53 protein-coding genes and 1 riboswitch (1 of these 54 only partly in view) are annotated in these 57,671 nt (G+C 34.8%); of the genes, 19 read left to right on the forward strand and 34 right to left on the reverse strand.

Features of this window, described 5'->3' with window-relative positions:
• Both amrB and amrA read left to right on the forward strand, forming a co-directional pair.
• On the forward strand, positions 1 to 585 hold the 3' portion of the coding sequence (amrB, locus tag BM088_RS08185; RefSeq protein WP_091982630.1) for an AmmeMemoRadiSam system protein B. It extends 207 nt beyond the left edge of the window; the window shows 585 of its 792 coding nt (coding positions 208–792); its start codon lies off the left edge, out of view; it ends in the stop codon at positions 583 to 585.
• Positions 563 to 1,150 carry an AmmeMemoRadiSam system protein A gene (gene amrA, locus BM088_RS08190; RefSeq protein ID WP_177207984.1) on the forward strand — a complete coding sequence of 196 codons (588 nt, stop codon included), beginning with the start codon at positions 563 to 565 and terminating at the stop codon, positions 1,148 to 1,150. The genes amrB and amrA overlap by 23 nt, the downstream gene beginning before the upstream one ends.
• A 71-nt stretch (positions 1,151 to 1,221) precedes the next feature.
• Here the strand turns inward: amrA and BM088_RS08195 are convergent, their stop codons facing one another.
• Positions 1,222 to 1,512 carry a DUF3630 family protein gene (locus BM088_RS08195; protein WP_091982633.1) on the reverse strand — a complete coding sequence of 97 codons (291 nt, stop codon included), beginning with the start codon at positions 1,510 to 1,512 and terminating at the stop codon, positions 1,222 to 1,224.
• Between the two features lie 247 nt (positions 1,513 to 1,759).
• On the opposite strand from BM088_RS08195, the gene BM088_RS08200 reads away from it, so the two are divergent.
• Complete coding sequence (locus tag BM088_RS08200) at positions 1,760 to 2,059, forward strand: c-type cytochrome (protein WP_091982635.1); 300 nt, start codon at positions 1,760 to 1,762, stop codon at positions 2,057 to 2,059.
• Between the two features lie 501 nt (positions 2,060 to 2,560).
• Here the strand turns inward: BM088_RS08200 and recQ are convergent.
• Positions 2,561 to 4,390, reverse strand: a complete 1,830-nt coding sequence (gene recQ, locus BM088_RS08205) for a DNA helicase RecQ (protein WP_091982637.1) — start codon at positions 4,388 to 4,390, stop codon at positions 2,561 to 2,563.
• 176 nt (positions 4,391 to 4,566) lie between these two features.
• Here recQ and rarD point away from each other — a divergent pair, with 176 nt between their 5' ends.
• Positions 4,567 to 5,457: an EamA family transporter RarD gene (rarD, locus tag BM088_RS08210; protein ID WP_091982639.1), complete on the forward strand. Its 891-nt coding sequence runs from the start codon at positions 4,567 to 4,569 to the stop codon at positions 5,455 to 5,457.
• Here rarD and BM088_RS08215 read toward each other — a convergent pair.
• Entirely contained in the window at positions 5,454 to 6,686 is a 1,233-nt protein-coding gene (locus tag BM088_RS08215) for a response regulator (RefSeq protein WP_091982640.1), read from the reverse strand. The genes rarD and BM088_RS08215 overlap by 4 nt on opposite strands.
• Positions 6,687 to 6,903: 217 nt before the next feature.
• On the opposite strand from BM088_RS08215, the gene BM088_RS08220 reads away from it, so the two are divergent.
• The gene (locus tag BM088_RS08220; protein ID WP_091982642.1) at positions 6,904 to 7,830 is read left to right on the forward strand and encodes a porin; all 927 of its coding nucleotides are present in this window, start codon (positions 6,904 to 6,906) and stop codon (positions 7,828 to 7,830) included.
• Between the two features lie 48 nt (positions 7,831 to 7,878).
• Here the strand turns inward: BM088_RS08220 and BM088_RS08225 are convergent, their stop codons facing one another.
• Both BM088_RS08225 and BM088_RS08230 read right to left on the reverse strand, forming a co-directional pair.
• Positions 7,879 to 8,808: a ketopantoate reductase family protein gene (locus BM088_RS08225; RefSeq protein WP_177207985.1), complete on the reverse strand. Its 930-nt coding sequence runs from the start codon at positions 8,806 to 8,808 to the stop codon at positions 7,879 to 7,881.
• Complete coding sequence (locus BM088_RS08230) at positions 8,789 to 9,136, reverse strand: VanZ family protein (protein WP_091982646.1); 348 nt, start codon at positions 9,134 to 9,136, stop codon at positions 8,789 to 8,791. The genes BM088_RS08225 and BM088_RS08230 overlap by 20 nt, the downstream gene beginning before the upstream one ends.
• A gap of 131 nt (positions 9,137 to 9,267) precedes the next feature.
• On the opposite strand from BM088_RS08230, the gene BM088_RS08235 reads away from it, so the two are divergent.
• Positions 9,268 to 9,750 carry a YajQ family cyclic di-GMP-binding protein gene (locus BM088_RS08235; protein WP_091982648.1) on the forward strand — a complete coding sequence of 161 codons (483 nt, stop codon included), beginning with the start codon at positions 9,268 to 9,270 and terminating at the stop codon, positions 9,748 to 9,750.
• Between the two features lie 268 nt (positions 9,751 to 10,018).
• Positions 10,019 to 10,172, forward strand: a riboswitch (cobalamin riboswitch).
• Positions 10,173 to 10,254: 82 nt separating this feature from the next.
• Positions 10,255 to 12,141 carry a TonB-dependent receptor plug domain-containing protein gene (locus BM088_RS08240; RefSeq protein ID WP_091982649.1) on the forward strand — a complete coding sequence of 629 codons (1,887 nt, stop codon included), beginning with the start codon at positions 10,255 to 10,257 and terminating at the stop codon, positions 12,139 to 12,141.
• Between the two features lie 94 nt (positions 12,142 to 12,235).
• Here BM088_RS08240 and BM088_RS08245 read toward each other — a convergent pair whose 3' ends face one another.
• Positions 12,236 to 12,799, reverse strand: coding sequence for a PhnA domain-containing protein (locus BM088_RS08245; protein WP_091982651.1), 564 nt, complete (start codon positions 12,797 to 12,799; stop codon positions 12,236 to 12,238).
• Positions 12,800 to 12,968: 169 nt separating this feature from the next.
• On the opposite strand from BM088_RS08245, the gene BM088_RS08250 reads away from it, so the two are divergent.
• Both BM088_RS08250 and BM088_RS08255 read left to right on the forward strand, forming a co-directional pair.
• Complete coding sequence (locus BM088_RS08250; protein WP_091982653.1) at positions 12,969 to 14,183, forward strand: NnrS family protein; 1,215 nt, start codon at positions 12,969 to 12,971, stop codon at positions 14,181 to 14,183.
• 108 nt (positions 14,184 to 14,291) lie between these two features.
• The gene (locus BM088_RS08255) at positions 14,292 to 15,557 is read left to right on the forward strand and encodes an EAL and HDOD domain-containing protein (protein WP_091982655.1); all 1,266 of its coding nucleotides are present in this window, start codon (positions 14,292 to 14,294) and stop codon (positions 15,555 to 15,557) included.
• A 57-nt stretch (positions 15,558 to 15,614) separates the two neighbouring features.
• Here the strand turns inward: BM088_RS08255 and BM088_RS08260 are convergent, their stop codons facing one another.
• The 12 genes from BM088_RS08260 to rpsU all read right to left on the reverse strand — a co-directional run bounded on the left by BM088_RS08260 (position 15,615) and on the right by rpsU (position 30,345).
• The gene (locus BM088_RS08260; protein WP_091982657.1) at positions 15,615 to 16,421 is read right to left on the reverse strand and encodes a DUF2797 domain-containing protein; all 807 of its coding nucleotides are present in this window, start codon (positions 16,419 to 16,421) and stop codon (positions 15,615 to 15,617) included.
• 45 nt (positions 16,422 to 16,466) lie between these two features.
• Positions 16,467 to 18,941, reverse strand: coding sequence for an EAL domain-containing protein (locus tag BM088_RS08265; protein WP_177207986.1), 2,475 nt, complete (start codon positions 18,939 to 18,941; stop codon positions 16,467 to 16,469).
• Between the two features lie 177 nt (positions 18,942 to 19,118).
• Complete coding sequence (purD, locus tag BM088_RS08270) at positions 19,119 to 20,405, reverse strand: phosphoribosylamine--glycine ligase (RefSeq protein WP_091982660.1); 1,287 nt, start codon at positions 20,403 to 20,405, stop codon at positions 19,119 to 19,121.
• A gap of 12 nt (positions 20,406 to 20,417) precedes the next feature.
• Positions 20,418 to 21,245: a class I SAM-dependent methyltransferase gene (locus BM088_RS08275; protein WP_091982662.1), complete on the reverse strand. Its 828-nt coding sequence runs from the start codon at positions 21,243 to 21,245 to the stop codon at positions 20,418 to 20,420.
• Between the two features lie 162 nt (positions 21,246 to 21,407).
• The gene (gene purH / locus BM088_RS08280) at positions 21,408 to 23,012 is read right to left on the reverse strand and encodes a bifunctional phosphoribosylaminoimidazolecarboxamide formyltransferase/IMP cyclohydrolase (RefSeq protein WP_091982663.1); all 1,605 of its coding nucleotides are present in this window, start codon (positions 23,010 to 23,012) and stop codon (positions 21,408 to 21,410) included.
• Positions 23,013 to 23,215: 203 nt separating this feature from the next.
• Positions 23,216 to 23,506: a DNA-binding transcriptional regulator Fis gene (gene fis, locus BM088_RS08285; protein WP_042146997.1), complete on the reverse strand. Its 291-nt coding sequence runs from the start codon at positions 23,504 to 23,506 to the stop codon at positions 23,216 to 23,218.
• 17 nt (positions 23,507 to 23,523) lie between these two features.
• Positions 23,524 to 24,486: a tRNA dihydrouridine synthase DusB gene (gene dusB / locus BM088_RS08290; protein WP_177207987.1), complete on the reverse strand. Its 963-nt coding sequence runs from the start codon at positions 24,484 to 24,486 to the stop codon at positions 23,524 to 23,526.
• 316 nt (positions 24,487 to 24,802) lie between these two features.
• On the reverse strand, positions 24,803 to 25,684 hold the full coding sequence (gene prmA / locus BM088_RS08295) for a 50S ribosomal protein L11 methyltransferase (protein WP_091982667.1): 882 nt from the start codon (positions 25,682 to 25,684) through the stop codon (positions 24,803 to 24,805).
• 81 nt (positions 25,685 to 25,765) lie between these two features.
• Positions 25,766 to 27,601 (reverse strand): RNA polymerase sigma factor RpoD, encoded by a 1,836-nt coding sequence (gene rpoD / locus BM088_RS08300; RefSeq protein ID WP_091982668.1) that lies wholly within the window; start codon positions 27,599 to 27,601, stop codon positions 25,766 to 25,768.
• A gap of 122 nt (positions 27,602 to 27,723) precedes the next feature.
• Positions 27,724 to 29,508, reverse strand: a complete 1,785-nt coding sequence (gene dnaG, locus BM088_RS08305) for a DNA primase (protein ID WP_091982670.1) — start codon at positions 29,506 to 29,508, stop codon at positions 27,724 to 27,726.
• A gap of 152 nt (positions 29,509 to 29,660) precedes the next feature.
• Positions 29,661 to 30,107 carry a GatB/YqeY domain-containing protein gene (locus BM088_RS08310; protein ID WP_091982672.1) on the reverse strand — a complete coding sequence of 149 codons (447 nt, stop codon included), beginning with the start codon at positions 30,105 to 30,107 and terminating at the stop codon, positions 29,661 to 29,663.
• Positions 30,108 to 30,129: 22 nt separating this feature from the next.
• Positions 30,130 to 30,345, reverse strand: a complete 216-nt coding sequence (gene rpsU, locus BM088_RS08315) for a 30S ribosomal protein S21 (protein ID WP_042147013.1) — start codon at positions 30,343 to 30,345, stop codon at positions 30,130 to 30,132.
• 219 nt (positions 30,346 to 30,564) lie between these two features.
• On the opposite strand from rpsU, the gene tsaD reads away from it, so the two are divergent.
• On the forward strand, positions 30,565 to 31,590 hold the full coding sequence (gene tsaD, locus BM088_RS08320; protein ID WP_091982674.1) for a tRNA (adenosine(37)-N6)-threonylcarbamoyltransferase complex transferase subunit TsaD: 1,026 nt from the start codon (positions 30,565 to 30,567) through the stop codon (positions 31,588 to 31,590).
• Here tsaD and plsY read toward each other — a convergent pair whose 3' ends face one another.
• Positions 31,591 to 32,178 carry a glycerol-3-phosphate 1-O-acyltransferase PlsY gene (plsY, locus tag BM088_RS08325; protein ID WP_091982675.1) on the reverse strand — a complete coding sequence of 196 codons (588 nt, stop codon included), beginning with the start codon at positions 32,176 to 32,178 and terminating at the stop codon, positions 31,591 to 31,593.
• A 194-nt stretch (positions 32,179 to 32,372) separates the two neighbouring features.
• Here plsY and folB point away from each other — a divergent pair, with 194 nt between their 5' ends.
• The 4 genes from folB to BM088_RS08345 all read left to right on the forward strand — a co-directional run bounded on the left by folB (position 32,373) and on the right by BM088_RS08345 (position 34,735).
• Positions 32,373 to 32,738, forward strand: a complete 366-nt coding sequence (folB, locus tag BM088_RS08330) for a dihydroneopterin aldolase (RefSeq protein WP_091982677.1) — start codon at positions 32,373 to 32,375, stop codon at positions 32,736 to 32,738.
• 14 nt (positions 32,739 to 32,752) lie between these two features.
• On the forward strand, positions 32,753 to 33,241 hold the full coding sequence (gene folK / locus BM088_RS08335) for a 2-amino-4-hydroxy-6-hydroxymethyldihydropteridine diphosphokinase (RefSeq protein ID WP_091982679.1): 489 nt from the start codon (positions 32,753 to 32,755) through the stop codon (positions 33,239 to 33,241).
• On the forward strand, positions 33,238 to 34,041 hold the full coding sequence (locus BM088_RS08340; protein ID WP_091982680.1) for an undecaprenyl-diphosphate phosphatase: 804 nt from the start codon (positions 33,238 to 33,240) through the stop codon (positions 34,039 to 34,041). The genes folK and BM088_RS08340 overlap by 4 nt, the downstream gene beginning before the upstream one ends.
• 103 nt (positions 34,042 to 34,144) lie before the next feature.
• A complete protein-coding gene (locus tag BM088_RS08345; protein WP_091982682.1) occupies positions 34,145 to 34,735 on the forward strand; it encodes a DUF4136 domain-containing protein in 591 nt (196 codons plus the stop codon).
• Positions 34,736 to 34,746: 11 nt separating this feature from the next.
• Here the strand turns inward: BM088_RS08345 and BM088_RS08350 are convergent, their stop codons facing one another.
• Entirely contained in the window at positions 34,747 to 35,850 is a 1,104-nt protein-coding gene (locus BM088_RS08350; RefSeq protein WP_091982684.1) for a tRNA nucleotidyltransferase/poly(A) polymerase-related protein, read from the reverse strand.
• Positions 35,851 to 35,978: 128 nt separating this feature from the next.
• Between BM088_RS08350 and BM088_RS08355 the strand changes: the two genes are divergently transcribed.
• Entirely contained in the window at positions 35,979 to 36,887 is a 909-nt protein-coding gene (locus tag BM088_RS08355; protein WP_091982686.1) for an ExeA family protein, read from the forward strand.
• A gap of 11 nt (positions 36,888 to 36,898) precedes the next feature.
• Positions 36,899 to 37,774 (forward strand): general secretion pathway protein GspB, encoded by an 876-nt coding sequence (locus BM088_RS08360; RefSeq protein ID WP_177207988.1) that lies wholly within the window; start codon positions 36,899 to 36,901, stop codon positions 37,772 to 37,774.
• 30 nt (positions 37,775 to 37,804) lie between these two features.
• Here the strand turns inward: BM088_RS08360 and BM088_RS08365 are convergent, their stop codons facing one another.
• The 3 genes from BM088_RS08365 to putA all read right to left on the reverse strand — a co-directional run bounded on the left by BM088_RS08365 (position 37,805) and on the right by putA (position 44,135).
• The gene (locus BM088_RS08365) at positions 37,805 to 38,974 is read right to left on the reverse strand and encodes an HD-GYP domain-containing protein (RefSeq protein ID WP_091982689.1); all 1,170 of its coding nucleotides are present in this window, start codon (positions 38,972 to 38,974) and stop codon (positions 37,805 to 37,807) included.
• Complete coding sequence (locus tag BM088_RS08370; protein ID WP_425439290.1) at positions 38,975 to 40,132, reverse strand: cyclic di-GMP phosphodiesterase; 1,158 nt, start codon at positions 40,130 to 40,132, stop codon at positions 38,975 to 38,977. It lies immediately after the preceding gene.
• A 202-nt stretch (positions 40,133 to 40,334) separates the two neighbouring features.
• Positions 40,335 to 44,135 carry a bifunctional proline dehydrogenase/L-glutamate gamma-semialdehyde dehydrogenase PutA gene (putA, locus tag BM088_RS08375; RefSeq protein ID WP_091982693.1) on the reverse strand — a complete coding sequence of 1,267 codons (3,801 nt, stop codon included), beginning with the start codon at positions 44,133 to 44,135 and terminating at the stop codon, positions 40,335 to 40,337.
• Between the two features lie 139 nt (positions 44,136 to 44,274).
• Here putA and BM088_RS08380 point away from each other — a divergent pair, with 139 nt between their 5' ends.
• Positions 44,275 to 44,757 (forward strand): winged helix-turn-helix transcriptional regulator, encoded by a 483-nt coding sequence (locus BM088_RS08380; RefSeq protein WP_091982695.1) that lies wholly within the window; start codon positions 44,275 to 44,277, stop codon positions 44,755 to 44,757.
• A 152-nt stretch (positions 44,758 to 44,909) separates the two neighbouring features.
• On the opposite strand, the gene BM088_RS08385 is transcribed toward BM088_RS08380, so the two are convergent.
• Positions 44,910 to 45,524 (reverse strand): TIGR04211 family SH3 domain-containing protein, encoded by a 615-nt coding sequence (locus tag BM088_RS08385; RefSeq protein WP_091982697.1) that lies wholly within the window; start codon positions 45,522 to 45,524, stop codon positions 44,910 to 44,912.
• Between the two features lie 139 nt (positions 45,525 to 45,663).
• On the opposite strand from BM088_RS08385, the gene BM088_RS08390 reads away from it, so the two are divergent.
• The gene (locus BM088_RS08390) at positions 45,664 to 47,253 is read left to right on the forward strand and encodes a CYTH and CHAD domain-containing protein (protein WP_245763781.1); all 1,590 of its coding nucleotides are present in this window, start codon (positions 45,664 to 45,666) and stop codon (positions 47,251 to 47,253) included.
• A gap of 84 nt (positions 47,254 to 47,337) precedes the next feature.
• Positions 47,338 to 47,928, forward strand: coding sequence for an START domain-containing protein (locus tag BM088_RS08395; protein ID WP_177207989.1), 591 nt, complete (start codon positions 47,338 to 47,340; stop codon positions 47,926 to 47,928).
• A 258-nt stretch (positions 47,929 to 48,186) separates the two neighbouring features.
• Here BM088_RS08395 and yacG read toward each other — a convergent pair whose 3' ends face one another.
• The 10 genes from yacG to BM088_RS08445 all read right to left on the reverse strand — a co-directional run bounded on the left by yacG (position 48,187) and on the right by BM088_RS08445 (position 57,637).
• Positions 48,187 to 48,420, reverse strand: a complete 234-nt coding sequence (gene yacG, locus BM088_RS08400) for a DNA gyrase inhibitor YacG (protein WP_091982703.1) — start codon at positions 48,418 to 48,420, stop codon at positions 48,187 to 48,189.
• A 73-nt stretch (positions 48,421 to 48,493) separates the two neighbouring features.
• The gene (gene coaE / locus BM088_RS08405) at positions 48,494 to 49,105 is read right to left on the reverse strand and encodes a dephospho-CoA kinase (RefSeq protein ID WP_091982705.1); all 612 of its coding nucleotides are present in this window, start codon (positions 49,103 to 49,105) and stop codon (positions 48,494 to 48,496) included.
• Positions 49,106 to 49,114: 9 nt separating this feature from the next.
• A complete protein-coding gene (locus tag BM088_RS08410; RefSeq protein WP_091982707.1) occupies positions 49,115 to 50,014 on the reverse strand; it encodes a prepilin peptidase in 900 nt (299 codons plus the stop codon).
• Complete coding sequence (locus BM088_RS08415) at positions 50,007 to 51,242, reverse strand: type II secretion system F family protein (RefSeq protein ID WP_091982709.1); 1,236 nt, start codon at positions 51,240 to 51,242, stop codon at positions 50,007 to 50,009. Before BM088_RS08415 ends, BM088_RS08410 begins: the two co-directional genes overlap by 8 nt.
• Positions 51,243 to 51,328: 86 nt before the next feature.
• Entirely contained in the window at positions 51,329 to 53,011 is a 1,683-nt protein-coding gene (gene pilB / locus BM088_RS08420; RefSeq protein ID WP_091982711.1) for a type IV-A pilus assembly ATPase PilB, read from the reverse strand.
• Positions 53,012 to 53,279: 268 nt separating this feature from the next.
• The gene (locus BM088_RS08425) at positions 53,280 to 53,702 is read right to left on the reverse strand and encodes a pilin (protein ID WP_091982713.1); all 423 of its coding nucleotides are present in this window, start codon (positions 53,700 to 53,702) and stop codon (positions 53,280 to 53,282) included.
• 73 nt (positions 53,703 to 53,775) lie between these two features.
• Positions 53,776 to 54,198 (reverse strand): pilin, encoded by a 423-nt coding sequence (locus tag BM088_RS08430; RefSeq protein ID WP_091982715.1) that lies wholly within the window; start codon positions 54,196 to 54,198, stop codon positions 53,776 to 53,778.
• A gap of 608 nt (positions 54,199 to 54,806) precedes the next feature.
• A complete protein-coding gene (locus BM088_RS27895) occupies positions 54,807 to 55,259 on the reverse strand; it encodes a pilin (protein ID WP_281247154.1) in 453 nt (150 codons plus the stop codon).
• Between the two features lie 492 nt (positions 55,260 to 55,751).
• Complete coding sequence (gene nadC, locus BM088_RS08440) at positions 55,752 to 56,651, reverse strand: carboxylating nicotinate-nucleotide diphosphorylase (protein WP_091982717.1); 900 nt, start codon at positions 56,649 to 56,651, stop codon at positions 55,752 to 55,754.
• An 86-nt stretch (positions 56,652 to 56,737) separates the two neighbouring features.
• Positions 56,738 to 57,637 (reverse strand): amidohydrolase family protein, encoded by a 900-nt coding sequence (locus BM088_RS08445; RefSeq protein WP_091982719.1) that lies wholly within the window; start codon positions 57,635 to 57,637, stop codon positions 56,738 to 56,740.
• Between the last annotated feature and the right edge of the window lie 34 nt (positions 57,638 to 57,671).

Genomic DNA, 57,671 nt, shown 5'->3' on the forward strand with positions numbered 1-57,671 from the left:
TGTAACAAGCCCAGTAAAATAATTTTGTTAGGACCAAACCATAGAGTGGGTTTATCTGGTTGCGCTATACCTAGTTGTGATGCTTTTATTACGCCTTTAGGTAAAGTGAGTATTAACAAAAAGTTTTGTGATTTATTACTTAAACAAGAACTGGTTACTACAAATGATAAGGTACACCTTTGGGAGCACTCTTTAGAGGTTCAGTTGCCTTTTTTACAGCATTGCTTGAATGACATTGAAATTATACCAATTTTGGTTGGTCAATGTGATACTGCTCTAGTAATAAATATATTAACTTTTTTATTTGAGCAAGATGAGTTTTTAATTGTTGTTAGTTCAGATCTAAGTCATTTTCATCCTAATAATGAAGCGATTAAGTTAGACCAAAATACGATAAATAAAATTTTAAAATTTGATTGTGATATTCAACCAAATCAAGCATGTGGTTGTTTTGCGCTAAATGGTTTTTTAGAGTTTAGTAAGAGGCAAAACTGGCAAATTGAACTCGCTAATAAAGCCAACTCATCGATAGTGAATAGTATCAGCAATGAGGTGGTTGGTTATGCAAGCTTTATCTTGTATTGAATTGACACAAGGCGATAAAAATTTACTTTGTGACTTAGTGCGCCAGACATTAGATTTAGCAATATATCAGGCGCATTTTAAACCTTTAAAAACACCTGTTTCTAAATTATTACAACAAAAAGCTGCTACTTTTGTGACTTTATATTCAAATGATGAACTCAGAGGATGCATCGGTACTTATTGTGCCGACACTGCTTTATGGAAAGATGTATGCGACCATACATATAGCAGTGCTTGTGAAGATTCTCGCTTTTTGCCTTTAACAGAAAAAGAACTCAAAAATGTTAGCTTTAATATTTCAATTTTATCTGAATTAGTTGAACTTAATAATTTAGGTGAGACTCAGTTATTACAAGATTTAAGAATTAATATTGATGGGTTAATGTTGCAATATAAAGAAAAAAGAGCAATATTTTTGCCTTCAGTTTGGCAACAGTTAGCAACAGAAAAAGAATTTGTATCAGCCCTAAAGCGTAAAGGTGGCTGGCCTACAACCTATTGGAGTGATGAGCTCAAAATTTTTACTTTTCAAACTTTGAATATTGAAGCTGATTATTTAGAATGATTTCACATTTTATGGAATGGATATTTTTTAAGGTAAAGCCTGAAAGATACACAGGCCTTAAAACTCATGCATTAACTATTTTGTAAATACTGATAAAGTTCAGGTAATAATGCTTGTGCTTCTATACCGTCAGCAGTTACCCATATACTTTCACTATAATGCTCAAAATTTAGATTAAACCTTTGGTCTTTAAAAATAAACCTCATTAAATGCCTATCGGCACCTAATTCAAATTCATGTTTTGAAAAAAGATCATGATGTAAAAATATACTTGCCCATAATTCAAACTCATCGTCTAAGGGAGGAAGTTCGCTTAGTATTAATAATATTTGATGATCTGTATCAAATTCAATTTTTGTCATTTAGCGCCTTTAGTGAATAAAAAATTATAAGACAGTTATTTTATTAAATTAACCTTATAACTCTCAGATTTTGTTAATAGTTCAATTTTTTGCGCTAACGCAAAGTTTTTTTAAGTTTTATATTCTACACTATTAATAATCATATTAATTAAGTACTCATGAACACTTAATCGTTAATTAAGTTATTTCTCACTAGGCAAAATTAATATGATTAAAACAATTAAATTAAGCAATGTGAGTAAGTAAAATGATAAAAAAAATATTATTAGTTTCAGGGTTAGCATTAACAGCAATAAATGTTCAGGCTGCTGATATCGCAGCTGGAAAAGCAAAAGCAGGTATGTGTGCTGGTTGTCACGGCCCCGCAGGAATTAGTTTTGCACCAAACTACCCTAATTTAGCAGGCCAGAAAGCACCTTATTTAGTTAAGCAAATGAAAGATTTTAAATCTGGTAAGCGAAATGATGTGATGATGAGTCCTATGGCAAAACCATTAAGTGATACCGATATAGAAAATATTGCAGCTTATTTTGCGAGTCTGAAATAACAATATATAACTTAATCACTTAAATTTTTTTAGTAATTAAGTTATTAAAGTGGGTTGTTTCACTAAACCCACTTTTAGCTAAATAACATTGGATTGTAATTCATGCTGTCCATTTCAGTTTTTAGCTAAATAGTCTTGGATTGTAGTTAAGAATTCATGTCCATATTTGGTTCATTTGGTGAAACCTACTCCGGAGACTTTCAAAAACTCTGAATCGCTATTTGATAATTAATGTTGTCCATTTCAGTTTTTAGCTAAATAGTCTTGGATTGTAGTTAAGAATTCATGCCCATATTTGGTTAATTTGGTGAAACCTATTCCGGAGACTTTCAAGAACTCTGAATCGCTATTTGATAATTAATGTTGCCCATTTCAGTTTTTAGCTAAATAGTCTTGGATTGTAGTTAAGAATTCATGTCCATATTTGGTTAATTTGGTGAAGCCTACTCCAGAGGCCTTCAAAAACTCAGAATCGCTATTTGATTATTAATGGTGTCCATTTCAGTTTTTAGCTAAATAGTCTTGGATTGTAGTTAAGAATTCATGTCCATATTTGGTTAATTTGGTGAAACCTACTCCGGAGACTTTCAAAAACTCTGAGTCGTTAGTTGGTAATTTTTGAGCCATTTCTGCTAAACTTGCATCATTAAAGACGACATAAGGTGGTAAGTTTTCATTATCTGCAATCGTTTTTCTTAAAGCGCGTAACTTAGCAAATAACTGTTTGTCATAATTAAATCGAGCAAGTTTATCTTTATATACATGTTTTGCATTTAATCTAGGTTCTGCAAGCTTTAGGGAATATTCACTTTTAAGAATTGGTCTTGCGGCTTCAGTTAAGCGAAGTATCGATCCTAAAGTAATGTCTTGACGCAATAAGCCTTGATGCACTAATTGGCGTAAAATACTTAACCAATATTCTTGAGATTGCTCTTTACCTATGCCAAAAATGGATAGTTCATGATGGTTGTTATCACGGATCCTAGCTGTATTCGCTCCTCTTAATAGCTCAACAATATAACCCATGCCAAACCTTTGATCTGAACGATATACGGATGAGAGTGCTTTTTGTGCTACTACAGTACCATCAAATTGCTTTGGTGGGTCGAGGCAGATATCACAGTTTCCACAAGCTTCTCTTTGATATTCTGAAAAATAATTTAATAAAATTTGTCTGCGGCAAGTTGGGGCCTGAGCAAAGTTTGCCATAGCACTGAATCTTTGCTCTTCAACTTTTCTTCTTTGTTCATCTTGAATATCTTCAAAAAAGCGTCTTACACGAGGGATGTCTGCGGGATCAAAATATAAGATAGCTTCCGCCGCTAATCCGTCTCGACCAGCACGGCCAGTTTCTTGATAATACGACTCAATATTTTTTGGAATATCATAGTGCACAACAAATCTAACATTTGGTTTGTTGATCCCCATACCAAATGCAACTGTAGCAACAACAATGTGAATATCATCTCGAGAAAATGCAGTTTGTACAAACTCTCTTTTTTCGTTTTCCATTCCTGCATGATAGGCCGCTGCGTTATATCCTGCATCTGATAACTTAGCTGCAATATCATCAACACGTTTGCGACTTGTACAATATATAATACCGCTTTGACCTTTTTGCTGGCGTAAATATCGTAAGAGCTGTGATAAAGGTTTAAATTTTTCTTCTAAAGTGTAACGAATATTAGGTCTGTCAAAGCTACCTGTATGGATATGAGGTGATGTTAAACCTAATTGGATTACAATATCTTGTCGGGTCGCAGTGTCTGCAGTGGCTGTTAGAGCCATCATTGGAATATTTTGAAAATATTGTTTGAGTTGTTGCAGACGACAATAGTGAGGTCTGAAGTCATGACCCCAATGAGAAACACAATGTGCTTCATCTATGGCAAATAAACTGATATCTAAATGCCTTATGCGTTCTAAAAAAGCGCTTTGTAAAATACGTTCTGGTGCAACGTATAGGAGTTTTATTTCTGCTTTATATAATTGCTGAAATATTTGCTGCTGTTCTTCGTAGGTTTGGCTTTGATTTATATAAGCTGCAGCAACTCCAACAGCTTTAAGTTGTGCAACCTGATCTTGCATGAGTGAAATTAAAGGAGAAATAACAATTGTTAAGCCAGGCATTAATAAAGCGGGTATTTGATAGCATAAAGATTTTCCGCCGCCTGTAGGCATTAAAACTAAGGTATCTTGGCCTTGCATTGCGGCTTCAATAACAACATCTTGACCAATTCTAAAGTTATCATAACCAAAAACTTGTTTTAATACGTCTTTTGCCGATTGCTGGGGGTTTAATAGTGTTTCAACTTTTTGCTGTTCACTCATTTATAAGTCTGGTCAATTGATATCAAAATATGCATTTTTGTATTTTAAAGTCTTTTAGTTTGATTGTCTTTAAGCGAATTAATTTATCTGGTTATTTCTTAGTTCGTTTTAACACTATCCAAAGCTGGGGGGGATCATATATTATTCGCTCCTAATTGAGTGGATGTGAAAAATTTATGACAAATGAACAACAAAAGCAGGGTATATATTATGCGCTGGCTGCTTTTATTATGTGGGGTTTAGCCCCTATTTATTTTAAGTTAATAGATTCAATTGATGCGTTAGAAATTTTAGCTCATCGTGTTGTATGGTCATTTGTTTTTATATTAATCATCATAGCAATAAAGAAAAATTGGCAAAAAGTCCGAGTAATATTAAAGAAACCAAAATTAATGTTGATGTTACTGTTAACTTCTACTTTGCTTGGTTTTAATTGGGGATTATTTATATGGGCAGTTAATAGTGGTCATATGTTAGATACCAGCTTAGGGTATTACATAAATCCTTTATTTAATGTTCTATTAGGTATTTTCTTTTTAGGAGAGCGATTAAGATTATTTCAAGGTATTGCTGTTGGGCTTGCTGTTGCTGGTGTTTTAATTCAAGTTATCAATTTTGGTTCTGTACCTATCATTTCTTTAGGTTTGGCAACGTCTTTTGCTATTTATGGTTTATTAAGAAAAAAAATGGCCGTTGAATCTTTACCAGGCTTATTATTAGAGTCTCTTATTCTAGTACCGCTTGCACTCATTTATTGGTTTTTTTATGTCGATTCATCTTCGGCAAACTTAATGAATAATAATTGGCAGCTTAATCTTTTATTGGTCAGTGCGGGTATTGTAACAACTTTACCTTTACTGTGTTTTACGGCTGCAGCAAAGCGTTTACAGTATTCTACATTAGGCTTTTTTCAGTACATAGGACCAAGCTTAATGTTTGTTTTAGCAGTTGTTTTTTACGGCGAAAGTGTTGGTGTTGAAAGGTTGTTCACATTCGGATTTATATGGGCTGCACTTGCTCTATATACGTGGGATGCCATACGAAGTAATAAAGCCGTAAAAGGTTAGTATTTATCACTGATCAGAATATTACGGCCAAATTTCTTGGCCGTATAAAGATGTTCGTCGGCTGCTTTTAATGCTTGGTCTATATTGTAATTATCTTGATAAATTAAGCCGATTGAAACAGTAAAAAAAACGTTATTTATTTTACATTTCTCTATGACTTTTCGAAAAGTTTCGAGTTGTTCTTTGGCTTTATCAAAACTTGTATTTGTAAAATATACAGAAAACTCCTCACCACCCAGTCTTGCGATAAGTTGATCATTAAAATAACGCATAAATATTTTTGCGAAACCTTTAAGTACTTCGTCACCAATATCATGCCCTAAGTTATCATTAACAGCTTTAAAATGATCTATATCTATCATAGCTAATATGCATATTTGTTTATTCTCTTCATTTATTTTTGAATTAATCTCAGCTTGTTCGAAAAAGTAGCGTCTGTTAGGTAATTTTGTTAAATAGTCACTATTTGCTTGCTGTTTTATGGTTGCGATATTATCTAGCATTTCAATATTTTGGCTTAATCGACAATAAAACTCTTCAGGAAAAAAAGGTTTTCTTAAGTAGTCATTAGCGCCATTTTTTAAAAAACGGGCTGAAACCTGATTATCTTTAGAGCTGGAAATACCAATAATTACTTTTTCGTCATTATTAAAAGTTTCTCTAATTTTACTGGTCAGTGTTATTCCATCCATTATAGGCATTTCATTATCAGTAATAATAACTTGAATATCTGAATGGCTATTTAATTGCTTTAGAGCCTGAGCACCGTCACTGGCTTGTGATACTTTATATTTATGCCGTGAAAGTAAGCTGTTTAGATGTTTTCGAGTCGCGAATGAATCTTCAACAATAAGTATCCTGACGTTGATGTTTTTTGGTAGCCTTGCGAGTTGTGTTTCTAGATAAGTAAAAGCTTGGCGGCTTTCTTTTGTAATGTAATCAACAATCGGGTAACGCAATACATATTCTCTCGTTTCATTATCAAGCTTTCCCGTCATTACAATCGTTGAGATATCTGCACCTATGGTGAAAGGTATTGCTTCCCCGTAGGGGGCATCTGGTAATACAAAATCAACAACAGAACAAAAGTATTCATTTTGTTCTATCAAGTCTATAGCCGCTGCTAGACTATTGGCAATATCTACTTCAAACCCTAGCTTTATACCGATATGTTTTTGAATTTTAGCAATCGCAGGGTTATCTTCAATAATCAGTAGTTTATTTGTCACTGCTTTCCTTTAGAAAAGATAATGTTAAATTTTATTATTGCTGTTATTTTAGTCTAGTATGGGATTTATATTATGTATGATATTTATCAAAATTAAATTTTTTGACTAGAATTAGGGAAATGTTTTCACTGTAATATTTCTGTCATCTAGTCATGACACACTACGCCCAGATTTTATAGCTACAATTTACTACTTCTGATTTATTAAGGAATTTAAAATGAAAATGGCCAAGACTGCACTTGCTATTTCTTTATTTACTTTATGCGCACAACCTGTAATGGCTGCGGATGTAACTGTTTATGGCAAAGCAAATGTTACTGTTCAATCATCTGATGAGGGTGAAGGTTCTTTCACTGAAATTAAAAGCAATGCTTCACGTTTTGGTCTTAAAGGCGGCCAAAAATTAGATGATGGTTTATCTGTTGTTTATAAACTTGAATGGCAAGTTGATCTTTCTGATGAATCTGATGAGAAAAATATTAAATCTCGTAATCAATATGTAGGCTTGAAAGGGGGGTTTGGCGAAGTTTTAATAGGTCGTAATGATACTGCTCTAAAACAATCTCAAGGAAAAATTGATTTATTTAATGATTTAGAAGCTGATTTGAAACATGTATTTAAAGGCGAAAACCGTATGGGTGATTCGATCACCTATAAAACAAAAAAAATGAATGAATTTCAGTTTATAGGTACCGTTATTGCGGAAGATTCTGCAGATGCTGATAATGGTTATTCTGCGGCTTTACTTTATGGTGATAGTAAGCTTAAAAAATCTAACCTTTTTGCCTCAATTGCGATGGACAGTGAAGTAAAAGGGTATGATACGGTTCGTGCCACAGTTCAAGGCAAACTTGGTAATGTAAAACTTGGTGCTATGCTACAAAGACAAGAAACTATCGATGATGAAAATGAAGCTGATGGTTTTGCATTAAGTGCAGCATATAGTATGGGAAAAACTGTATTTAAAGCACAGTATCAGTCGCTTGATATTGATGCGTCCAGTATTGAAAAAAATGTAGCTTCTGTCGGTATTGATTACAAGTTAGCTAAAAATACAAAGCTATTTGGTTTTTATTCTACTTTTGATACTGATTATGAAAAAGATGAAAATTACCTAGCAGTGGGTATGGAATATAAATTTTAATATCACATAAGATATAAAATAAAGGCTTCTAATTGATATTAGAGGCCTTTATTTTTTGTATTGAGCACTTAATATAGAGTAAACATCTTTGTTATGCGGTGCTTCAATATTATGTTGCTTGGCTAAATTGACTATATAACCTGAAATTGCTGAAATTTCGGTTTTATTTCCTAAGTTTAAATCCCTATTCATAGAAGAATAGTTTTGGTCTGTTGCAGCCATAACTGTATAGGCTGAATTTAAAATTTCAGGAAAGCTAAGCTTCACACCTTCTTTATTTGCTACTAAGTAAGCTTCGTATAAGAGTTGGAATATTTTTAAAGCGAACTGAGGTTGGTTAAGTGCACCATTTTTAACATTGAAAATTGCTGATAATGGGTTAATAGCAATGTTAATCATTAGCTTACGCCACAAAAGCTGTTGTATGTTTTCAGATAAAGACATATGAGGAATGCTATTAGCTAAAAATTTAAATACTGATATTTTATGCTTTATTGCAGATTGATTTATAGCGCCAAGTGAACTTGGACCTGAGCCAGTATGAATAAGTAAATTGTTATTTTTTTTAAAGGCCCCCATAGTTGTGGTTAAAAAAAATAGGCTTTGCTTTTGACTCAAAAGAGGTTCAATTTTCTCTATAGTGCCCATACCATTGTGACATAAAATAATAACTGCATTATCGGTTAATCGCGCTTTGATACTTAAAAAAGCAGTTACAACATCATAGGATTTAGTGGGGATGATCAAAAAGCTTATTTTATCTTCATGAACATTGTCGAAGGTAAGATTGATTTTTTCTATTAAATTTAACTTTTGATAACTAAAAGTGAACTCTTCTCTTTTTTTTCTTTGACATAAAGTCACTAAGTTATTTGATTTATTTGCCAAATAATAACTTAATAATAACCCAATCGCTCCTTTACCTATGATATGAATACGTGAAGGGGTCATGCTTGTTTTAAATTGCTTTTTTTGCATTTTTTTGCCAAAGCCAAAAGCTACTGAAATAAAAAGCAACACCAAATGCATCAGCTATTAAGTCTGCAAAGGAGCCATCTCTATGTGGCAATATACTTTGCATTATTTCAATTCCCGCGCCATAACTTATTAATAAAAGTATATGTATCCAGGTTGGTGCCTTGAATGCACGCTGCATTACACCTGCTAATATAAAAAAAATACCAAAGTGAGCAATTTTATCAATATGTGGAAAAAGTTGTGCAATACCTTTTACTTCTTTGGCAAATAAAACAGTGCAGATAATTAATATTGATAAAAAGAGCACTTTATACAAACGACGTGTCACACACTATTCCATGAAAATTTATAAGAAATTTGATTATATCAAACAAAATATATGAAAGCTTTGTTCAATGTATAAGTCATAGGTATAATTGCTGAAATTATATGATTTAAATAAATTTTTTGGAGATAATCATGCCTTCTTTTGACATAGTATCTGAAGTTGAAATGACTGAAGCTTTAAATTCAGTTGATAATGCTAACCGTGAGTTAGAAACACGCTATGATTTTCGTGGTGTTGAAGCGTCATTTAAATTAACGAAAGAAACGATACTAATGAAAGCGGATGCTGAATTTCAATTAACACAAATGTTTGAAATTTTAGCAAGTAAAGCCGTTAAACGCGGCTTAGATGTCAAAAGCTTTGAATTAGAAGATGTCGTTCATACTGGAAAAACGTATAGCCAGGAAGTAACGATTAAACAGGGCATTGAAAAAGAGATGGCAAAAACAATTGTGAAAACAATTAAAGACGCTAAATTAAAAGTGCAATCAGCTATTCAAGGTGAAGAGGTACGAGTAACAGGTAAAAAGCGTGATGATTTACAAGAAGTAATGCAGCTTATACGTACCAGTGAATTAGGTCAGCCATTCCAGTTTAAGAATTTTAGAGATTAATAGTTAGCATGTTGCGAGTTAGTCGGTTTTATTTAATTCTCTAATTCTCTAATTCTCTAATTCTCTAATTCGCATTATTGCTTAAACAAGTTCCATATTTATAATCATTTCTATTTAATCAGCCATCCAAACGTCCGTTGACTTTTAACTCTAACCTCCTCACAATATGCGCCATTATTACCTGATATATTTTTAATAAATCAAAAGGTACTAATTCAAGGTGCTGTTTACGCATTTAAATATATTTAGGGCGATAGATATTATTTAAATTTTCAATTTTGATTTAGGTAAACAGATAATCGGGAAGTTGGTGATGTAAATAGCTAGGACGTTATTTAAATCCAACGCTGCCCCCGCAACGGTGATATATAGGTTTAAAACCAATATTCAGCCCGGAGACCGGCCTTGTTCATATTCATGCGTTTGTATAATAAAGGCATGAATAAATTTAGTTTATAAAACTCATACATATTTTATTTGTGCGGTGGGCACAATGGAGCAAACATGTTCAACAAATCTAAAACAGCATTAGCTGTTGTATCTGCGATCTCTTTATTCACACCTTCAGTGGCTTTAGCCCAAAATACGCAATTTGAAGAAAACCTAGAGCATATTACGGTAACTGCGAATCGTATATCTCAATCTATAGCTAATACATTGGCAAGTGTGTCTGTAATTAATCGCGCAGATATCGATGCAAGTAACGCTAGAGATTTAGTGTCTTTACTAAATAGCCAAGCTGGTATTCAAATTGATCGTAAAGGTGGTTTTGGGCAAACAAGCTCGGTTTTACTTCGTGGTTCACAAACAAAGCATAGCCTAATTTTGGTTGATGGCATTCGAATTGGCTCTGCGACATTAGGTTATAAAAATATTTCTAACCTACCACTTAATGCTGTTGAGCGTGTTGAAATTGTAAAAGGATCGCGTGCTGCGCAATATGGCTCTGATGCAATTGCAGGTGTAATAAATGTTATTACACGTAAAAATGAAAGTGCTCGGCTTTCAGTAACTGCGGGTAAAAATAATTATAAAAATATTCAAGCAACAAAAACTATCAATACAGAAAGCTTAACTTTATCTATAAATGCGGGTTATGAAAAAACAGATGGTTTTGATGCCGTTGAAAGGTTTGACGAAGATAGTGATGGCTATAAAAATTTAAACTTAGGCATTAACTTAGATTTTTCTTTAAATGAAATAGGTCAACTTTCTCTAGTTGGGCAATATAGTGAAGGTGAAACTGAATTTGATGTTAGTTCTGGTAATGACTTTGTTGAGTTTGAAAACTATTTTGCAAAACTTGGTTGGAATAAAACATACCAAGATATAAATCATAATATTGATTTTTCGCTGTCGCAAGATAGTGATTTGAATCAGCATGGTATAGATTGGCAAGGTAAATCTGCTGCTGATACTCAATATGAAACTGATAGAGTACAAATTGACTATTTAGGACAATATCAATATTCCAGTGCGCTATCTTTCAATGGGGGGATAAATTGGTATGAAGAAGATGTCAGTGAAACAACTGCTCAGTATGATAAGCAATCACGTGATGTATTTGCTATTTTTGTTGGCGCTTATTTTAATGATGAAAACTACTTAGCAAACCTATCCCTTAGAAATGACGATGATGAACAGTATGGTAATGAGCTTACTTATAATCTAGCATTAGGTATGCACCTTAATGAAAAAGCAACTTTTAGATTGAGCCGTAATACAGGTTTTAAAGCGCCAAGTTTTAATGATTTGTACTTCCCAGGGTCTGGAAATTCTGAATTAAACCCTGAAGAATCAGTAAATCATGAGGTTGGTTTGCGTATTGATTTGATTAAAGCCAGTTTTGATGTTGCAGTATTCAACAATGAAGTTAAAAACTTAATTGAATGGGCTCCCGCTCCGACAGTGGAAAAGCCTGGGAGGTGGTTACCGTCTAATATTGGATCGGCCACTATGCAAGGTATTGAGTTAAGTGCAAGCTATCAAGTTTTTGGTTTAAATAATGATATTAATTTTACTTATACGGATGCCGAAAATGAAGTGACAGGTGCAAATTTAGCGAATCAATCAGATAAAGTATTTAATTGGGCGATAGCTAAAGACTGGCAACAAATAAGTGTTTCACTTGACTTCCAATATCGTTCAAGTCGTCCTGGTAAATATTATAATTCTGATTTTAGCGTAAATAAATTAAGTGCTTACACTTTATGGAATTTAGCAACGAGTTATCAAATAAATGATGATTTGTCAGTTAAAATGAGAGTTGAAAACTTATTTGATAAAGAATATCAAGCTTCTGAAGCTGCTCAAGATTGGAGTACATCTGAGATATCTTATTATAAAACTGCAGAACGTCACTTATTTGTAGGCGTTGACTACAACTTTTAATTAAGTAAAAACGCCAAAAAAGGAGTGCATTGCACTCCTTTTTATTTTGTAATTTTCAGCGATGCTAAGCTTTAAGTTGCTTAGCTTCAAGAGTCTATTTTTTTACAAATTTAGTAAGTATAACGATACGTTGACCATCAACACGTCCTTCAATTTGCTCAGGGTTACTTGTTAAGCCAATATTTCTAACTGCAGTACCGCGTTTAGCTGTAATACTGCTACCTTTAACATCTAAATCTTTAATTAATACAACAGTATCGCCTGCTAGTAAGCGTACACCATTACTATCAATATGTTGAACGTCATCATCTTCAGCTAAGGTTTTTTCAGCCCATTTTTTTGTATCATCTTCAAGGTAAATCATATCTAATAAATCTTTAGCCCAGCCTTCTGAACTTAAGCGAGATAACATACGGTAGGCCATTACTTGAACCGCAGGGACTTGGCTCCACATGCTATCGTTTAAACAATGCCAGTGGTTTACATCGATATCAACTGTATTTTCAATCTGATCTTTACAAGTATTACATAATAATACGCACTTATCTGAATGTGCTTCAGCTACAGGCGGTACTTCATACACATTTAAGTTGTCAGTAGAGCTACATAGCTCACATTTGTTGTCATTACGTTCTAATAAAGTTTGTTCAATGCTCATCGATAGCGCTCCTGATTTTAATGCGGGTATTATACCCATGTAATATTAAGATGCGAATTTCACTAATATGAAATTAGCTAAAGTAAACTGTGATTCTAATCAAGTCTAAAGAAAGTACTTTATGATAAATTCTGTTGATGGTCCCCGATAGAAAGAGTGGTTTTACATCATGATACAAATACAGGATTTTTCGTTACAACAAGAAATAGCACCTATATGGCGTTTGGCATTTCGTTCCATGTTTTTAGCTGCAAGTGTATTTTCAATTCTGGCAATGCTCTACTGGGTTCTGTTTTTAAATGGGTATGCCTTATTACCTATGATATTGCCAACGAATGTTTGGCATGGCCATGAAATGATTTTTGGTTTTGTAGCAACAGTTGCCATCGGGTTTCTATTAACAGCCTCTCAAACTTGGACTGGCTTACGCTCTATCCATGGTAGGCCTTTAATGGTTTTATTTTTATTATGGTTTATTGCAAGAGTTGCTTTATTTCTCTCAATTAATGAAATTATTTTTTATATCGGTTTATTGGCTGAATTTTCATTTTGGTCTTATTCTATTGGTTTTTTAGCTTATTTATTAATAAAAAGTGGAAATCAACGTAACTTACTATTTATTCCTTTATTAACGATTATGTTGGTTTTAAATTTAAGTATTTTACTCAGTGGTAAATTAGGAGAGATTTTACTTGCTAAACATTTAATGAATACTGCTGTTTTGGTGTTTACTATGTTAGTTACTTTATTAGGTGGGCGTGTTATTCCGTTTTTTACGCGTAATGGTTTAAAAAATGTAGGGCTTGAAGTGAAAAATAATAATGCACCAACTTGGGTTGAGGTAATAACACCTATTTTAACTTTTATATCGGTGCTGGCTTTTTTTGGTGATTACTTCGTAGATTTAGGACGTTTTATTGCTGGGTTATTCAGCTTATGTGCCATATTGCAATTAATAAGGCTTGTATATTGGCAAGGATATAAAACATTTAGAGTGCCTTTATTATGGTCTTTGCATTTATCTTATTTTATGTTGCCTGTTGGTTTATTTGTTATGGCTCTGAGCTTTTATAATTCACAACTTTTATTTTCTGATGCGCTACATTTAATAACGATAGGCACTATGGCATTAATGATTTTAGCTATGATGTCACGTGTATCTCTTGGTCATACCGGTAGGCCTCTACACATTGATTCAATAATAGCTTGGGCATATATGTGTATTTTTATGGCTGGGGTTGTGCGGGTAAGCTTACCTTTATTTGGTGAGCACCAAATAGCTTGGGTAATGAGTGGTTTATTGTGGTCTTTTGGTTTTGGCATCTTTGTATTTCGTTATACCCCTATTTTATTAAAAGCCAGAGTAGATGGTGCAATAGGTTAATTGCTTTAAGGTATCAATAAAATATTCGGCACGGCTTATCATAATAAGGTAGACTAAGGTTGTAACTAGTAATGATCTTAGTCTTTATTTCTTAGCAGGCTATCTTTTATGGGTAAAACAAAAAATAAAATGGTAACGGATGGAGTGCAATTTGTTGCTCGCCAACCAATTTTTGATAATCAAAAAGAAATATTTGCATATGAACTTTTATACCGAGATTCAGAGGCTAATTTTTTCCCGCAACACTTAACGGATGAACAAGCTACAGGCCGTATGTTTTTTGATGCCATTCTATTACATGGTTTAAATAAGCTAACGAATAACCACACCGCATTTATCAATTTATCTACATCCGCATTAATTTTAGAATTGCCAAATCTTATCTCCGCAGACCAAGCTGTGATTGAAATTATTGAGCGTACCGAAGAGTTGGAAGAGGTCACACATTTTGTTAGCGACATGAAAAAGCAAGGTTACACCTTTGCGCTTGATGATTATGATGGAGATGAAAAATGGGAAGCTGTTTTAGAGCAGGTTGATTATATTAAGCTTGAAGTGGAAGAGCCAATAATGCGCACTATCTTGCAAGCTAAAAAATTAAAAAGAAAATATCCTAAAACAAAAATAGTGGTTGAAAGAATTGAAGATTATGTAACGTTTAAACAACTGTCAGATGCTGGAGTTGATTATTTTCAAGGGTACTTTTTTTCTAAACCTGAAATGATGAGTTTAAAAAATATAAACCCAACAAAAATGATTGTACTTGAGTTATTAAAACTTGCTTCAAAGCCTGATTTAAACTTTATGTTAGTACAAGAGAAGGTCGCGAAAGATTTAAGTTTAACTGCACGAGTTTTAAAATTAGCTAACAGTGCTTGCGGTAATAGTAATATTTTAATTAGTTCGTTAACACAGGCGATTGTTTATTTAGGTGAAGATCTGATCCGGCAATTTATCAGTGTATTAGCATTGAGTGAGTTAGGCCAAGATAAACCATCTGAATTAACTAAGTTGGGCCTGCTTAGGGCACAATTTTTAACTTTAATGTTAGAGCAATATGATACTAAAATTATAAATACTGGATACTTAGTTGGTTTAGTTTCTGTTTTAGATGCTGTGTTAGATTGCGATATGGCGGGGATAGTGGCTGATTTTAAACTCAGCAAAGCTTGTAAAGATGCTTTATTAAATGATGAAGGCATCATTGGAAAAATGCTTTATATTTGCAAGGCAATTGAATTAGATGATTGGGTTAAAATTCAAGGGCAACTCAAAAAAGGTGATGTCAATGCGAATAAGCTTGCACTTGCTTATACTCAAGCCTTATTTTATGCAGATGAGACTCTCGATGAAATAAATGAGGAGCAGTTCTAATTTGGTTGTTAGCCTTAATTTTAATTAGAGACATAAGGCTAACTCGGATTTTATAGTTTAAACATTCACTTCAATTTCATAAGAACTAAATTTTCTGATATTTATTACACCAGTATCAAAAAGTAAGTATTGCCCTTTTATCCCTTGTAGCACTCCACTTACTTCTGGATTTTTATCAAAATTAAATGAGCTGACTTTTGTTGGATATTCCGAAACTGGAAATGAAATATCTATGATATCAGCATCAAGTTTTTCAATGGCTGTTGCGCCATAAATTTCAGCAAGTTCATCAAGTTTAACCTGTATTTGAGGGATTAATTCAGCGGCCTTTATTTTAAGGTCGATATTGTCGTTATCGCCTTTTAGCATATTTCGCCAATTGGTTTTATCACTTATAAATTCAGCAAGTGCAATTTCGACTAACCCTGATTGTTGTCGTGTTTGCACTGTGAAAATAGGGAGCGCTTGCGTTGCGCCTTGATCTATCCATCTGGTAGGTACTTGACGTGTGATCCCAACCTTTAGACCTGACGTATTTGCTAAATAAACCGTATGCGGGATCATGCAGTTCTCAATACCCCATTGAGGCTCTCTACACGTGCCTTTTTCATGGTGGCATGTTTCAGGTTTCATCATGCACATGTCACAACTTGCGAGTTTACGCATACATACAAAGCAATGTCCTTGCGAATAACTTTTTTTAGTTTTTTTATGACAGTTGGAGCAAAATATATTTCCAGTATGAGTTAAAGTGAGTTTTTTCCCTATTAATGGGTTTAACGCAAGGAACTCATCTCCTACGGGTAATTGATATTCAACGGGTTGTGTGAGTGTTGATTTTAATTTTGAAAGTATGCCTTTCATATTGTGATGCCCCTCTATGTTAAGGTCGCAATATTAGCATAGGTTTTATTTATCTTGCTGGGTATAATTTTCTAGCCATTGCAAATATTGTTCGAACGGTAAAGGTTTTGAGTAATAATAACCTTGTACTAAATCGCAATGGCAGTCGGTGAGTATTTTTTCTATCTCAGCTGATTCAACCCCTTCAGCAACAACTTTTAACTTGAGACTTTTTGCCATGTCTATTGTTGTTTTTACTATAGTTTGATGACGTGTTGAATCGGCTAAATCTAAAATAAAGCTTTTATCTATTTTAAGTTCATTAAAGGGCAGTTGGGATATATAAGTTAGTGAAGAATAGCCTGTGCCATAATCATCAACAGAAACCTGTATTCCCATCACAGATAGTTTAGACATTAAGTTACTTAAGTGCTGAAAATCGCTCACCATCACGGATTCTGTTAATTCAAAGTTTAGTAAGTGGGTTGGTGTATTAAAGTGGGATAAAATATTTTTTACTTTAGATAAAAAGTTCTGCATGGCAATATCTTTACCACTAATGTTAATTGATAAACTATGTTGGTCATAACCTTTGCTTACTAAGGTATTTAATTGCTGACAAGCCGTGTTTAATACCCACATAGTTAGCTCATTTATTATACCTGTGTCTTCAGCAATGCGAATAAACATATCAGGGGAAACAAAACCATGAATTGGATGTTGCCATCGTAATAATACCTCAGAGCCATGTACAGAAGCATCCTTTAAGTTAATCTGAGGCTGATGAAATAAATGTAAATCATTGTTATGAATAGCAAGCTGTAATTCTGTTGCAAGTGTTAATTTTTGTGCAATGTTATAGGTTTCACTCATTTGATAAAAGCTCAAATTAAGACTTTCTCGTTTAGCTTGTTCTAATGCTTGAAAGGCTTTTTTGATCATAACGGTTGCAAAATGGGTGTCTTCTTGAACTGAAAAAATACCTATTTTAGTTTTTAAATCAATTAGTAAACCGCTTATTTTGATATCTTTTGAAAGTGAGTTTTGCATTTGTGTGAGCTGATTTGTTAATTCCTGAACATTAATAAATCTAGAAACTAAAACAGCGAGCACTCCATCCTTGGCTTTTGCTATTTTGATGAGAGTATCAGGTTTTTGTTCAAAATATAAAAAGTGGCTATCTAAATTAATGTAATTATTAATATCGTTAGCAATATGCGACACTAAAGCTGCGCTTTCTTCATTAGTTATATATGGCGAAATATCATTAAAATTTAAAACTTCAATTAAACAGATAGAAAATTTTCTTTTAGTATCAATAAGACTTTGCATTGTAGATTCTAAAAAGTTGAGATTCGGTAAGTGTAAATCTTGATCATGAGTTGCATTATAAAAAGCAATTTCTTTTTGGTGCCGCATTCGCTCTGCAAGCGCCATAGCCATTAAAGTTACCTCAAGAAGCACACCTATCATAAATGCATAACGTGCTAAAAAAGAGTATTCAATAATACCTGTTAGCATCATAGGTTGAATTGCAGCACCTATAATGAGTGGTAACCAGGAAATAATATAAAACTTAGCCCAATTAAAATTTGTTTTAAGCTTAGCAATAATTAATATAAAACTAACTAAGTAAAAGAAAAATAAAAAAACAAAAAATATTTGGGCTGCAATATACTCCGGAAGCCACAAAGATATTACTCCAAATAAGGTCATAATTGAGGCGTAATATATGCCAATATTATAGAGCTTGCCTTTTTCTTTATGGTAGTGGAGAAAAAATATCGCAAAAAATAAAGTACAGATAGCAACTAAATAATTAAGTGAAATAATATTTTTTTGAAAAAAGGAATGAATAAAGTCAGGCCAAAGTAAATTACCAAAACCTAATACAACCCCCATTTGCATTATTACAGATAAAATATAGCTAATATAAATCAAGTATACACTGTCTTTTATGCCAAAAAATAATACCAAATTATACAAAGCTATCATTAACATAATGCCTATAAATATACCCCATATAAGATGAGTATCTTTACTGAGCGTTAAAAAATCATGGGCTTCATAAATACGGATAGGAGTTTTTGCAACTCCTGTTGTTTTTATTTTGATAAGTAAGCGAGTTTGTTGTTTAGATGCAATATTAAACTCAAATGAAGGTAAGTTTTGCTCTGAAAGAGTCAGCTTAAAATTGAGGTCTCCCATTTTATTTTGTTTAATAATTTTTTTATTTGAATTTAACTGTACCACTTCTAATACATCTAACATTGGGTTATCAAAATGCGCAACAAGAGCGTAATTTTGAGGGGTATTATTTTTTAACTGCATATTAAGCCAGTAAGTTTGTTGGGTAAAACTCCAGGGAATATTTGATAATGGTGCCTTTATGAATAAATCAGGTTTTTTTAGTAAGTCTGTTAATGTGAGTTTATTGGAGATGTCTAAGAAGTAAGATGTATTGTTATGAATTGAATATGTTTTATCTATGGCTTTTTGGGTTGGGTCTGAAATATTAGACGTTAAGATAAATATTAACATGAGAATGACTGCTAATATAAAAAGGCTATAAAATTTTCTTTGTAAATATGGTGGTGGCATTAAATAACGAATATTTAATAAGATAATACTAAAACAGTAGCATTTTTTTGCAGGTTTGGCGTTTTAAATCATATTTAAAAGTAATGGGGGACTTAGCCCCCCCCAAAATATAACGATTTAGCTTTGCTCACGTTCAATTGCACGATATGCAATATCTGTACGGTATTCTACGCCTTTGAAGTTAACTTCTTTGATCAATTCATAGGCACCTTGTTGCGCTTCGGTTACTGTGTTACCCAGTGCCGTAGCACATAAAACACGGCCACCCGATGTAACAACTTTACCATCTACTTCTTTGGTGCCTGCATGAAATACTTTAGTACCTGCTGGGTATTCAACCTTAAGACCTGAAATTTCATCACCTTTTGGATATGAAGCCGGATAGCCTGCAGCCGCTAAAACAACACCAACAGCGGCGCGAGGGTCAAATTGGATCTCAGCTTGATCTAATTCTACACGTTCAGCTGCAAGGAGTAACTCAACTAAATCGGATTGTAAACGTAACATAATTGGCTGTGTTTCAGGGTCGCCAAAACGACAATTAAATTCGATTACTTTTGGTGTTCCATCCGCATCGATCATTAAACCAGCATATAAAAAGCCTGTATATGGGTGTCCTTCATCATGCATTCCTTGTACTGTTGGAATAATAACTTCATTCATAATGCGTTGATGAATTTCATTTGTTACAACTGGAGCTGGAGAATAGGCACCCATTCCACCTGTATTAGGGCCTTTATCTTCGTTATAAGCACGTTTGTGATCTTGGCTAGTTGCAAAGGGTAAAACATTTTTACCATCAACCATTACAATGAAAGATGCTTCTTCACCTTCAAGGAACTCTTCGATTACAACACGACTTCCCGCTTCACCAAACGCATTGCCCGCAAGCATATCGCGAATCGCGTCAATCGCTTCGTCTTCTGTCATAGCAACAATAACGCCTTTGCCAGCAGCTAAACCATCGGCTTTAATTACAATGGGTGCTCCATTGTGTTTTACATAAGCAATCGCAGGATCAATTTCAGTGAATGTTTGGTAATAACCCGTTGGTATATCATGACGAGCTAAAAAATCTTTAGTAAATGATTTTGATCCTTCTAATTGAGCTGCGCCTTTTGTTGGACCAAAAATAGCGAGCCCTTCCTCTCTGAATCTATCTACAATACCAATCACAAGAGGTGCTTCAGGACCAACAATTGTATAATCAATTGCATTTTCTTTAACAAAATGGACTAATGCGTCGATATCTTCAACACCAATTGCCACATTTTTTAATTTTGGCTCTAATGCTGTACCTGCATTACCTGGTGCGACAAAAACACTATTTACTTTAGTTGATTGAGCGGCTTTAAATGCTAAAGCATGTTCACGACCACCACTACCAATGACAAGTATGTTCATTTTTTTTCCTAATTAAGGTTTTTTAAATTTTAACGTCATGCGATCACTTTCACCTATCGCAATATATTTATTTGTATCTGTTTCACCTAATGCTAAGCGTGGTGGAAGTGTCCACACACCTTTGGCATGATCAGCGGTATCTTTAGAGTTTGCATTAATTTCACTTTTAGAAACTAGTTTAAAACCTGATTTTTGTGCTAACGATATCACCCAGCTTTCTTTAACATAACCAGAGCGTTTTGCTTTTGCAGAGTGTCTGATTTCAGGTAAACGGTGATCGACTATGCCTAAAATACCACCTGGCTTTAATGCGCTATAAAAGGCCTTAAAGGCATTTTCAACACCTTCATCGTCTCTTTGCATATACCAGTTATGTAAGTTTCTAAAAGTTAATACCATATCGGCACTTTCTTTTGGTGCAATTGCGTGATGTGTGCCAGGGTAAAATTCAGATAATTTTACTTCACTATAAATTTTATTGCCGGCTAACTTATCTTTGTAAGATTGTAATGCCCGTTGATAATATTTTACTTCTGAATCTGAAGGGAAGTTAGCCGCGTAATATTTTCCTTGTTCTTTTAAAATAGGGGCTAAAATTTCAGAATACCAGCCAGAGCCTGGCCAAATTTCAACAACAGTCATATTTGGCTTTAAACCAAAAAAGTTTAATGTTTGCTTTGGGTGTCTAAACGGGTCACGGAGTTTGTTTTGATCGCTACGTAAACTAGCGCTTGTAGCTTCACTGAGTAAGGTTTTTATATCTGTTGATTTACATGCATTTAAATTAATAGCGATAAGGAAGACAAATGCTACTTTGAAAGAGATGGGTAATAATTTCATTTTTACCTCGGGTAATTTATTTTAGCTGTTGAAAACCATGAAAATAGTAGCTAACTAATTGTATTATTATTTTTATAGCAAACAAAATTATATTTGAAAATTTATTTTGTTTGCTATAAAAACAAAAGGGCTGATAAAAATCAGCCCTTTGTATATCAATTTTTAGTGGCGAAAGTGACGCATGCCAGTAAATACCATTGCCATACCTGCTTCATCAGCTGCTGCAATGATTTCCTCATCTCGTATTGAGCCTCCAGGCTGAATAACTGCTGAAATTCCAGCTGATGCTGCAGCATCAATACCATCTCTGAATGGGAAAAAAGCATCTGATGCCATCACAGACCCTTTCACTTCAAGGTTTTCGTCCGCTGCTTTTATGCCTGCAATTTTTGCAGAATAAACACGGCTCATTTGGCCTGCACCCACACCAATAGTCATACTGTCTTTCACGTAGATAATTGCATTCGATTTAACAAATTTAGCGACTTTCCAGCTAAACATTAAATCTTTCAATTCTTGTTCTGTAGGTTGGCGTTTAGTAACGACTTTAAGATCACCCATATCTACCATACCAGTATCACGATCTTGAATTAAAACACCGCCATTAACACGTTTGATATCAACACCAGATGTTTTAGCAGACCATTGCCCGCACTCTAATAGACGAACGTTTTTCTTAGCGGCAACAATTTGAGCCGCTGCGTCTGATATTTTAGGTGCAATGATTACTTCGACAAACTGACGAGAAACAATCGCTTCAGCAGTATCCGCATCTAATTCCTGATTAAATGCAATGATGCCACCAAATGCTGATGTAGGGTCTGTTTTAAAAGCGCGTTCATAAGCCTCTAAAATATTTTCACCTTGAGCAACACCACATGGATTTGCATGTTTTACGATAACACAAGCTGGCGCTGAGAATTCTTTAACACATTCAAGTGCTGAATCTGTATCTGCAATGTTATTAAAAGATAATGCTTTACCTTGTAATTGTTTTGCAGTGGCAACTGATGCTTCTTCAATGCCATTTTCAACATAAAAAGCGGCATCTTGATGAGAGTTTTCACCGTAACGCATATCTTGCTTTTTAGTAAATTGAAAATTAATAGTACGTGGGAATTTTGAATCTGGATTGTTATTATTTTCAGCTGTTTCGTCAAGTACATGTGCTGGTACTTTTGTGCCGAAGTAGTTTGCAATCATACCGTCATATTGCGCAGTGTGTTCAAAAGCTGCAATCGCTAAATCAAAGCGTGTTTGATAAGTTGTTGAGCCTGAATTTTCATCCATTTCAGACAGTACACGGTCATAATCAGCGACATTAACTATGATAGTTACATCTTTGTTGTTTTTTGCAGCTGCGCGAACCATAGTGGGTCCACCAATATCGATATTTTCAATTGCATCTTCTAAAGAGCAATTTTCATTTGCAACAGTTTGTGCAAATGGGTAAAGGTTTACTACAACCATATCAATGGCTGAAATATTGTTTTCAGCCATAACAGCTTCATCTTGACCGCGGCGAGCGAGAATACCACCATGAATTTTAGGGTGAAGTGTTTTAACACGACCGTCCATTATTTCTGGGTGACCAGTGTGGTTTGATACTTCAGTTACTTGAATGCCATTGTCAGCTAAAAGCTTACACGTGCCACCTGTCGATAGTAGTTCAACACCTTTAGCCGAAAGTGCGCGAGCAAATTCAACAATACCGGTTTTATCTGAAACGCTTAATAATGCGCGACGTACTGGACGAAGAGTATCCATTGTAGTTTTATAACCTCTATATTGGGGTAGATTATCTTTGTATTATCATTTCAAAAATATTAAACCAAAAATCCATTATGAAATGTTTTTTGATTAACGCTTCGAAAAAATGTGCTTGTTAAATTAATCGTTAAGCTTTTTTGCTCATTCAATTTAACAAAAAAGCACCCTAGGGTGCTTTTTATGCAGTATAAACTGCGTATTTAGTTCATGCCGTACTTTTTAAGCTTCTTGCGTAGCGTGCCACGGTTGATGCCTAGTAAGATTGACGCACGAGTTTGGTTCCCACGTGTATATGTCATTACTTCTTCAAGTAGTGGCGCTTCTAGTTCAGAAAGAACAAGCTCATAAACGTCTTCAACGTCTTGACCATTAAGCTGCTTCAGGTAGTGATGAACAGCTTTTTTAACTGCATCACGTAACGGTTGCGGTTTCTCTTGTGACTGGACATGAGCGTTTGTAATAAATGGAGAAGTCACATTTTGTTCGAACATTGTCTTGTTTCTCTTTCTTAAATTGCTTGAAAATAATTATTTAGTACCGAAACTTGCTCTTGAGCTGTCTCTAGGGCATTAAATACACGCCTAAACTGTCCTTCTTTATCATGGGTTTGCAAATACCATGTAACATGTTTTCGTGCGATGCGAACTCCCATTATTTCACCGTAAAATTGATGCAGATTAACTAAATGCTCCATTAATATGCCTTCTACCTCAACCATTTCTGGTTTAGGTAAAAATTTACCAGTTTGTAAATAATGTGCAGTTTCCCTGAAAATCCAAGGTCTGCCTTGAGCCGCTCGACCTATCATGACGGCATCTGCTCCCGTGTAGTCCAAAACCTGCTTTGCTTTTATTGGTGAACTTATATCACCGTTGGCAACAATAGGTATGGACACTGAACTTTTTATATCCCTAATGGTGTCGTATTCTGCTTCACCTTTATACATACAAGCTCTTGTTCGACCATGTACGGCTAAAGATGCGATCCCATTTTGTTCAGCTATTTTTGCAATTTCAACGCCATTACGATTATCGGTATTCCAACCTGTTCGAATTTTTAAAGTAACAGGTACATCAACAGCATTCACTACTGATTTAACTATTTTCTCTACTAAACCCGGATCTTGTAATAATGCTGAACCCGCAAGTTTTTTATTCACTTTTTTGGCTGGACACCCCATGTTGATATCAACAATTTGAGCGCCATTAGCCACATTCAATTGTGCTGCCTGTGCCATTAATGTTGGATCAGCCCCTGCAATTTGTACTGCACGGATCCCTGACTCTCCACTATGGTCCATACGGTTCATAGATTTCTCTGTGTTCCATACTTTTGGATTTGACGATAACATTTCAGATACAGCTAAACCTGCGCCAAGGCGTCGGCAAAGTTGTCTAAAAGGTCTGTCTGTTACACCTGCCATTGGCGCAACTATGACATTGTTTTCCAGTTTATAAGGGCCTATCTGCACTTTATTTATGGCTCACCATTCAAGGGGCGCTAATTCTACTTTTTTTTCAGCAAAAATCAAAGGTTATATTTTGAACAAAAGTGCTTTTTTTTGAACTTTCTCTATTGACTTTTTATAAGCTCAAGGAAATTGATTTGTTTTTGTTTATATGGCATATAAATTCAGTGAATTTAATGTGTTCACTAGGAAGTGAACAAGTTTACGAAAGTTAAAATAATTTTAATTTAGTGACAATATTTGTTATTTTCAGAACTTGGTTAAGGCATTAAATAAATTAATGCCTAGTATTTCGCGCTTGTATACTAAAAAATGAAGCTTATTTATTTTTTATTCCACTAACTCTTACCCATTCACCATCAATTTCAACTGGGGCTATTTTGGCATGCTCTTGATACACATCTACTACAGATTGTGCCTGCTCTTTTAAAATGCCTGACAGGGCAAACTCTGCTGTTGACTTGCCTAATCCAAGTATAATTTGATGCAATTCTCTCAACGGTGCTGCAAGAATATTAGCTATAAGTATATCGGCTTTAAAATCAGGTTGATTTTTTGGTAAGTAGACTTCTAATTGATTTTTTACGCCATTACGCTGTGCATTATCTAGGCTTGCATCAAGTGCTTGTTGATCTATATCAATACCAATAACACGCTTAGCACCGAGTTTAATTGCTGCAATACCTAAAATTCCTGAACCACAACCAAAATCGACTACAGTTTTATCTGTTAAGTCTAAAGATTCTAACCATTTTAAACACAATGCTGTAGTGGCATGTGTGCCAGTACCAAAAGCAAGACCTGGATCTAACATAACATTAACCGCTGAAGGATCTGGAACATCACGCCAACTTGGACAGATCCATAAACGTTCACCAAATTTAATTGGGTGAAAATTTTCCATCCATTCACGTTCCCAATCTTTATCTTCAAGTTGTTCTATTTTGTAATTAAAATTGTTTTGCAATTCAGGTTTCTGTTCTAGGTGTTTAACTACTTTTTGCATATCATGGCTTGCATCAAATAAACCGATAATTGTAGTTTGTGCCCAAAAAATAACTTCACCAGGTTTTGGTTCATATACTGGGTTATTTTCTGAGTCCATAAAAGTAACAGAGGCACTGCCTGCTTCAACCAAATAATCACTAATAGCATCAGCAGTCGTTTTTGTTGCAGGTATACGGATTTGGATCCACGCCATGAGATCATCCTCATTTAAATTTAAGTTATTAAAAAAGGCCGCATGAGCGGCCTTTCATATTAGTTAACCTCGAATAGGTTACTAACCTTTAACGTCTAAGAAACTCTTAAGTAAGTCAGAACGTGAAGGGTGACGTAATTTACGTAATGCTTTTGCTTCAATTTGACGTATACGTTCACGTGTTACATCAAATTGTTTACCAACTTCTTCCAAAGTATGATCAGTATTCATATCAATACCAAAACGCATTCTTAATACTTTAGCTTCTCGGGCTGTAAGACCTGATAAAACATCTAAAGTTGCGCCTTTTAAGCTTTCCATCGTAGCAGCGTCAATTGGAGATTCGATTGTTGAATCTTCAATAAAGTCACCTAGATGTGAATCTTCATCATCACCTATAGGTGTTTCCATTGAAATTGGCTCTTTTGCTATTTTTAATACCTTACGAATTTTATCTTCAGGCATTAACATACGCTCTGCTAACTCTTCTGGATTCGGCTCTCTTCCCATTTCTTGTAACATTTGACGTGAAATACGGTTAAGTTTATTAATCGTTTCAATCATATGCACAGGAATACGAATAGTGCGAGCCTGATCCGCAATAGAGCGTGTGATAGCCTGACGGATCCACCACGTAGCATAAGTTGAAAACTTGTAACCTCGACGGTATTCAAATTTATCAACAGCTTTCATCAGACCTATGTTACCTTCTTGAATTAAATCAAGGAACTGTAAACCACGGTTGGTATATTTTTTAGCAATTGAAATAACAAGACGTAAATTTGCTTCAACCATTTCTTTCTTTGCACGACGAGCTTTTGCTTCACCAATACTCATTCTACGGTTGATATCTTTTATATTCGAAATCGATAAACCACAGTTTTGTTCAATAATATGGAGCTTTTTAATGCAACGGCCAATATCACCTTCACATTCAGCAAGCTTATCTGAATACGACTCACCAAGTGCAACTTCGAATTTTAACCAAGCATTATTGGTTTCATTATTTACAAAATGCTTTACAAAAGTTTTCTTTGGCATTTTTGAGTATTGAACTGCATGCTTCATCACAAGGCGTTCTTGTACTCGAACCTTGTCCATGGTTTCACGCATGTTATTTACTAAGCGATCAAACTGTTTTGGTATAAGTTTGAAAGTTTGAAATAATTCAGCAATTTCAGCAAAAGCAGCTTTAGTATCAGCATGCTCACGACCTTTTTCTTCTATTATCAAACGTGCTTTTGTATTTAAATCTCTTAAATTCTCAAAGTTTTCACGTGCAAGTTCAGGACAAGGACCTGTATCTATTTCTTCTTCATCCTCATCATCGCTTTCACCATCTTCATCTTTTAATTCTTCATTACTTAATGCTGAACCTATATGAGTAGCTTGAATTGCAATTTCGTCAGCGTCTGGATCAATAAAACCATTGATAATATCACTTAGGCGAATTTCTTCAGCTTCAAATTTATCCCAAAGATCTAAAAGGTACGTAATTGTTTCAGGGTATTCAGCAACAGAAATTTGAACCTGGTTTATACCATCTTCAATGCGTTTAGCGATGACAATTTCACCTTCACGCGTTAAAAGTTCTACGGTACCCATTTCACGCATGTACATACGTACAGGATCTGTTGTACGACCAATTTCTTTGTCTACCGTAGCAAGCGCGGCAGCAGCTGCTTCAGCAGCATCTTCATCGGTTGTTGTTTCTTGCATCATAAGATCATCGGCATCAGGTGCATTTTCGCTAACCTTTATACCCATGTCATTAATCATGCTGATGATATCTTCAACTTGATCAGAGTCGATGATGTCCTGTGGAAGGTGATCATTCACTTGCGAGAATGTTAAATAACCTTGTTCTTTACCTTTTTGTATGAGGAGTTTTAGCTGAGACTGAGGACTTTGCTCCATAGAGATTTTCTCTTCCACTTAGATAGGTTGATGCGTCTGGCGCTCGTTAGAATTATAAAAAACAATAAGCACGGATGAATAGAGCAGTATAACACAGGGTTTTGATTCTGGCTAGACTATAATCAATTGTTGCTTTGTTCTTTTTTTGAATTAGGCATAGCCGATAATAAAAGTTGATATTCTTGCCTTTCACCACTGGTTAAGCCTTGAGTTTTATCTTTTATTAATAGGGTCTCTGCTCGATGATTTAAACACTGATCTTCAATAAATTTAAAAGTATTTTGAAATTCAGCTTCTAATTTCTCATCATCAATCTCATGTTGCCAAGTGGCAAGCTTTATGAGTGAATTATATTCTGGCATTTCTCTATATAATTCTAGAACTTGCCCTGTTGTAATATCTTTATTTTTAAGGCTAAGGGATTGTAAGTTTTGAAATAACTCTAACCCAGGCAGACCTAGTTCAGCTAGTTCTGGTAAATGAGGTATTTCTAGGGCTAATTTAGGGTATTGAATTAATAGACCTATTGCTCTTCTCATTGGTGTGACTTTGAATTTTTTTTGTAAACTCTTTTGTTGTCTTGGGGTATTGAGCTTCTGACTTAACTGTTCTTTGGTTCGACCAATTAGACGCGCTAGTTGTTCAAGTAAATTTTCTTGATAGAAGTCACTTTTTACAGTATCAATTAAGGGTAAAGCTAAGCTTAATATTTTTGACTTTCCAGCATCAGATGTTAAATCACATTCTATAGCTAATTTTTCAAATAATACTTTTGAAAAATCATGGGATTGTTTTAACCTGGTTTCAAAGTCGTCTCGCCCTTCTTTTTGTACTAAAGTATCTGGGTCTTCTCCATCGGGTAAAAATGCAAACTTTAATTCTTTTCCATCAGCTAAATAGGGGAGGGCATTTTCTAGTGCTCGCCAAGCAGCATCACGTCCAGCTCGGTCACCATCATAACAGCATATTACACGCTCAGTAGTTCTAAATAATGTATGCATATGCTCTGCTGTTGTAGCTGTTCCTAGTGATGCGACTGCATATTCGATCCCTTGTTCTGATAAGGCAACAACATCCATATAACCTTCAACAATAAGTATTTGTTCTAATTTCTTATGAGCTTGTTTTGCTTCATATAGCCCGTAAAGCTCAAATCCTTTATGAAAAACGCGTGTTTCAGGGGAGTTTAGATATTTAGGTCCATTATTTTTCTCGTTTTCATCATTTGGTATGATGCGACCACCAAAGGCAACGACACGTCCACGTTTATCTTTAATAGGAAACATTAACCTATCTCGGAAGAAATCAAATGAGCCACCTGATTCTTTTTTTGTTGCTAATTTTAAATCAACTAGTTGTTGTTTTTGTGCTGGATTACGAGCAAATAAAGCGCATAGACCATCCCATTCAGAAGGGGCATAACCAATTAAATATTTTTGTACTGTTTGTCCACTTAAGCCTCGGCCTTTTATATATTCAATAACTTGTTTTGAGTTTTTATGATGCTTAAGTTGATGGCCAAAATAACGCGCTGTTTGTAGCATTAATTCATAGTCTGACTTTTTTTGATCTAGGCTTATTTCAGGTCCCTTTGAATAACTACCTTGTTCTCTGGGTATTTCTAAATGTAGTGATGATGCTAACTCTTCAACCGCATCTACAAACTCTAACTTTTCATACTCCATTAAAAATGAAATGACATTTCCACTTACACCGCACCCGAAACAATGATAAAACTGTTTTTCTTGGGATACACTAAAAGAAGGCGACTTTTCGCTATGAAATGGGCAGCAGGCCTGATAATTTTTCCCTGCTTTCTTTAGCGTTACGTAAGAATCAATGAGATCGACTATGTCTGTACGAGCAATTAAATCATCAATGAAGTAGCGAGGGATTTTTCCAGCCATAAATGTCTAAACCATCAATTTTAAAGTAATAAAATAAAGTAGGATTAATAAAGTGAAGGATAACCAAAAATAGACTTTTGATCTACGGTTATTAAAATGAAAAAACCGAGCTATAGGCTCGGTTTTTAGTAACATTTAAATACAAAGTTACTTTATGCGGTTAATTTCTGCTTTATTAAACCAGAGATCTTGCCCATATCGGCACGTCCTTCGGCTTGGCTTTTGATTAACCCCATTACTTTACCCATATCTTGCATACCAGCTGCGTTGCAATCAGTAATAGCAGTATCGATAAGCGAAAGAATTTCTTCTTCGGTTAAAGGTTTTGGTAAGAAACCTTCAAGAACACTTATTTCATTTGCTTCAATGTCGGCTAAGTCTTGACGACCTGCTTCATGATACTGATCGTGCGCATCGTTACGTTGCTTGACCATTTTTACTATGATAGATGTTATTTCAGCATCATTCAAAGTAATACGTTCGTCAATTTCACGTTGCTTTATTGCAGCTAGCGCCATGCGAATTGTACCAAGGCGCAATTTTTCTTTGGCACGCATTGCGTCTTTCATTGCATTTTTTAGCGTTACTAATAAACTCATCTACAAGACTCTGGGAAAAGTTTTAGTATAATCTAACGCGACGTGCATTTTCGCGAGATAATTTTTTCATAAGACGTTTAACAGCTGCAGCTTTTTTACGCTTACGTTCTGCAGTTGGCTTTTCATAGTGCTCACGACGACGAACTTCTGAAAGGATACCTGCTTTTTCACATGAACGTTTAAAACGACGTAATGCAACGTCAAACGGTTCGTTTTCTCTTACTTTGATTACTGGCATTAAAAATCACCTAATAGCTAATGAGATCTACTCATACCGATCAATAAATGACCGTTTGGTTTAAAAATGGTGCGGTATTGTAATCCGAATCACCTTTTAATGTAAAGTCTAATTATAGTAAATAATAAACAAAGCTGGCAAAATTAAATCAAGTCAGTAAAATTGCGCTCTGATTATAATATTTGACTCTAATAATGAGTATCTCGGGAGCAACTAATAATGCGTATTTTAGGTATTGAATCCTCATGTGATGAAACAGGGATCGCAATCTATGATGATGAAAAAGGATTATTAGCACATCAACTATATAGCCAAATAAAGTTACATGCTGATTATGGTGGTGTAGTGCCGGAGTTAGCTTCAAGAGATCATATTCGAAAAACCTTACCTTTAATTGATGCTGCTTTTAAAGAAGCTAATTGTACTGCAGAAGATTTAGATGGGATTGCTTTTACTGCCGGACCTGGTTTAGTGGGGGCTATTTTAGTTGGCTCTTCTATTGGTCGTTCTCTTGCTTTTGGTTGGGATATACCCTCTGTTGCCGTACATCATATGGAAGGTCATTTATTAGCACCTATGCTTGAAGATAATAAACCTGAATTTCCTTTTGTGGCCTTACTGGTTTCAGGTGGACACACTTTATTGGTTGAAGTTAAGGGCATTGGACAGTATCAAATTTTAGGCGAATCTGTTGATGATGCTGCAGGAGAAGCCTTTGATAAAACAGCTAAACTTTTAGGTTTAGACTATCCTGGAGGACCATTACTGGCAAAGCTTGCAGAGCAAGGAAAATCTAAACGCTTTGTATTTCCACGCCCAATGACAACTAAACCTGGACTAGATTTCAGTTTTAGTGGTTTAAAAACGGCGGCAGCGAATACCATAAGAGAGCAAGGTGGTGTTGAAAAATGTGATCAGCAGACTAAAGCAGATATTGCACATGCATTTCAAACAGCAGTGGTAGACACTTTAGCAATAAAATGTAAACGCGCTTTAAAACAAACAGGTATTAATCGCTTAGTCATAGCAGGTGGTGTAAGTGCAAATAAAGATTTAAGAGAAAAATTTGAACGTATAATGCAAGGTATGCAAGGTGAAGTCTTTTATCCGAGAACAGAGTTTTGTACCGATAACGGTGCAATGATCGCTTATGCTGGTATGCAAAGGTTAAAAGCAAAACAGTATGCACCGATGGACATGAAAGCATACCCAAGGTGGCCAATTGATAGTTTGGAAGCCATTTAACTATATTTTTTTATCTTTAATTTTAGGTTCTTCGCCTTTGAATAAACGTATAATATTTTCTTTATGGCGAAGGATAATTAAAATGCTGAGCATTAAAACTGGTATTGTGTAAAGCGGTTTAATAAACCAGGTATAAATGGGTGCGATTGCAACAGTTAACAGTGCTGCCAATGATGAATAACCGCTTAGCCAAACTATGAACACCCAAGTCAACACTAATAATCCAGCTAATGATAAACCTATAGGTAACATCGTTCCAAAGGCTGTTGCGACAGCTTTTCCACCTTTAAAACCAAAAAATAGCGGGTACATGTGACCAAGGCAAGCTGCTATACCAATAAAGCCTAAATAAATGGGCTCTACTTTTAAAAAATAGGCTCCCCAAACAGGGATGGTTCCTTTAAGTATGTCAAAGGTTAAAACTAGAGCAGCAGGTAGTTTTCCACCTAAACGGTAAATATTTGTTGCACCAGGGTTTTTAGAGCCAAAATGTCTAGGATCGGGTAACATAAATAGCTTGCTGATCAAAATTGCAGAAGAGATTGACCCTAATAGGTATGCAAATATGAATATCAATCCGGCTATCACTGTAATCCTTATATTTAAATTTGTAAAATTGGGCTATCATCAGCCGCATATTTTATAGATTGGCGGCAGGGTACGTAAAATTCATTTAAAAAGGTATCCGACCAGCTAAGTTTAGCGCAGTTACAACTAAATAACCTTAAGATAATTATGGGTTATATTATAGCGCATCATCATATTGTAAGAGTATGCCACATATGGATAAAGTATTTATAACCCAATTGCATGTTGATACTATTATCGGCGTTTATGACTTTGAAAAAGAAACGGAACAAAGTTTATTTTTTGATATCGAAATGCTGACTGATATTCGCGCAGCTGCCAACTCAGATGACATTAATGATACTGTTGATTATGCAGTTGTAAGCGAGCGTATTATTAAACATGTAAAAGCGAAACCTGTTGAACTGTTGGAAACGTTAGTTGAGCAAATTGCTGAATTTATTTTAACTGAGTTTAATGTAACCCAAGTTAAAGTTCGTGTGAGCAAACCCGCTGCAGTTAAAGCTGCGGTGACTGTAGGAGTTGAAATTATTCGCTCTGTAAAAGATTTTAAAAAGTAGGGTAAATCAGGCTCATGGCACAAATATTTATAAGCATAGGTTCAAATGTTAATAAAGAAATAAATGTTATTAACTCAATTAAAACGTTAAAAGCATATTTTCCAGGTTTATCTTGTTCGTCAGTATTTGAAAGTGAATCAATTGGTTTCGATGGCAATAATTTCTATAACTTAGTTGCGGCTGCAAAAACAGAACTGCCTTTATTTGAGGTGTGTTTGCTATTAAAAAAAATAGAACGAGACAATGGAAGGTTACATAACGATAAAAAATTTAGTCCAAGAACATTAGATTTAGATTTGTTATTTTTTGATGATGTTATTTGTGATGAACCTGCGCAGTTACCTAGAGATGAAATTACTAAAAATGCTTTCGTTTTGTGGCCATTAGCTGAGCTTGCACCTGAGTTTATACACCCAATTAATAATTTATCAATTGCTGAAATTTGGCAAGGTTATGATAAAACGAAGCAAAAACTATGGAAAGTGGAGTTATCTTTTAAATGAGTCTTATAGAAATAATCGTATTAGCATTAATTCAAGGTTTTACTGAGTTTTTACCTATCTCAAGTTCTGCTCACTTATTACTACCTTCACAGGTTTTTGGTTGGCAAGATCAAGGTCTCGCATTTGATATTGCTGTTCATGTCGGTACTTTAGTTGCTGTAATTTTCTATTTTAGAAAAGAAGTTGTGGATATTTTATCCGCGTGGTTTAAATCTTTTGGCTCCCAAGGTGCAACTGATGATAGTAAGCTAGGTTGGTGGATAATACTGGGAACAATTCCGGCTGCTTTAATTGGCTATTTAGCAAAAGACTTTGTAGAGATTTACTTACGCAGTGCTTGGGTTATTGCTATTACAACTATTATTTTTGGTTTATTACTTTGGTATGCAGATGTAAAAGGAAAACAAATAAAGACAATTTATCAACTTAATTGGAAGTCTGCGTTAATTTTAGGTTTTTCACAAGCTGTTGCTGCTGTGTTTCCGGGAACATCTCGCTCGGGTATCACTATGACAGCAGGTTTAATGCTAGGATTAAATAAAGAAAGTGCTGCGCGCTTTTCATTTTTATTGGCTATTCCAATTATTTCCATGATGGGTTTGTATTATAGTCTAGAGCTAGCTCTGAGTGATGAAGTTGTTGACTGGTCTACTTTAGGCATAGGCGCTTTTTTATCATTTATTTCAGCTTATGCTTGTATTTTTTTATTTTTAAAAATAATTGAACGCATGGGAATGATGCCATTTGTAATTTATCGATTACTATTAGGAATAGGGTTATTTATTTTTTTACTTTATTAAATTGATATACCCATTTAGTGGGTATTTCTCTCGTTAAATTAAATGGTATAAAAGCTTTAAGGGAGCTATTCCTTAGAGCTTTAAGGATTGTTAAGGGATCATAATGACAAAGTTTTCGTTTTTTAAAATTATTTTAATTGTTTTGATATCCGTTATTTTATTCGCTTGTAGCAATCCCGCTAATGATTTAAAAGAACGTAGGGTTGTTGCTATAAGTAATCCTCAACTTATTATCTCGAGAGCCACCCCTTTAACTTGGTATGCCGATTTTAAAATTCATTCTGGCACTGAAAAGCCAACAGTAAAAGAACAATCTGATAAATCTGAATTTACACAACTTATTCAGCAACAAATAGAACAGGAAATTATTGGAAAAGGATTCAATTTTAATACTAAACCTCAGATAACATTAAAGGAAACTCAGTATCAGGTTGTTGCATTAGCTGTTGCGGGCGATAATATCACAAGCTCAGAGTACCTAGACTTATTCAATCTCTTTCCTGAACTCAGTTATGATAGTGATTTAAGTGAAGGTACTTTAATTGTTGCTATTGTAGATCCTGTACAAAAAAAAGCGGCATGGAGAGGGTCAGTTCAAATTTTATTAGAGCCTAATTTAGATAAAAAGGCTCGAATAAAACGCATTTCAACTTCAGTTACTAAATTATTAAAAAGTTTAAAACCAACTGAATAAGAAGCACTATCTCACTTATTTAAAGCATTTGTTAATTGAACAAGTCTTTCTTGTATGATTGCTTTTCCGATGTCTGGACCTTTGATACCTTTTTCTAAAAATTGTTTTGCTGAGATTTTAGAAGCAAGTTTATAACAGTTTTTTAATATATCCTGTTTATTTTGCGTGAATAGCTCGTTGTGCTGCATAGAGAGTATTAAACGATTAAAACGTTCATATCTGCGCCAAACATCTAATTGATTAAATAGCTCTAAAATTTGATTTGCATTTAATCGCTCAACTTTTAATAAACGCTCCTGATGAGTACTTTTAAGGATTAATAGTTCTTTATATTGATTTGGTATTTTTAATTCAGAGACTAATTGTTTTATTTTATCCGGTGTTAGAAATTCAGCCAACTGGCTAAAACAGATATCATTTTGAGCATTAGGGTTATTTAATCTTTGTTTTAATAATTTTAGTTTTGCATTACGAAATAATGTTGAAAGTGAAGGCGCGACACAAGAGAATGCATTTATAGAGTTGAGAACGTCTAAAAAAGTAAATAAATTACCATCGCTTAATGTTTTATCAAATTCCATCCATACACGTTCAGGTGTTAATGCACTTAGCTCTTCACTCTGAACCATATGAGCCATTAATCTTAGGGTTTCATCCGCTATGGTAAAGCCCATACTATGGTAACGCGCCGCAAAACGGGCGACTCTGAGTACACGTAGCGGATCTTCACTAAATGCACTAGATACATGACGTAATTGTTTATTTTCTAAATCTTTAAGACCACCATGAGGGTCGATAAGCTTACCAGTATCATCTTGAGCAATGGCATTAACGGTTAAGTCTCGTCGAATTAAATCTTCTTCAAGTGTGATACTAGGATTAAAATCACAAATAAAGCCGGTATAACCTTGGCCTTGTTTTTTTTCTGTTCGTGCTAAAGCATGTTCATCTTTGGTTTTTGGATGCAAAAAAACAGGGAAATCTTTTCCGACTTGTGTATAACCTTTTTTGATCATGTCATCAATGGTTGCACCTATAACAACATAATCTCGTTCTATTATTTTCCTATTAAGGAGCGAGTCTCTTACAGCTCCGCCTACGAGATAAGTTTTCATTTTATTATTCAAATCAGTTATTGATGTGAGTATTTTATCAGATTAACTTAATGTTTTAAGTTTGTTGTTTTTTTGTTGTCTGTTTTTTGTCATTATATGCCTGATTTTGTTCATTAGGATGTGTATTTGTGTATTTAAGCTTTTTTGGTTTAGTAGAAAAACCTTTTTCTATTGCACCTAATCCAGAATATTTATTTTTAAGTGACCGACATAAAGAAGCTTTAGCACATTTAACTTTTGGTTTAGGTGATGCGGGAGGGTTTGTATTACTCACGGGAGAAGTCGGTACTGGAAAAACAACCGTGACTCGGTGCATGTTAGCTGAGTTACCTGATTCAACTCAGGTCGCTTTTGTGCTAAATCCTTCTTTATCTGAACTTGAATTACTGGCTAGTATTTGTGATGAGCTGCGTATTAGATATAAAAAATCGGATGCAACACTTAAAAATTTAACAGATAAAATAAAAAATAGATTATTAAAAAATCATCAAAAAGGGGGCCATACTATGCTTATCATAGATGAAGCACAGCATTTGGCTCCAGCTGTTTTAGAGCAATTAAGGCTACTTACTAACTTAGAAACAAATCAAAAAAAATTACTACAAATCATTTTAGTTGGTCAGCCAGAGTTACAACAATTATTAAAACGTAATGAGCTACGTCAACTCGCACAAAGGATCACGGCTAGGTATCATTTACTGCCTTTAACAGAAGCGCAAGTTTTTGCTTATATTGAACATAGATTAAATAAGGCCGGTACTGACTCACCTATTTTTGCTTCTAACTCTATTAAAATGATCCATCAGTTAACTGCGGGCATTCCTCGATTAATTAATTTATTATGTGATAGGGCATTGATGGGAGCATTTGCAAGTCAGCAGTTACATGTTAATAAAATGATTATTAAACAAGCTGCTATTGAGGTTTTACCTTTACAGCCAGAACAAGAAACAAGAAATTTAATTTCTCCGGTGATATTATCCATGGCTGCGATAATATGCATTACTTTAGGTTTTGCTTTGTCTTTTATTTTTTAAACGAGAATTACATGTCATATTTATTGGATGCATTAAAACAATCGGAGCAAGGTGAAGTTAGCCGTACTGAGCAGTACCGTTCAAGAACTGATGGTCAATATGTTCAACAAAAGGATTTAAAATTTTATCGTAATCTCACATTTTCTCTTATTGCAGTTTTAGCTATTTTATTTACACTTGTAATAGGTTTTTTAGCGGGTAGATGGTTTCAAGAAACAAAAATTCAAGATACTTTTGTAAAACAGCCTAGTATCTCTGAAAATACGAATAAACAAATTGCTCCAATATTACAACAACCTTCAACCCAAGCTCTGCCTGTTCAGGTTCAACCTATTTTAGTACAGCAAGCAATGCCTACACAGTATCAATTAGTACCAGTTAGTAATATGAAGAATACTTTGCAGCTGAATCAAAACTCTCAAGTACCAGTGCAGGCATACACAAGCTCAAAACCGCTTGATTACAGTCAATATAAAGTTGTTGGTAAACCAATTGAAAAACCAGACTCTGAAGATAATAAATCAAATGAAAGTGAAGAGTTAGCTCAGTTACCAGCTTCTCTGAAAGCTGCATTTGCAAATGCAGTTGCTGCTACTGAAAATGATGATGAATACGAAGTAACAACTGCGACAAATAATTCTGCAATGGCACAACCAATTCAATTATTACCGGATGTGATCCAAAGTTTAGTTCCAGCCCTTAGCTACCAAGCACATGTATATGCAACTGAAGCCGATAGGCGTTGGATTAAATTAAATAATACTGAATTATATGAGGGGGATAGCTTAGGGCCATTGAAAGTTTTAGAAATAGCACCAGAGATAACACTTATGAGTATAGAAGGATATCGTTTTAGTTTGCCTGCTATGGACGATTGGCAACCTTAAACTTTGCTGATGTTTTGAGAGATAGGTATTTTAAATATAATCACTTAAGTTCAGCTGGAATTGTTTAGGATCGACAGTTGATTCGATTGAATCATTAATAAACTCTCCCGATAAGTCAATATCTTTAGCTTCTATATGGTGATCAAATTGTGCATTGAAAAAACAATGCACTATGGGCTTCATAGGTATTTCGTGTTTGAATTCTTTTATATAGCCGATTTTTCCAGTTTTCAGTTTTACCAAACTTCCTGCTATATATAAACCCGTTGTCTTAATGAAAGATTGTAATAAATTTTTATCAAATATAGTCGGCGATTGCAGCATTAAAGCTTGATGGGCTTTATCTATGAGTGCAATCTTGTTTCCCTCAAAACCAGATGTCAGAGAGTCAAACTCATCTATAATTGCAAACAGCTTTGAAATTTTAGGAAGTGAATCTGCGGTTAATTTTTTGGGGTAGCCGCTGCCATTAAGGCGCTCCATTTGTTGATAGCAAATTTTTAATGTTAATTGAGGTGTACCGCCACTTACTTTTAATATATCTATTGTATTTTTAACGTATATTAAACGCTTCTGGCGTAGCTGAGGTGTCAATAAAGCCTCGTATTGCTGTAATTGAACCGGTAGCAATAATTTACCTAAATCATGTGTTAACCCTGCAAGTACTACTGCAACTGACTCTGAAAAACTGACCTTATGGAAAACCATATTTTGCGCAAGCATAATAGCAACTCGTTGAAGATGTTCTAATATCGAGTTTTTTTGGTGATTTATCCTGACTAAGCATGCAAGACAATGAGGATGATTTGTAACTGAATTGATGATGGACTCGGCTACTTGCTCAAGAGCTAATATATCAATAGGTGCATTATCTAAAATGCGCTTTTGTGTTGCCTCGAGTAAGGTATTCATTTTATCTTGTAGTTTTTTTGCTGAAACTAACTCTTGTTCAAATGATTTTGTAATTTTTTTTTGTTGTGATTCTTTCTCTGTCGCTTCATCTTTTTGTGCGGTTTCTAACTGTTTATTAATATCAATGATAACTTCTATTACGCCTTCTCGTTTAAGTTCTGAAATCGCTTTTTTATTACGAACCCAGCCAGTTTTAACTATTTTCACACTACTAAGTTGTTTAGATACAGCTTGTACATATGAACCTATGGTTAACTTTGTGATTGAAATTCTTTTTAATTGACTCATTTAATTTAGAAAAGCAGTTTTTAAAAAGCGCATTAGTTCTATATTGAAGTCTTCAGGTTTAACAGAACTTTCGATCTCATCAGTGCAACTCTTTTTTGCTAAATTAATATCTTTGATTGGGGTATGTTGATGATGCTTAGCGCTATAAAAGATTTTAACCCAAGGTTTTAGTGGTTTTTCAAAGTTACTTTTTGAAACGATCCCAAGCTTTTGGCTGGTAAGTTTTACTAAAGTACCAACAGGGTGTATGCCAATACATGCAATAAACTGATTTAACAGTTCTGTATCAAAACTTTCAGGAGTCTCACTTTTTAATATTTTAAATGCCTTAATAGGAGACATGTCATCTTTATATATACGTTTTGCTGTTAAGGCATCATAAACATCAACAATTGAAATCATGCGTACATATTGGCTTATTTCATCACCTTTTAAACCATAAGGATAGCCCTTACCATCAAGTCGCTCGTGATGATAACCTGCAATTTCAACTGCTATTCCAGATAAACCTGCTTCTTCAAGTGACTCTTTACTATAGCGAGCATGGTTTTTCATTTCATCAAATTCACTTTCTGTAAATTTACCTGGTTTATTTAAAATATTGTCTTTAATTTTGATTTTACCAATATCGTGTAACAATGCTCCTGTAGCGAGTTCATGAATAATGTCTCGATCAATATGTAAATGTTTGGCAAAAATAGTCATTAACACAGATACGTTAATTGAATGTTCTAGTAAATATGCATCTTTTTCCCGTATACGGGTTATGCAAGCTAAGGCATCTTGATTTCTAAAAATAGAATCAATAAAACCATTGGCAACCTCTTTAAATGGGGTGATCTCTATTTTTCGGCCTGCTTTAATATTATCAAACGCTTTATTTTGTAATTCTTTTGCTTCGCCATATAGCTTTTTAGCTTTACCTATTTCATTTTCCATGCTGACACTTGCATGGGTAGGATCATGTTTTTCTGTTTTGGCGGGGAGCTCAGGTGTAGCGGGGGCTTTTATTTCTTCTTCTATTGTTTTACTTGAATCAATCTCGACTTCTAAAATACCTGCATGTATTAAATTATTTATACTTGATTGTGTGCGAACCCAGCCTTGATTTTTGATTTTAACACTGCCACTTTGTTTTATGACATTGTTCACAAACATCCCTGGTTGTAGTTGTTCTATCAGTAACTTTTTAAACATATAGGCTTAGTGCTCAATGAAAGTCGATAGAATAAAATTAGCAAACCTTAGGGGATAATTCCAATCTATTAGCTGAAATTAAAAGGAAAAATGAGAACATTTTAGTTAAAAAAATAGGTTAGAAAGGGTGAAACCTCTCTAACCTATCAAATGTGATATGTGGTTAATCTTCTTCGGTCAAAGTCATTAGAGATGTATTACCACCAGAGGCGGTTGTATCAATACTTACCGTTTTTTCAGTTACTAAACGATTAATTAACGTATCGTAATACTCTGAGCTGATCACAGGTAGAATCGCGCCACTGCGTGCAGCTAACTGCTCACTAACAAACCCTTTACGCTCACAACCGCTACCTATCACTGAACCAGCTAGTTTAGGGTGTGCAAGAAGTGATTGTAAATGGCTTAATTTAGTTACTTGCAGTATACCTTCAGCAACACCAGTCGAAATTAATTTATCTCTAAATGCCAGAGCTTCGTCATGGAATAAGTCAGAAACGACTGTGATCACTGTATTACCCGTAGCAAGTGCTGTCACGATAGACAATACCCAAAAATTAAATGAAGTATCCTTATCTGCGTAACATGCAACACAGCCGCGAGGCTCAAGGTAAAGCATGTTAGATTCGCCAGTTGGCCCTGGTAAAACAGTTGCTTTAGCTAAACGTTTTTCAATGTTGTTTAATTGAGTGCGCGCATCAGATAACGTAAGTGCTAAATCATCAGCTAATTCATTTACGATTTCAACAGTTGCTACTTTTGCAAGTAGTTGGCGTATAGCTGAAATACGATCATTAAGCGGTGTCATGCGCCATAAATTTTCTACTTTCATTGCATTTGTTAGTAGTTTATTTACTTGTTCTTGCGCTGCAGGTAAATTTGACATTTCAGTATCTGTCGCTTTAATACTTGTAGATTGAATGCTTTTTGGTGATGCTTTTTCAGTCACTAAGCGTGTTAAGTAGTTTGGACCACCTGCTTTAGGGCCAGTACCAGATAGTCCACGACCACCAAATGGTTGTACACCAACAACGGCACCAATCATATTACGATTAATGTAAACATTACCGGCACGAGACATTTTTGCTAGGTAATTTGCACGTTCTTCAATTCTAGTATGAATACCCATAGTTAAACCAAAACCAGTGGCATTAACTTGGTTTATTACATTCTCTAAATCAGCGCCTTTAAAACGTATTACATGAACACATGGGCCAAATACTTCTTTTGTTAGTACTGATAACTCACTGATTTCGTATAAGCGAGGTGCAAAGAAGAAATTGCCTGTATCACCCATCTCTGGCGTTTTACATTCATAATGTAAAGTAGAGCGACCTTTAAGATATTCAACGTGATCATTTAATGCATCAAATGCTTTTTGATCGATAACTGGACCAACATCTGTTGAAAGCATTGCTGGGTTACCAATATGCAGTTCTTGAAGCGCGCCTTTGATCATAGTAATGACTTTATCAGCAATTTCTTCTTGAACAAACAATACTCTTAATGCTGAACAACGCTGACCTGCACTTTGGAAACCAGATGAAATCACATCATCAACAACTTGCTCAGGTAAAGCGGTAGAATCGACGATCATACAGTTTTGACCACCAGTTTCAGCAATTAATGGCACTTGATCGCCACCACGTTCAGCCAGTGTTTGAGAGATACGCGTACCCGTTTCTGTCGAACCTGTGAACATGACTGCTTTTACGCGAGTATCAGGCACAATGACTTGTCCTACTTTGCTACCGCGAGCAATAACTGCCTGTACTACGTTTTCAGGTAGGCCAACAGTTTTCATTAATTCAATAGTACGAAGTGCTACTAAGCTTGTTTGCTCTGCTGGTTTAGCAATTACTGTATTACCCGTCACAATTGCTGCTGCAACTTGACCTAAGAAAATAGCGAGTGGGAAGTTCCATGGGCTGATACATAAAATCACACCACGTGCTTCAAAGCGTTCATCTTTTGCGAGCTCTTCTGCGCGAGCTGCGTAATAACGACAAAAATCAACTGCTTCACGTACTTCATCAATACCATCTTGTGGGATTTTACCCGCTTCTTTAATACAGATAGCAATTAGCTCATCGCGATGACGCTCTAAAATATCAGCTGTACGGCGTAATAACTCGGCTCTTTGTGTTATCGGAGTCGCAGACCAATTAGTATAAGCGGCTTCTGAATTAACAATAAGCTGCTTCATTTGAGCTTCATCGTGATGTGTTAAGTGACCAATAATCTCATCATGATTTGCAGGGTTTAAAACCGCATGTGCACCTTCTGGTACATCAGATTGACTGATTTGATTTTCAGTGAACCACTTATCAAGGCTTTCTTTGAAAGGCGTAATATGGTTTATGTCTGTTAAATCCATGCCTTTTGAGTTATCTCGCTCTTCACCAAATATCTCAATTGGTAATAAAATTTGTGTATTAGCTTTATTTTTAAGAGACTGTGTTTTTTCTACTGGGTCATGTAATAAAGTTTCAACTGGCTGTGTTTCATCAACAATGGCATTTACAAATGATGAGTTAGCACCATTTTCAAGTAAACGACGTACTAAGTATGCTAATAAATCTTCATGTTGACCTACAGGTGCGTATATACGACATTGCACTTTATCTTCAGCAATAATTTGCTTGAATAAAGACTCGCCCATACCGTGTAAACACTGGAATTCAAAGTTAGAATGATTATCGCCAGCCATTTCTAAAATAGTTGTTGCTGAATATGCGTTGTGCGTTGCAAACTGAGGGAAAATTACATCACGTGCATTCATTAATTTAATAGCACAGGCTTTGTAAGATACATCTGTAGATGCTTTACGTGTAAATACAGGGAAGTTTTCTAAACCATCTTGTTGAGATGTTTTAATTTCTGTATCCCAGTATGCGCCTTTTACTAAGCGCACCATCATTTTTCGGCCTACTTTTTGTGCTAAGTTTACTAACCAGTCAATTACAAAGGTAGCGCGTTTTTGGTATGCCTGAACAGCTAAACCAAAACCATTCCAGTTACCTAAATCACTATCTGAGAAAACAGCTTCAATGATATCTAAAGAAATATCTAAACGATCAGCTTCTTCGGCATCAATAGTAAAACCAATATCATAGCTTTTAGCGACTAATGCTAATTCTTTTACTTTAGGAATTAATTCTTCTACAACACGCTCAGAATGGCTAAATTCATATCTAGGATGAAGTGCAGATAATTTAATTGAAATACCAGGGCTTTTTATTGGGCCACGACCATTTGCCGCTTTACCAATAACATGAATCGCATTCATGTAGCTTTGGAAGTAACGTTCAGCATCCGTCATAGTACGAGCGCCTTCGCCTAACATATCGTAAGAGTAGGCATAACCATTTTTTTCTTTTTCAACAGCGCGCTCTAAGGCTTCGTCAATATTACGGCCCATTACAAACTGTTTACCCATGATTTTCATCGCAACACGTACAGAACGACGAATAACAGGCTCACCTAAACGGCCTATGGTTTTTTTCAATAAGCCAAATTGCTCTTCTTTGCTTTTATCTGAGTAGTCTACAACTTTACCTGTTACTAATAGGCCCCAAGATGACGCATTTACGAATATAGAGTCGCTGTTGCCTAAGTGAGAACTCCAGTCGCCGCCTGATAATTTATCGCGGATCAAAGCATCTTGTGTATCACTATCTGGCACACGTAATAAAGCTTCAGCTAAACACATCAGTACGATGCCTTCTTCAGAAGACAGTGAAAATTCAATTAGTAAAGCATCAACGCCGCCTTGACCTTGTTGATCTTCACGTATATTAACAACTAGTTGACGCGCGTGTTCCCATGCTCGGCTTCTTGCTGATACACCTACTTCAGCTAATGGTAAAATATGATCTATTACTTTATCTTCATCAATGCGATAAAAATCGCGGATCTTTTGACGAATTTCGCAATCTGTTTTTAAGTTGCCGTTAAATAACATGGGATGACCCTCTAAAATTCGGTATATATATCAATTGGAGAGCATTTTATAGAAACAGCAGCAGGATGTGCTGGCGAATTTTGACAATATCCGCTATTTTAGTGGGTATTGATTTAATTTAACCGCAGATTATGCTGATATGACTGTTTCTATTAAAACGCGTGTGCTTGATCGAATCGATTTAGCAATTTTAGATGCTTTACAAAAAAATGGCCGGATTTCTAACGTAAATTTAGCCAATAAAGTGAACCTAAGCCCAAGTCCTTGTTTAGACCGCGTAAAGAGATTAGAGGCTGATGGCTATATAGAAGGCTACTTTGCTAAACTAAATGCTGAAAAATTAAATCAAAGCTTAGTGTCCCATGTGCAAGTTACACTTGAAAAATCTACAACGGATGTATTTACAGAATTTAGAAAGTATATTTTTAAAATACCCCAAGTGGTAACGTGTGATATGGTCGCAGGTGGATACGATTATTTATTAAAAATAAGAGTCGCGGATATGACACAATACAGAGAAGTGTTAGGAAATTTAGTTGATATACCTGGAGTAGCAACTCACCATACTTATATGGTGATTGAAAATATCAAGCAAGATGATGGAATTATATTTCAGGAATAGACAAATTCTGGGTGGTTTAACCCCCTGTAGGTCTAACGTGAGGTAAATAATATTTGCATATGATGGCAAGGTAGATGTGCTGCTTGATATACCTTACATAACCAATAGACCACAATTATATGGTGATCTATCGTTACAAGGTTGATATTTGTTTACGCCCAGCCGGTGCGTTTTCTGCGTGATAACATTAATGTGAGTAATACACCTATTAATAGGCCTGTAAAGGCAATTCCACCACCGTAAAGCAATAATTGTTTCTTTTCTTTTTCGCTGGTGGCTTGTTTTAAACTATTTTGTTGATCTATTTTTTGTTGCAAAATATTAATTTTTGATTGTAGTTCAGTATTTTTTGTTAATAACAAGGCACTTTTTTGTTCCATTTTAGGTGCCTGTATTTGCATGTTTCTTAATTCGTTTTGTATGTTCGTTATGCTTTCTACTAACTCTTGATTTTGAAAAGCAAGCCCGGGTGTTTTAGAAATAAAACGTTTATCAATCCAGCCAGTGCGACCTTTTGTATCTTTTACTTTAGAATAACCTGAGTCATCATTTTGCTCTAATAAATTAAGCTCAGTACCTGCATTAATAGAACCTAAAATTCTAAAGTTTTTACCAGCACCAGCATGCATATATATATAAAGGCTATCTATCACATACGCTTTTTGATCAATTTCAGAGTCTGTTTTAGTTAAATCAGATCCTTCTTCAGCTTGAACTTGAGCCATTAAACTCAGAAATGTAATGATAAAAATGATTGGTTTTAACATATAGAGCCTTTGATTATTTTTATTAAGAAATGCGTCATAATAATATGAAGATAAAGCATTAATAGCAAGAGCAGGGAAATTAGTTCTAGGATAATTATTTAAAATATTTGCTTTTATGCCCTGTATTAGTTTATTTTGAATGCTTGTTTACTTATATAGTCATTTTCTAAACCGAATGGATACAGAAAAAACAGATATTGAAATTGAGTTAAAATTTTTAGTTTCAGATAATGTCATTGCTCAAATCCCCGCTATTATCACCGAGTTTGCTAAAAAAGTGATTAATAAACCTTCTCGAAACTTACAAAATGCATATTTTGATACTGCTAATAGAGAGCTACGCGCCTTAGACATTGGATTAAGAACACGCTGCTTTACTGGTGAAACCTGCAATGATAATCAATGTGAGCAAACAATAAAATTAGCAGGGCAAGTTATTGGAGGGTTACACCAAAGACCTGAGTTTAATTTACCTTTAGAAGGAAAACGACCGGATTTATCATTGTTTGGAGCAAATATTTGGCCACATGGTATGCAAGTCGATGTAATTAATAAAAATATTTACCCTATATTTAGTACTCACTTTATTCGCAGAACATGGATTTTGGAAACAGAATCAGGGAGTAAAATTGAGCTGGTATTAGACAAAGGTGAAATAAGTGCTTCTAAGCAGGTAACACCTATTTGTGAAGTTGAAATGGAACTCGTTAGTGGTAGTCGGGCTGATTTATTTATATTAGCTAAAAAGCTACTTGATCGCTCTGAGGTTCGTTTAGGCTTATATAGTAAAGCTGCAAGAGGGTATATGCTGGCTGATAATAAGCCTTTAGTAGCAGAAACTAAATTGAGTTATGTTTCCCTAATTAAAAACAGCTCTTTAGAGCAAGCCTTTGAATCATGTTTGCAACATGGTATTCAATTTGTGCAAAAACATGAGCAGTGTTATTTTGATAATCCTGCACTGCATACATTAAAACGCATCAACGATGGTGTAAGTTTAATTAAGCATGTATTTACTTTGTTTTCTAGCATATTAAATAAAGATAAGTTACTTCCCCTACTAAGTGAATTAAAATGGCTCTTATCAGAATTAAGTTGGGTTGAAACTGCTGTTCAACTAAAAAACTATACATCAAAAAAACATGCTTATTACAAAAAAATAAAAAATGCACCAGAACTTACTCAAGTTATTGATAGTTTGAAATTACAGCACCCAGATGTTGTTAAGATGCATCAAGTTTTTACTAGCGCGCGTTATAACCATTTAATTTTAAATTTAACCATTTTCCTTGTTGAAAATGGTTGGAAATCACAATGGAATGCAAATCAACTTCAGGTAGCAGACCAAAAAGTCATAGATAAAGCTGCCAGTTTATTTGAAAGTGATTGGAACGAAATGCAAAATTTAATGCGCTCAGAGCAAGAAATTTCAGAGTCATCTTATATTGCTCAAAAAGAAAAGTTAGAACGAAACTTGTTAAGTGGTTGTTGTTTAGGTTCTTTATTTAATGAAGGACTTAGAGAAGAGTTTCGAACTCCTTGGTTAGATATAATTCATGGCATAGATGAGTTAAACACATTAGATTATTTGAAGCGTTTGTGTACAGAACAACATGATGATAGTTTAAATAAAATACAGACGTGGTTAACTCAAAAGTCTACAAATCTATTATTAGCTATGGAACAAAGTCGCTTGGCGACATTTAAACTCGTTCCTTATTGGCGGTAAATGGGCATTCATTATAAAGGCTTTAGTTGCTTATCGATCCACGTTTTGAAGTATTTTGAGGTCAAGTTTTGCTTTTTGCTTTTATTGAGCATATTACATTCTAGTGCAGTATGCTCAGCTGAAGGCTGGGCGCTGCATAAAAATAAATCAGGTATTAAAATTTATCAAAAAAAGCATTCAACAGGTCTAGTTGAAATAAAAGCTAAGATGGAATTGAAGTCCAATATAAATGACTTTAGGGCTTTATTAGAAGATACAAAAAATGCATATAAATGGTTAGATAATGTCGTTTCTGTCAAAGTTTTAAAGCGTTTATCTGAAACTGAAAATCTTGTTTATAGTGAGTTTGAAGCGCCTTGGCCTGTGAATAATCGTGATATGTTTATTCATTCTAAATACCAATATAACGCTGATGGTAGCCTAGTTATCAAAATGAAAACAGCAGAGCCCAACTTAATCAAGGGATTTAAAAAAAACAAAGAAAACGTGCTTATTACAGAAGTTATTGCGCATTGGCAGTTAACGCCTCTAACCCCGCAGAGGCTTGAAATAATTTACATTGCTTATGCAAATCCTGGTGGAGTCTTACCTAATTGGCTGATAAACCAGGTTGCTTTATCTGGGGCATATAATACATTTGAAAAGTTAAGGTTGCAGTTACGACCTAAAAGCTAAGGTTTACTGAATTTTGCCGTATATTTCAGTCACAGCATACATTTATACCAAGATATTAAATGACTGAGCGAGCTGTTCTATTTGAGCATTTGATAACGACTTGGAATAAACGATTGGCGTAGCCCCTTGGGCTAGCCTAAAAATACCTACTGTGTGATCGCTATTCACTTAGAACAACTAAACTTCATTTCTTGCACCGAGATTAGTAATGTTTTCAGGCAGAACAGCACTCGTACTTTAAAGATAAACACAATTGAATTATTCTTTAAAAAAATCTTGTTCGTTTGCTGCTAACATAGCTTCAACATCTTCAATCATATCTGGGCTGATTTCAGCATCCACTTTCATTGGAGAAGAAATTTTATTATTTTCAAAAGACCACTCACCTAAATCAATTAGTTGGCAACGTTTAGAACAAAAAGGGCGATGTTCTGAGCTTTCGTTCCAGATAACATTAGTTTGGCAGGTTGGGCAGTTTACTTTTAATGTCATATAAATCTCAGTTTTTCAATTGATAGAGTTGAAGTTTTAAGTAATGTGATTTTACCGTAAAAAAAGTAAAAATTTAATGGTTCGAGTTAGCTAATTCTAAATAAGTTAAATGCAGTGCTTCAGCTTCTTGTTCTGTATACGATAATACTTGTGAGTTATTGAGTATATCATCAGCTAGAGCCTGTTTTTGTTCTCTGGGCATTTGCGATGCAATGATACTTTTCACTTGCTCACTACTGACTTTATCTCTGGAAGTTGTTCTGTCTATTTGTAGCGCTACAGGGACATCAATTAATAAAGTACGTTGGCAAAGTTTATCCAAATTATTTTCAAATAATAACGGTGCCACTAATATTACATATGGACTTTTAGCTTGTTCTAACTTTAAAGTGATCTGTGTTCTGATCATAGGGTGCATCAAATTATTGAGCCATATTTTTTGTTTTTCATCTTTAAATATGATTTCTCGTAGTTTAGCTCTATTTAATGTTTTGTCGGAATTTAGAATCCCTAAGCCGAAGTGAGCTGAAATTTTATTTAGGCCATCGGAGCCCAGAGCAACGACTTCTCTTGCAACAATGTCGGCATCTACAATTGTGATACCGATTTGTTCAAATTTAGAACTCACTGCTGACTTGCCGGAACCTATGCCCCCAGTTAACCCAATAACGATACGCTTATGCATAAAATATAATTAGCCTAATACAAGGTTAAAGTAGCTAGCTGAAATTTGTTCACCCCAAATTATGGCTATCCAGCCAGCAATCGCAATATAGGGTCCAAATGGGATAGGTGTTGCTTTATCTTTACCTTGAAGACTTAATAAGGTAATGCCAATAATAGCACCTACTAAGCTTGATAATAAAATGATCATAGGTAAGGCTTGCCAGCCGAGTAATGCACCAAAAACGGCCATGAGTTTAAAGTCGCCATAACCCATGCCTTCCTTGCCCGTTACTAACTTAAATACCCAATAAACAGACCAAAAACATAAATAACCAGCCGCTGCCCCTATGATAGCTTCTGTTGGTGTTATGGTTGTACCAAAAACTGCTGCTAGTAAAACAAACCATAACAGAGGTAAGGTGATTTGGTCAGGTAATAACATGTGATCAATATCAATAAATATTAATGCCACTAAAGCCCATGTTAGCAATAAATAAATAAAACAAATCGCTGTTGGGCCAAAAAAATGGGCAATTGTAATACTGGCAATGGCTGTTAATAACTCAATGCTAGGATAACGGATTGAAATTGAATTTTTACAATTAGCACAGCGACCTTTTAAAAATAACCAACTTATAACGGGGATATTTTGCCAAGCTCTTATCTTACTTTTACATTTTGGGCAGGTTGATGCCGGAGTTGCTAAATTAAATACTGTTTGTTCTTGAGATTTACTTTCTTGTTTTAAGTCATCTGCTAATAATAATTTACACTCATGCTGCCATTCATTTTGCATCATGACGGGTAAACGATAAATTACGACATTTAAAAAACTGCCAATTGATAAACTAATTAAAGTAACGGTAAATAAAAAAAACAAATGGTTTTGATTAAACGTTAATACAATATTTTGAAATAAATTATCCAACTACAGCTCCTAATTGGAATATTGGTAAATACATGGCAATGATCAGACCACCCACTAAAACCCCTAAAACAGCCATGATTAAAGGTTCTAATAAGCTTGATAAGCCATCAACGGCATCATCTACCTCAGCCTCATATATATTAGCTACTTTTTCTAACATGCTATCTAACGAACCTGACTCTTCACCTATCGCAACCATTTGTATTACCATAGAAGGAAACACATTTGAATTTCTCATAGCGAAATTCATTTGGTTACCAGAGCTTACTTCTGCTTTTATTTCTAAAATGGCATCACGGTAGACTGCATTACCTGATGCCCCAGCTGCAGAGTTTAGCGCTTCAACTAAAGGTACGCCTGCTGCAAAAGTAGTTGAAAGCGTACGCGCATATCGTGCAACCGCTGCTTTATTTAAGATAGGGCCTATAACGGGAATTTTTAAAATGGCTTTATCTGTATTATCCCTGACATTTTTACTTCCTCTATGGGCTTGTCTAAACGCATAACCACCAGCCCATAATGCACCTAATACAACCCACCAATATTCTTGCATAAAATTAGATATACCAATAACAAATAAGGTAAAGGCTGGTAATTCGGCACCAAATCCAGCAAAGATATCTTGGAACTGGGGAACAACAAATATTAATAAGATAGAAGTTACAATTGCGGCAATAAGCAGTACGGCAATAGGGTAAAACATGGCTTTTTTAATTTTTGACTTAAGTGCTTCCGTTTTTTCTTTATATATGGCAACACGGTCAAAAATGCGATCTAAAGCACCAGATGTTTCACCTGATTCAACTAAGTCACAATATAAATCATCAAAATATAAAGGATGTTTTCGAAGGCTATCACTTAAGGGTTGGCCTGCTTTTATCTCTGCTCCAATATTTGTCGTTAATTTTTTTACTGATTTTTTTTCAGCCCCTGATCCTATCATTTCTATGGCTTGTACAAGCGGCACACCCGCTAAAAGCATAGTCGCAATTTGACGTGTTAAAAGGGCGATGTCTTTGGCGGTTATTTTAGGATCAGATGATAAACCTAAAAAAGGTTTTGCTTTCTTTTTAACTTTTGAAGGCACAATACCTTGTTGTCTTAAGCGTGCTTTTACTCTTGAAAGGCTATCTTCACTCATTTCACCTTCGAGTTTTTTACCTCTGTTATTTACGCCTATCCATTGGTAAACATCTTGTTCAACTGTTTTTGCTTTTTTTGCGGCCATAATATCGTTTAACTCTTTTACTTTGAACTAATAAATATAGCTCTTTTTAGATACTTATACGAGACGAGCATTAACTTAGACTTAAATTAAAAGCTCGTTACTCGGTTTATTTCTACCAAGCTTGTAATGCCTGTTGCCGCTTTAATTAAGCCTGAACGCCTTAAGTTATTAACGCCTTCACTGGTTGCTGCTTCTGCAATTTCCAGTGAGTTACCATTTCTCATAATAATTTGTGCAATACCTGGTGTAATAGGCATCACTTCGTAAATACCTACTCGACCTTTGTAACCTTCAGTACAATGTTCACATCCTATTGCTTTAAATAATTTAAGTGTCGGTATATCATCTTCTGTATACCCTAATTTTAAAAGTTCTTCCTGAGGTAATTGTTCTGGCTCTTTACAATGATGGCATAAGCGCCTTGCAAGGCGCTGTGCAATAATGAGCGTCACTGAACTTGCTATATTGTATGAAGGAACACCCATATTCATTAAACGAGTAAGTGTTTCAGGTGCTGAGTTTGTATGTAAAGTTGATAATACTAAATGCCCGGTTTGTGCAGCCTTTATAGATATTTCGGCAGTTTCAAGGTCACGTATTTCACCTACCATAACAACATCGGGATCTTGTCGTAAAAAAGCACGCAGTGCATTGGCAAAGGTCATATCAGCGCGTACATTTATTTGAACTTGATTTATACCCACTAAATTAATTTCTACAGGATCCTCTGCTGTTGAAATATTTCGCTCCGGTTTGTTTAAAATGTTTAAACCTGTATACAAAGATACAGTTTTACCTGAGCCAGTAGGACCTGTGACTAATATCATGCCTTGAGGTTGTGCCAAAGCAGCTAAATACAGCTCTTTTTGCTTAGGATCGTAACCCAGTACATCTATCCCTAACATGGCACTAGATGAGTCTAAAATACGCATTACTACTTTTTCGCCCCATAAAGTAGGCAAGGTACTGACACGAAAATCTATGCTTTTCTTTTTATTTATTTTAAGTTTTATTCTGCCATCTTGTGGTTTACGTTTTTCGGCCAAATCCATTTGTGACATTACTTTTATGCGGGCTGATATTCTACTTTCTAAGCCGATTGGCGGGTTTGCTATTTCGTGTAATACACCATCAATTCTAAAACGAATGCGATATAAATGCTCATAGGGTTCAAAATGTAAATCTGACGCGCCGCGTTTAATGGCATCCATCAAAATTTTATTGATATAAACTATGATGGGCGCATCGTCTTCTTTAGTCTCTTCATCTGAGGATGGCTCATCTCCAGCTTCCGATACACCACTTAACTCTGCTAATTGTGCGTCAGTTAATTCCAATGCAGAACTGGTATCAAATAAAGACTCTATGGCAAGTTCTAGTTGATCATAACTTACAACTATCACTTCACTTTGCATGCCAGTATTAAATTCATAATCTTCAAAGGCATCAAAATTAGTTGGATCGCTGGTTGCTAAATAAAGAGTCTTTCCTTTAACTGAAATAGGTAATACATGATGCTTTTTGATTAACTTTTCATTTAATATTTTTTCGTCTGGTAATAAACGGTTATCAAAATCTGTTAAATCTAAATAAGGAGCATGAAATAATTGCGAAGCTCTTAATGCTAAATCAGTGGCTGTTAAGTCTGACTCCCTGCAAATTAGCTCGGCGACTGAAATATTGTCAGTATTGCCTGCTTTACTGATTTTATCAAAATCAAGTACACCTAAGTGAACTAATTTACGTATTAATGGAGAGTTTATTAACATTTTTATCGATAATTATTTAAATAATATTCATCTATCTATTTCAATAGATAAACCCACTTAAGTCAATAAAAATGAATGCAAAATTAGATGTTAAATCAGATTTTTTTAATTGAAGTTTTTAATTAAGTTAAAACTAATGATTTAGGTCGACAGTAATTTAAAAATTTAAATATAAAAAAGCCTTCACCCTTAGTATCTTTAAATGAAGGCTTGTTTTTATAATTTATTATCTATAAATTATAAAATAGTACATCACAATAGCTAAACCTTAGACTTCAGTACAGCCCTGAGGTGTATAACTGCTATCCCAAGTTGCGGGTCGGTTAGCAATATTACAACTCCATATACCTGTAGCTACGTCTCTGACTAAATTTATATTAGCGCCACTAACGGGAGTGCTACCTTGAACTATTCCGGTGATAGTTGTTGCTGTCAAGCTGTGGCTTGCACATGATCGCGCTGAGGCAACATTTATGCCTGCAAGATTTCCCGCGGCGGTTGGTGGCGTGCCTGCATTAGCTTTTATTTCAAATAAAAGTGTACCTGATTGTATTTCTTTATAACATGCTGATACATCAGATTTAGCAACATAGCTTTGATATTCAGGTAAAGCGACTGCGGCCAGTATACCAATAATGGCAACTACTATCATGAGCTCTATTAAGGTAAAACCGTTCATTAATTTTTTCATAAAAGAACTACCTATTACATACAAAAAAAGCCCATAAAATTATGAGCTTTTTTCAATAAGTATTCGCTTAAAATTACACGCCAGTACAACCTTTAGGCATCATGTCATCAGGTGCATCAGAAGTACAAGCCCATACACCATCTGCAGCATTACGGGTTAAAGTCATTTTTTTACCATCTACGGCAGCCGCACCTTTAATTGTGCCCACTATAGTTGTTGCCGTTACTGCATGTGCAGTACAGGCTTTCGCTTCAGGTAAACCGATAGCAGGACCATCTACTAATAAAGCTGACTGTCCTGAAACGGTTAATACTTCAAATTTGGTTTGTCCGGGTACAATTTCTTTATAACAGGCACTTACTTGAGAGCCTGCGGTATAGTTTTGGTACTGAGGTAGTGCTACGGCTGCTAAAATACCGATAATTGCAACTACAATCATTAATTCAATGAGTGTAAAACCTTTTTGAGCTCTTTGATTCAATTTCACATTTTGCATGATACTCTCCTAACGGGGGTTGGGGCTAAAATGAGTTAAGTTAATTTAAACTAACTATTTTATTAATCGCACAATATTTAACTTAAATAAGCTATCTTGAATTTTGAACATAGCTTGGTTGTTTTTTGCGCGTTTATTTCAGTATAGTTAACATTTTTGATTGGGAAAGTCGGGTTTTAAATATTTTATTTGATTCAGAGCTAACTCTTTGAAATAGATAAAATGAAAATTTCATTTTTTTATTTTATTTTATTTTATCTTATCTACTCGGTGATGAGCACTACTGGATTTGGAGAGTTTAGTAAATTAGCGTTACTTAGCTGATTTATAAATTTTTATTTAATGAGGTTTGTTTTTTTGGTTAATTAAATCAAGCTATTGTGGTGTTTGTTGTAAATAGGGGGGTGAGTAGATTTTGTAGGGGGATAGTTAAGTGTGTGTTGTTTTATGTGTTCTCTGAAGCTGATATGGCTTTTTAAATTAAACTTCATAAAATTGGTTAAAGTGCATTTATATAATCTAGGCCTAGCTCAAAGTTATTTACCTTTTTTAAAAGGCTTTTAAAAAAGGTAAATAACAAAGTTATTTACCTTTTTATATGGCGAGTATTAACACTCTAACCATTGTGTAGTTGCAGCACATACATCAGTGCCACCTGATGTGGCTATTCCCCATGTAATTCGAGTCGCACCAACTACAGGAGTTAATTGTATTGTTTCAGCAGTACCATCACCATCAAGGTCACCTAAAGTAAGGTCTACTACGCCATCTACTACCGCAGTAACAGTACCGTCTACAGCTGGTATACGTTCCGCACCAGCGTCACATGGTGTTAATATGCCGCCATTTACCTGTGAACAAAGCGCAACTGCAGTTTTATAAACATTAGCGCCGTTTGCAATACCTTGCGCTGTAGAGCTTCTTGTGTAATCTCTGTATTGCGGTAATGCAATGCCAGCAAGAATACCGATGATCGCTACTACTATCATTAATTCAATTAGTGTAAAGCCTTTTTGGCTTTTTTGGATTTGTGCTGTTTGTTTTAAATTCATATTTTGCATTGTTAATCTCCTAACAGGGGCTCAAATAAATAAACAATTTGAAACTTATGTTCGCTTGTTGATTGTTTATTTAACTTGTTTAGTTCAATTGTTTTTCAGTTTTCTTTTCTATATAAAACATGACTCGTTATGCATGTTTTATTTTTAAAGATAAAAACGTATTTTTGAATTTTATAGAGCTCCTTTCAAATTCAGCTATACAGATGAAAAATAAATTGAGTTACATTTATTATTATCTTTTGATTAAAAAACAAACAGAAAACAAACGTAAAAATCAACTCTTTTTCATTAGCTTACACATCATGTCCCACTAACTGGACTCGATGCTAACACGCTCGATTTTAGATTGGTAGCTTATTAGTTACCTTTTTATAACAAAAGTGAATTTCAAGTCTAAATTACCAGTAAAAGTATTGATTTTAATGTTTTAAACATCAAAACCAATACTTTATGCTTGGTTAGGCGTGGAGTTATTAGTCTAATACTTTACCATTAGTTGTTTTTGAAGCGCATAGATAAATCTATGGCGTTAACATGTTTTGTAAGCGCACCGCTTGATATGTAATCAACACCTGCTTGGGAATATTGTTTTAAAGTTTCGATTGTCATATTGCCTGACACTTCTAATTTAGCGCGGTGAATCGCTTGGCTATTATTAACTATGAGTACAGCTTGTTTGATTTGTTCAACGGTGAAATTATCTAGCATAATAATATCGGCACCGGCATCTACTGCTTGTTGAAGCTCGTTTAAATTCTCTACTTCTACTTCAATTTTAATCGTGTCGTTGTGTTTTTTTGCATTACTTTGTTGCGCGGCAGATATCGCTTGTTTTATACCACCACAGGCTGCAATATGATTTTCTTTAATTAAAAATGCATCAAACAGGCCTATACGATGATTTTGTCCGCCACCACATTTTACGGCATATTTTTGTAATTGGCGTAAGCCGGGTATGGTTTTTCGGGTATCAAGTAATTGCGTATTAGTACCAGCTAATTCTTTAACACATAAGGCTGTGGTGGTTGCTGTTGCCGATAATGTTTGCACAAAGTTAAGAGCGGTGCGTTCAGCCGTTAAAATTGACCTAGCATTGCCTTTAGCGGTAAATAAAGTGCTATTTGCGTCAATTGCATCGCCGTCATTGGCTAAAAACTTTAGTTCAACCTTAGTATTTGATAAAGCATCTACTTGTTTAAATACTTCTTCAACTAATGCTTTACCACAAAATATGCAATCTTCACGTGTAATAACGGTAGCGTTGGCATTTTGATTGTGTGGAATTAATTGAGCTGTTATATCACCTGAAAGTGCATTATCGGTATGGGTATTTAGATCTTCGTCTAATGCAAGTTTTACTAGTTGGCTTATTAATTCTTGGGTAAGCGACATTTTAAATTCTCTTTAGGGTGATATTTAATTTAAGTTGAATCTTCGATTATGCTGAAATTTTACTTGTATAGCCATATGACTTCAAGTTAAGGATTTTCTGGTTTTTGAGCTTTGTTACTTTTGATTTGGTATAAAGACTTCGCGTTTGTATAGCTAATTGCTTGCCAAATTGTTTTTTTTAAATTTAAATCTAAATAACTTTGCCAAAGTGCGGCGTAGCTTTTACTGAATAAACATAAAGGAAAGTTGCTGGCGAGCATAACGCGTTTAAAACTTAAGCTTTTAATTAAGTAAGTGATCACTTCTTGCAACCAATCTTGCTTGTATTGCCTATTATTCATTTCCCAGCCTGAGCATTTTATATAAATGTTAGAGTGATTTGATAAAACGCCAATAGCTTGTTGCCAATCTATATAGTTATTTTCACATACTAAACCACAGTGATTAATCACTAAGGTTAAATTGGGTATTTGGTGTGCATATTCTGCCAGCTGTTGAGTCGCTTTAATATTGTTTAGTTCAAACTGGGCTTCAAATATTAGGTTGTTCGATGCGAGTAACTTTAAATTATGAATGAGGTTTTTTGAGAATAACAAATCAATATCATCACCCTCCATTATATGACGAATTCCTATTAAGGCAGGTGTAGCTTGTTTTTTTAAACTGAGTAGTTGTATTGAGAATTCAGCTAGGGGCAAGGTCATATCAATGAAAGAAATAGCTTTAAAGGGAGTATGGCGAATACTTTTATTTAAAAAGTTAATTTCTTCAACGGGGTAATCATTATTAAAACCAGCCTCAATATGTATTATGCCTTCAAGTGTGAAATTATCATTTAATATTAAATTGTGTTCGTTGAAGTTTTTTTGAATTATATGTTTATCAGGCCAATAAGGGGGATTTTGATTTTTTAACCAGTGATATTGACCTTGGCTTAAATCAAAAAAATGTAGATGAGGGTCTATTATTTTATGTTGCATACGCATAATTATTTCAACTATTTAATATGAATTATCAGAT

It is taken from the genome of Pseudoalteromonas denitrificans DSM 6059, assembly GCF_900112265.1.
GTDB classification, from domain to species: Bacteria; Pseudomonadota; Gammaproteobacteria; order Enterobacterales; family Alteromonadaceae; genus Pseudoalteromonas; species Pseudoalteromonas denitrificans.

Bases quoted from the DNA above. Each gene is read 5' to 3' on its own strand.
- tsaD (WP_091982674.1), top strand. From the start codon at position 30,565: ATGCGTATTTTAGGTATTGAATCCTCATGTGATGAAACAGGGATCGCA.
- nadC (WP_091982717.1), bottom strand. From the start codon at position 56,651: ATGTCGCTTACCCAAGAATTAATAAGCCAACTAGTAAAACTTGCATTA.
- BM088_RS08250 (WP_091982653.1), top strand. From the start codon at position 12,969: ATGATACAAATACAGGATTTTTCGTTACAACAAGAAATAGCACCTATA.
- rarD (WP_091982639.1), top strand. From the start codon at position 4,567: ATGACAAATGAACAACAAAAGCAGGGTATATATTATGCGCTGGCTGCT.
- putA (WP_091982693.1), bottom strand. From the start codon at position 44,135: ATGTTATTTAACGGCAACTTAAAAACAGATTGCGAAATTCGTCAAAAG.
- recQ (WP_091982637.1), bottom strand. From the start codon at position 4,390: ATGAGTGAACAGCAAAAAGTTGAAACACTATTAAACCCCCAGCAATCG.
- BM088_RS08350 (WP_091982684.1), bottom strand. From the start codon at position 35,850: ATGAAAACTTATCTCGTAGGCGGAGCTGTAAGAGACTCGCTCCTTAAT.
- BM088_RS08445 (WP_091982719.1), bottom strand. From the start codon at position 57,637: ATGCGTATGCAACATAAAATAATAGACCCTCATCTACATTTTTTTGAT.
- BM088_RS27895 (WP_281247154.1), bottom strand. From the start codon at position 55,259: ATGCAAAATATGAATTTAAAACAAACAGCACAAATCCAAAAAAGCCAA.
- BM088_RS08390 (WP_245763781.1), top strand. From the start codon at position 45,664: ATGCTTGTTTACTTATATAGTCATTTTCTAAACCGAATGGATACAGAA.
- folB (WP_091982677.1), top strand. From the start codon at position 32,373: ATGGATAAAGTATTTATAACCCAATTGCATGTTGATACTATTATCGGC.
- BM088_RS08415 (WP_091982709.1), bottom strand. From the start codon at position 51,242: ATGGCCGCAAAAAAAGCAAAAACAGTTGAACAAGATGTTTACCAATGG.
- BM088_RS08360 (WP_177207988.1), top strand. From the start codon at position 36,899: ATGTCATATTTATTGGATGCATTAAAACAATCGGAGCAAGGTGAAGTT.
- BM088_RS08385 (WP_091982697.1), bottom strand. From the start codon at position 45,524: ATGTTAAAACCAATCATTTTTATCATTACATTTCTGAGTTTAATGGCT.
- rpsU (WP_042147013.1), bottom strand. From the start codon at position 30,345: ATGCCAGTAATCAAAGTAAGAGAAAACGAACCGTTTGACGTTGCATTA.
- BM088_RS08425 (WP_091982713.1), bottom strand. From the start codon at position 53,702: ATGAAAAAATTAATGAACGGTTTTACCTTAATAGAGCTCATGATAGTA.
- BM088_RS08225 (WP_177207985.1), bottom strand. From the start codon at position 8,808: ATGCAAAAAAAGCAATTTAAAACAAGCATGACCCCTTCACGTATTCAT.
- BM088_RS08265 (WP_177207986.1), bottom strand. From the start codon at position 18,941: ATGTTAATATTTATCTTAACGTCTAATATTTCAGACCCAACCCAAAAA.
- BM088_RS08275 (WP_091982662.1), bottom strand. From the start codon at position 21,245: ATGAAATTATTACCCATCTCTTTCAAAGTAGCATTTGTCTTCCTTATC.
- yacG (WP_091982703.1), bottom strand. From the start codon at position 48,420: ATGACATTAAAAGTAAACTGCCCAACCTGCCAAACTAATGTTATCTGG.
- folK (WP_091982679.1), top strand. From the start codon at position 32,753: ATGGCACAAATATTTATAAGCATAGGTTCAAATGTTAATAAAGAAATA.
- BM088_RS08235 (WP_091982648.1), top strand. From the start codon at position 9,268: ATGCCTTCTTTTGACATAGTATCTGAAGTTGAAATGACTGAAGCTTTA.
- BM088_RS08365 (WP_091982689.1), bottom strand. From the start codon at position 38,974: ATGAGTCAATTAAAAAGAATTTCAATCACAAAGTTAACCATAGGTTCA.
- BM088_RS08345 (WP_091982682.1), top strand. From the start codon at position 34,145: ATGACAAAGTTTTCGTTTTTTAAAATTATTTTAATTGTTTTGATATCC.
- purD (WP_091982660.1), bottom strand. From the start codon at position 20,405: ATGAACATACTTGTCATTGGTAGTGGTGGTCGTGAACATGCTTTAGCA.
- purH (WP_091982663.1), bottom strand. From the start codon at position 23,012: ATGGATACTCTTCGTCCAGTACGTCGCGCATTATTAAGCGTTTCAGAT.
- fis (WP_042146997.1), bottom strand. From the start codon at position 23,506: ATGTTCGAACAAAATGTGACTTCTCCATTTATTACAAACGCTCATGTC.
- BM088_RS08240 (WP_091982649.1), top strand. From the start codon at position 10,255: ATGTTCAACAAATCTAAAACAGCATTAGCTGTTGTATCTGCGATCTCT.
- BM088_RS08310 (WP_091982672.1), bottom strand. From the start codon at position 30,107: ATGAGTTTATTAGTAACGCTAAAAAATGCAATGAAAGACGCAATGCGT.
- amrA (WP_177207984.1), top strand. From the start codon at position 563: ATGCAAGCTTTATCTTGTATTGAATTGACACAAGGCGATAAAAATTTA.
- BM088_RS08340 (WP_091982680.1), top strand. From the start codon at position 33,238: ATGAGTCTTATAGAAATAATCGTATTAGCATTAATTCAAGGTTTTACT.
- BM088_RS08195 (WP_091982633.1), bottom strand. From the start codon at position 1,512: ATGACAAAAATTGAATTTGATACAGATCATCAAATATTATTAATACTA.
- BM088_RS08380 (WP_091982695.1), top strand. From the start codon at position 44,275: ATGACTGTTTCTATTAAAACGCGTGTGCTTGATCGAATCGATTTAGCA.
- coaE (WP_091982705.1), bottom strand. From the start codon at position 49,105: ATGCATAAGCGTATCGTTATTGGGTTAACTGGGGGCATAGGTTCCGGC.
- rpoD (WP_091982668.1), bottom strand. From the start codon at position 27,601: ATGGAGCAAAGTCCTCAGTCTCAGCTAAAACTCCTCATACAAAAAGGT.
- BM088_RS08260 (WP_091982657.1), bottom strand. From the start codon at position 16,421: ATGAAAGGCATACTTTCAAAATTAAAATCAACACTCACACAACCCGTT.
- BM088_RS08370 (WP_425439290.1), bottom strand. From the start codon at position 40,132: ATGTTTGTGAACAATGTCATAAAACAAAGTGGCAGTGTTAAAATCAAA.
- pilB (WP_091982711.1), bottom strand. From the start codon at position 53,011: ATGTTAATAAACTCTCCATTAATACGTAAATTAGTTCACTTAGGTGTA.
- BM088_RS08200 (WP_091982635.1), top strand. From the start codon at position 1,760: ATGATAAAAAAAATATTATTAGTTTCAGGGTTAGCATTAACAGCAATA.
- BM088_RS08430 (WP_091982715.1), bottom strand. From the start codon at position 54,198: ATGCAAAATGTGAAATTGAATCAAAGAGCTCAAAAAGGTTTTACACTC.
- prmA (WP_091982667.1), bottom strand. From the start codon at position 25,684: ATGGCGTGGATCCAAATCCGTATACCTGCAACAAAAACGACTGCTGAT.
- BM088_RS08245 (WP_091982651.1), bottom strand. From the start codon at position 12,799: ATGAGCATTGAACAAACTTTATTAGAACGTAATGACAACAAATGTGAG.
- BM088_RS08255 (WP_091982655.1), top strand. From the start codon at position 14,292: ATGGGTAAAACAAAAAATAAAATGGTAACGGATGGAGTGCAATTTGTT.
- dnaG (WP_091982670.1), bottom strand. From the start codon at position 29,508: ATGGCTGGAAAAATCCCTCGCTACTTCATTGATGATTTAATTGCTCGT.
- BM088_RS08220 (WP_091982642.1), top strand. From the start codon at position 6,904: ATGAAAATGGCCAAGACTGCACTTGCTATTTCTTTATTTACTTTATGC.